Source organism: Kaistia soli DSM 19436 (assembly GCF_900129325.1).
Taxonomy (GTDB): domain Bacteria; phylum Pseudomonadota; class Alphaproteobacteria; order Rhizobiales; family Kaistiaceae; genus Kaistia; species Kaistia soli.
The window spans coordinates 7501-62408 of the sequence record NZ_FQUP01000010.1 but is presented as its reverse complement, the minus strand read 5'-3'; the positions used below and the strand labels follow the sequence as shown (position 1 = coordinate 62408).

The following is a 54908-nucleotide window of genomic DNA, read 5'->3' as shown; positions in this document are numbered from 1 at the left end:
ATGAAAACCTCGCCCTACGCACCGGCCTCGATCCGGTGAAGAGCGTCGTCATGGCCCTGACGCAGGCGGAACGCTACGGCACGCCGCTTGGTCAGTCGCTGCGTGTCATGGCGCAGGAGAGCCGCGACCAGCGGATGAATGAGGCGGAGAAGAAAGCCGCCGCCTTGCCGCCGAAGCTCACCATTCCGATGATCGTGTTCTTCCTGCCGGTGCTGTTCGCCGTCATCGCAGGTCCGGCGGCGATCCAGATCATGCAGATTCGCCACTAGGCCCCGCCGGTATCGGTCCGGCCTGGCGGCTCAGCCGGCGTTCTGGATGGCCGGCATTGGCTGCGAAGTCGTACGCGTCGGCTGCGTGCCCTGCTTCTGCCGCGCCAGCATCGCCTGGAGATAGGCGATATTCTCCTCCGCCTGCTGCGGCGAGAGCTCGGTGCGAGCAATCTGCTGCGCTTCGGCGAAGCGGCCCTGGAGCCCCACGACCAGCGCGAGATTCTGTCGGACGCGGCTGTCGGCGCCGGGCTGGGCAACGGCGACGCGCAGCACCTTTTCCGCATCCGGCAACTGGCTGGTCAGCACATAGGAGATGCCGAGATTGGAAAGCACCGTCGGATCGTTCGGCTGGATCGCGAGCGCCTTCTGATAGAGCGCGCGCGCGTCATTCGACTGGCCGAGCTGATCGAGGATAGCGCCCTCGGCCGAAAGTAGCCGCCAGTCGGGCTGGTCCGGGGTCTGCGCACGGCGGACCGCATCGAGCGCCTGTTCGAACTGGCCGTTCGCCGCGAGCGCCTTGCCATAGGCCGCCAGCACCTCGCGATCGGTCGAGAAGCGGATCGCCGCCTTTTGCAGCACGGCGACGGCCTGATCGGTGTTGCCGACGCGGCGCAGTGCGGCGGCGTAGTTGAGGGCATTCTGCTTGTTGGCCGGATCCTTGGCGTAGCGACCGCCCCAATATGAGACTGCCTGCTGGAAGTCTGCGGCCGTCATCGGCTTGCCGACTGAGCCGGTCGTGGCCCGATCAACCCCGGAACCCGTCGTACAGCCGGCGAGGGCCAGCTGCGCCACCAGCATCGCGCCGGCGAGCGGCCAGCCAAACCGGCGGACGATCGAGGGTTCGGAACGGATGGCGGCAGGCGGCATGGCAAAGACCCGAGGGATGTATCGAGACGCGGGAAGCATGCCGTGAAGCAATAATTGGTTAACCCTAATGACTGGTTAATCGGCCAAGTTCGACGCGCTGCCTGCGGCCCTGTCCAATCGACGCATTGCCCGGCGGGGGAGGTCAGTTCATGATTGACGCCCTTCTAGTGCTGATATGCGGGACAGAGCATTGCCAGATAGTCTCATCGAGCGTTCCGACGCGTCCGTTCCGGTTCACGCCGTGCCGACCGAAGGTCTCGAAGCCATTCTCTCGACCCTGTCCAATGTCGAAGCGAGCTGGGCGCGGGCGACTGGTTTCGACGCGACGATGGGCGCCGTGACCATCATCGCCGATGCAAAGGGCGGCATCGGCCGCGTCCTGTTCGGACTTGGACAGGCCGATGCGTGGCGACGGGCCCCGCTCGGCATCGGCAAGCTGCCGGCGATCCTGCCGGCCGGCGACTATGAGTTCGTGACGGATCTGCCCGATCCAGCGCTCGGTGCGCTCGGTTGGGCGCTCGGCAATTATGCGTTCAGTCGCTACAAGACGACCCGCCAGCCGACGCCACGGCTGGTGATCCCACGCGGCGTCGAGATCGGTTCCGCACGCAGCCTGGCTCGCGCCGTCACGCTGGTGCGCGACCTCGTCAACACGCCCGCCAACGACCTCGGCCCGGCCGAGCTGTCGCTCCAGATCTTCGCGCTGGCCGAACGGCATGGTGCCAAGGTTTCGGAAATCGTCGGCCCAGCGCTGCAGGCGGCGAATTTCCCGCTGATCCATGCCGTCGGCCGCGCGGCCTCGGACGAACGCCAGCCGCGCCTCGTCGATCTCGTCTGGGGCAATACCGATCATCCCAAGGTGACGCTGGTCGGTAAGGGCGTGACGTTCGATACCGGCGGCCTCGACATCAAGCCGTCCAGCGGCATGCTGCTCATGAAGAAAGACATGGGCGGCGCCGCCAATGCGATCGGCCTCGCGCAGCTCATCATGGAGGCGCAGCTGCCGATCCGCCTGCGCCTGCTGGTTCCCACTGTCGAGAACGCCATCTCCGGTCCCGCCTTCCGCCCGGGCGACGTGCTGCGCTCGCGCGCCGGGCTGACGGTCGAAATCGGCAATACCGACGCCGAGGGCCGGCTGATCCTTGCCGATGCGCTGACGCTGGCCGTCGAGGAAAAGCCGGACCTTTTGGTCGACTTAGCGACGCTCACCGGCGCAGCGCGTGTGGCGCTCGGACCTGATATTCCGCCCTTCTATACGCATGACGACAGTCTGGCGGCCGATCTCGCGCGCCATGCCGGCGAGGTGGGCGATCCGCTCTGGCGGCTGCCGCTCTGGGCGCCTTATGAAGCGATGATCGATTCGAAGATCGCCGACATCAACAATGCCGGCCAGGGTGGTTTTGCAGGTTCGATGACGGCAGCGCTCTTCCTGGATCGCTTCGTGCCGAAGACCGTGCCCTGGATCCACGCCGATATCTATGCCTGGAACCCGATGTCCCGGCCCGGCCGGCCGGAAGGCGGCGAAGCGCAGTCGATTCGGGCGCTGTTCAGCCTGATCAGCGAGCGGTTTGCCGGATAGCACGCCAAGCGCCTTGCCGCCGGCATCGCCGTCTGGCTAAATAGAACGGTTCCGAAACGATTGCGTATCGCGTGTTTGCGTATCGCGTGACCTGGAGCCGGCGATGCCCACGAGTTTGCGCCCGTCCCAGGCGCTGCGTCTCTGGCATGACGTCACCTTCGATCTGGTGCGTGACGGCGAGCCTGATCTTTCCGCGCGCCAGATAGCGGTGCTGCTGACCGTCTATCTCGAAATGCCGCCGCATACGGTTCGAGGTCTGGCCGCCAAGCTCGGCGTGACCAAGCCGGCGATCACGCGCGCCCTCGACACAATGGGGCGGCTTGGACTTGTCACTCGCCATCGCGATGCGTCCGACCGTCGCAATGTCGTGGTCCAGCGGACCGTTGCCGGTGCGCTGGCCGTCGAACGCCTGGGCGATCTCATCATCGCCCGCCACAAGGAGCTGCCGCCATGAACGCCCTTTCGCTGCTCGATCCGCGCAGCCATGCCTTCCGGCCGGATCTGGCCGATGCCAGGCTTCAGGGCCGGGTCGAAGCCCAACGGTTCGTCGAAGGGACGCTGAGGCGCATTACCGCCGCGTCAACGCCCATCCGCGGTGCACCACGGACCGATGGCGGCGTCGCCAGCGAGGCGCTACATGGCGAGGTTGTCCGGGTCTTCGAGGAGACGATCGAGGGCTGGGCGTTCGTCCAGCTCGAGACGGACGGATATGTCGGCTATGTCGCCTCCGACGCGCTTGGTGCTGTCGATCCGGGGCCGACGCATCGCGTCACCGCCTTGCGCACTTTCGTCTATCCCGAAGCCGATCTTCGGCGCCCCCCCCTTGGCTTGCTCTCGTTCGGCTCGGTCCTGGCGCTTGGCGGCGAGGCCGTGACGCGCGGCACCCCGTATCGCCTGCTCAAGAACGGCATGGGTGCCGTCGTCGCAACGCATGTGGCGCCGATCGACGATGCGCCGGCGCTCGACTTCGTATCGGTTGCGGAACGGTTCATCGAGACGCCCTATCTCTGGGGCGGTCGTACCAGCCTCGGGCTCGATTGCTCCGCGCTTGTGCAGCTTTCGCTTGCCGCCACCGGCATCAAGGCGCCCCGCGATTCCGATCAGCAAGCGGCCTCGCTCGGCGATGTCCTGTCCGACGGTTTGCTCGGGACGCGCCTCCGCGGTGATCTCGTGTTCTGGAAAGGCCATGTCGGCATCGTCGCCGATCCCGAGACGCTCCTGCATGCGAGCGGCTACCAGATGGAGGTCGTAGCCGAGCCGCTCGATGAGGCAGTTGCGCGCATCGCCGCCAGTGCCGGGCTTCCCACGGTCGTGCGGCGCATCGCGTTCGAGACATAGGGCGGAGAGGGTCGTGATGATCGAGATCGCCGCTGCGCGCGAGGACTGGCCGGATGAGTTCGCGCGACTGAAGCCTATTTTGCGGCGTGCCTGTCCTCAGCTTCTCGCTGTCCACCATATCGGCTCGACGGCCGTGCCGAACTTGGCGGCGAAGGATGTCATCGACATCCAGGTAACGGTCGATGACCTCGCCACCGTCGATATCGCTGCTTTCGAACGGGAGGGGTTTGCTGCGCGGGCGGGCCTGGTCGATCATTGTCCACCTGGCCTGGACCTGCCGCCTCAGGAGCTGACGAAACACTTCTTCAAACGTACCGTTCGACCGGCCAATGTGCATGTGCGCGAGCAGGGACGTTTCAACCAGCGCTATGCGCTACTCTTTCGTGACTATCTGCGCGCTCATCCCGGTGCCGCCAGCGCCTATGGGCTCATCAAGCAGCGCCTCGTTGCGTTCTTTCCGGACAATGCCGACGCCTATTACGACATTAAGGATCCGGTCTGCGATCTGATCATGGCAACAGCTAACGAATGGGCGCTTTACGTCGACTGGTCGGAGCCGACCAGCGACTGATCAGTAGCCCTGCTTGGGATCGACGATATTCTTCAGCGGGCGGCCGGCTTCGAAATCGAGGATCGCGCGGTGAATGCCTTCCGCAAGAACAGATGCGTCGCTGGTTGCGGCGACATGCGGCGTGATCACCACTTCGGGACGCGACCAGAGCGGGCTTGAGGCGGGCAGCGGTTCCTTCTCGAACACGTCGAGGCTGGCGCCGATCAGAGCGCCCGTATCGAGCGCCTCCAGAATATCGGCCTCGACTTGCAGGGCGCCGCGGCCGGCATTGATCAGTACGGCGCCGCCGAGCGCCCCGTCGCGCGGCAGCTTTGCCAGAAGGCTCTTGTTCAAGATGCCCCGTGTTGCCGGTGTCGCAGGCAGCAGCACGACGAGAATGTCGGTGCGGGCTAGAAACGGTTCCATCCCGTCGACGCCGGAGAAACAGGCAACGCCTGGCAGCGTCTTCGGCGTGCGACTCCAGCCGGCGACGTCGAAACCGAGCGACAGCAACACCTTCGCCGATGCCTGGCCGAGTTCGCCGAGGCCCATCAGTCCCACGCGCACATCGCGCGCCACCGGTTGGGTGATCTCGTTCCAGCGATGTGCCGCCTGTTGCCGAAGATAGGCAAGCTGACGACGATGATGCATCAGCACCTGCAGGACGACCCATTCGGTCATGCGCATCGTGAGATCGGGATCGACGACGCGGACCACCGGCACGTCGGGAAGCGCGGCCTTGCCGAGGATATGGTCGACGCCAGCGCCAAGCGAGAAGATTGCCTTGAGGTTTGGCAGGCCGAGAAAGGCTTCGGCAGGCGGCGCCCAGGCCAGCACGTAATGCACCAGCGCGGGATCGGGCAGGTTAGGCCATGTGAAGACGGGCCTCTCCGGATCGGCGCGGAATGGCGCCGCCCAGGGCTTGGGATCCCAATGGCCGGCCGCGACCAGCACGCCCGGCAAAGACGCAGCGCCGGTCATTGCGCGACGACGCCCTCCGGCGCGGTCTCGATCGCGAAGGCGGCGGCCATCAGCGCACGGGTATAGTCGTCCTCCGGCGCGGCGAAGATGCGCTCCGCCGGGCCATATTCGATCATCTTGCCGGCGCGCATGACGAGCACGTCATTGGCCAGCGCCCGCACGACCTTGAGGTCGTGACTGATGAAGAGGTAAGCGAGCCCGTGCTTCTGCTGCAGGTCGCGGAGCAGGTCGACCACCTGGGCCTGCACCGACATGTCGAGCGCCGAGGTCGGCTCGTCCAGCATGACGAATTGCGGCTCCAACACCATCGCCCGGGCGATCGAGATGCGCTGACGCTGACCGCCGGAGAATTCGTGCGGATAGCGATGGCGGCTGACCGGATCGAGGCCGACTTCCTCCAGCGCATGGGCAACCTTCGTCTCCCGCTCGCGAAACGTCAGCGCCGGCTGGTGAACACGCAGCCCCTCGGCAACGATCTCGCCGACCGACATGCGTGGGCTCAGCGAACCGAACGGATCCTGGAACACCACCTGCATGTTGCGGCGGAGCGGGCGCATCTGGTCGAAGCCGCGCGCATCGATGCGCTCGCCCTTGAAGCTGATCGCGCCCTGCGACGAGATCAGCCGCATCATGGCGAGGCCGAGCGTCGTCTTGCCCGAGCCGGATTCGCCGACGACGCCGAGCGTCTGGCCGCGACGCACCGTGACATCGATGCCGTCGACGGCCTTGACGTTATCCACAGTCCGGCGGAAGAGCCCGGCCTTGACGGGGAACCAGACTTTCAGATTCTCGGCCAGCATGACGACGGGCGCCCTGGTGTCGGAGGCCGGCGGCTTGCCGCGCGGCTCGGCCGCGAGCAGATGGCGGGTATATTCGTGCTGCGGGTTGGCAAAGACATCGGCCGTGTTGCCAGCCTCGACGATCTTGCCCTTGGTCATCACGCAGACACGGTCGGCGATCTTGCGGACAATGCCGAGATCATGGGTGATGAAGAGCAGCGCCATGCCGCGCCGGACCTGGATCTCCTTGAGCAGCTTCAGGATCTGCGCCTGGACCGTGACGTCGAGTGCCGTCGTCGGCTCGTCGGCGATCAGAAGATCGGGCTCGTTTGCGAGCGCCATGGCGATCATGACGCGCTGGCGCTGGCCGCCCGAAAGCTGGTGCGGATAGGACCCGAGCCGCTTGGCGGCGTCACGGATGCCGACTTCCTCCAGCAGTTCGAGGATGCGCTTGCGGGCGCCCTGGCCGCCGAGGCCCTGGTGGATGGAAAGGACTTCGCCGATCTGCTGCTCGATCGTGTGCAGCGGATTGAGCGAGGACATCGGCTCCTGGAAGATCATGGTGATCTTGTTGCCGCGGATGCGGCGGAGCTCGCGATCCGATGTCGCGAGCAGGTCCTCGCCGCCGAGGAGGATGCGGCCTGTCGGATGCTCGGCCGCCGGATAGGGCAGCAATTTCAGAACCGAAAGCGCCGTCACCGACTTTCCTGAGCCGGATTCGCCGACCAGCGCCACGGTCTCGCCGGCGCCGATGGCGAAGGAAATGCGGTCGACCGCGACGGTCCTGCTGTTGCCCTGGACGAAATGAACCGAAAGGTCCTCGACGACGAGAAGGGGCTGCATCGGCTCTGCCATCATCCGAATGCCTTGCGCGGATCGAAGGCATCGCGGACCGCCTCGCCGACGAAGACGAGGAGAGACAGCGTCAGCGAGATGACGATGAAGCCGGTGATTCCAAGCCACGGCGCCTGCAGGTTGTTCTTGCCCTGGCTCATCAGTTCGCCCAGCGAAGGCGAGCCAGGCGGCAGGCCGAAGCCGAGGAAGTCGAGCGAGGTCAGCGTCACGATCGAACCATTGAGAATGAAGGGCAGGAAGGTCAGCGTCGCGACCATGGCGTTCGGCAGCACATGGCGGACGATGATCGTCGCATTGTCGACGCCGAGAGCCCGCGCCGCGCGGACATACTCAAAATTGCGCGCGCGCAGGAATTCGGCGCGCACCAATCCGACCAGCCGCACCCAGGAGAACAGCAAGAGGATGCCGAGCAGCACCCAGAAGCCGGGCACCAGCACCGAGGCGATGATCAAGAGGATGTAGAGCTCGGGTAGCGAGGTCCAGATTTCGATGAAGCGCTGGAACAGGAGGTCGATCCAGCCGCCGAAATAGCCCTGGATCGCGCCGGCGGCAATGCCGATCGCCGAGGAAACGATGGTCAGGATAAAGCCGAACAAGATCGATATCCGGAGGCCATACATCACGCGGGCGAGGACGTCGCGGCCCTGGTCGTCGGTGCCGAGCCAGTTGAAATTACCGAGCGTACAGTTGGGATCTTCGGCTCCCAGGGGATAGGCCCGGCAGCGCTCGTCGGCCGGAATCAGCCACCACGGGGCTGCGGGGGCCGGAGTGGCGATCTCGTTATTGACCGTGTCATAGGAATAGCGAACCGCCGGCCAGATCATCCAGCCATGGGCGTTGATCTCGTCCTGGATGAACGGGTCGCGGAAATTCGTCGTCGCCAGGAACCCGCCGAACTTCTCCTCCGGATAGTCGGCGAGGACCGGAAACAGGATCTCGCCCTTGTAGGAGGCGATGAGTGGCCGGTCATTGGCGATGAAGTTGGAGAGCATCGTCACGGCGAAGAGCGCCATGAACAGCCAGAGCGACCAAGCGCCGCGCCGATTGCGCAGGAAATTCTGCCAGCGGCGGCGGTTGAGCGGGGAGAGCGCGAAACGGCGCGGCTCGACCTCGGCGGCGGCAAGTGCAATGTCGGCCAAGGCTCAGACCTCCCGCTTCTCGAAATCGATGCGCGGATCGACCCAGGTATAGGTCAGGTCCGAGATCAGGCCGATGACGAGGCCGAGCAGAGAGAAGATGTAAAGCGTCGCGAAAACGACCGGATAATCGCGGTTTATGACGGATTCGAAGCCGAGCAGCCCGAGACCGTCGAGCGAAAAGATCGTCTCGATCAGGAGCGAGCCGCCGAAGAACGCGCCGATGAAGGCGCCGGGGAAACCGGCGATGACGATCAGCATCGCGTTGCGGAAGACGTGGTGGTAGAGCACGCGATTTTCGGTGAGGCCCTTGGCGCGTGCCGTCACGACATATTGCTTGCGGATCTCGTCGAGGAACGAATTCTTGGTGAGCAACGTCGTCGTGGCGAAGGCCGAGAGCGCCATCGCGATCACCGGCAATGTGATGTGCCAGGCGTAGTCCAAGAGGGCCGCCGGGTTGGTGACCCATTGCCAGAATGGCATCGACGCATATTGATCTGACCAGAGCCCGCGCAGCGGAAACCAGTCGAGGAAGCTGCCGCCGGCAAAGAGGACGATCAGCATCACGGCGAAGAGGAAGCCGGGGATCGCATAGCCGACGACGACGAGGGCCGAGGTCCAGACATCGAAGCGCGAGCCGTCGCGCACCGCCTTGGCGATGCCGAGCGGGATCGAGATGCCGTATGAGATCAACGTCATCCACAGGCCCAGCGAGATCGAGACGGGCAGCTTTTCCTTGATCAGGTCGATGACGCTGATATCGCGGAAATAGCTCTGGCCGAAGTCAAAGCGGGCATAGTTCCACAGCATCAGGCCGAAACGCTCGAGCGGTGGCTTGTCGAAGCCGAACTGCTTTTCGAGTTTGGTGATGAATTCGGGGTCGAGCCCCTGCGCGCCGCGATATTTGGAATTGATCGGCCCGCCTCTGCCGGTTTGGTCCTGCGCGCTCATGCCGGCATCGCCGCCGCCGCCCGAGATGCGGGCCGTGGCCGAGACGTCATTGCCCTGGAGCTGTGCGATGACGCGCTCGACGGGCCCGCCAGGGGCGAACTGCACGACGATGAAGGACAGCGTCATGATGCCGAGAATGGTCGGAATCATCAGGAGCAGGCGTCGGATGATATAGGCGGCCATGAGCGCGTCGAAATCCTTCCCGTCAGCCCGGTCTGCCGATGGCGGCAGCGCGCTCGCGGTCGTACCACCAGGTGGTCTCCGGAGAGAAGCCATAAGCGGGCTTCGCCTCCGGCCAGGCGAAGATGTCCCAGCACGCAATGCGGTGCGCGCCGGGCAGCCAGGCCGGAATCCAGATCTGATGCGCCCTCAGCACGCGGTCGAGCGCGCGCATCGACGTCACCAGCGCTTCGCGATTTGCGGAGCCGCCCGTGGTCGCGATCAGGCTGTCGACGACGGGATCCTTCAGTCCAGCAAGGTTCGAACCGCTGCTGACATCGGCGGCGGCAGACCCGAAGATCTGCTCGATGCCATCGATCGGTGTCGCGTCGAACATGGTCCGGCTGGCGATGATGTCGAATTGGAAGTCGCCCCGCCGCCGCTGATATTGCGCCGCATCGACGAGCCGCATCGAGGCATCGACACCGATAGCCTTGAGATTGGCAATATAGGGCGTCAGCACACGCTCGAAAGCGGGCGACTGGATCAGGAATTCGAGCGTCAGCGGTTCGCCGGCCGCATTGACGAGGTGACTGCCCTTCGGCTGCCAGCCGGCCTCGCGCAAGAGGCCGACGGCCGTCTGCATCAGCTTGCGATCGCGGCCGCTGCCGTCGGCAACGGGCGGTGTGACCGGAGGGCCGTCGAGAACGCCGGGCGGAAGATTGGCGGCGAAAGGCTGAAGCAACGCAACTTCGCCGGGGCTCGGCAGACCGGTCGCGGCGAAATCCGAGCCTTCGAAGAAGGATGAGCTGCGCTGATAGAGCCCGTAGAACAGGTTCTTGTTGGTCCAGGTGAAATCGAGGACCATTCCGATGGCCTGACGGGTGCGCGGATCGGCGAATTTTCCCCGGCGCAGATTGAAGAACCAGCCATACATGTCGGCGCGGCGTTCGGACGGGAAGTCCGGTTTCTTGACCTTGCCCTCGCGCACGGCGGGAAACGTATATCGCGTCGCCCAGTTCTTCGATGCCGGCTCCTCGCGCCAGGTCACTGCGCCCTTGGCGAAGGCTTCGAACTCGACGTCGGGATCCTGATAGAATTCGACGCGGACATGCTCGAAGTTGTAGCGCCCGCACGTGACCGGCAGGTCCTTCGCCCAATAGTCCGGAACGCGCTCATAGACGATCGACCGGCCGGGACTGATCGCACCGATCTTGTAGGGGCCCGAACCCAGCGGCGGCGTCATCGTCGCGGCCTCGAAATCGCGGCCGGCATAGAAAGCCTTGGAAAAGATCGGCAGGGTTCCCGCGACGATCAGAGGCTCCTTGATCGATTGCTCGCCGGTGAATGTGACGACGACACGATGGTCGCCATCGGCAGTGACCGAGGCCATCTGCCGGATCGATTGCGAAATATCCGGGTGGCCGTGCTGCTTCAGGGTCTCGAACGAAAATACGACGTCGGCCGATGTCAGCGGCGTACCATCATGGAAGCGCGCCTCTTCGCGCAGGTCAAAGGTGAAGCGGTTGCCGTCGTCGGAGACCGAGACGCTTTTGGCGACCAGGCCGTAAAGCGAATCAGGCTCGTCAAGCGCCGCCACCATCAGCGTGTCGAAGACGAACTCGATACGCGGCGGCGCGTCGCCCCGGAAGGTGAAACCATTCAGCGTGTTGAAGGTGTTCGCGCTCTGATTGTAGTACCAGTTCGGCGCCGTGAAGATGAAGCTGCCACCCTTTGGCGCATCCGGATTCACATAGTCGAAATGGCTGAAATCAGCCGGATATTTGAGCTCGCCAAAGACGGAAAGGCCGTGCAGGCCGCTCTTGCCGGCGACGCCGGCCAAGGGCGTCGCGAGAGCGACGCCGGACCTTGCCAAAAGTCCCGTTGCAAGGCTGCCGAGGAGAACGGTTCGCCGCGAAGGCCGCCAGCCGATCAAGGCGCTGCCCCCGGCGCTGCCGTGGCCGCGGGCTTGGCGGCGTCGATCCACCACGAAGAGGTGTCGATGCCGCTATAATCAGGCTGCTTGGCCGGAATGCCGAACTTGTTCCAGTAGGCCACGTTGATCGTGTCGTTGAACCAGTTGGGTACGACGTAATAGTTCCACAGCAATACGCGATCGAGCGCATGGGTCGCCGCGACGAGGTCGTCGCGGTTGGTTGCGAAGACGACGCGATCGACCAGCTTGTCGATGGCCGGGTTCTTGATGCCGATGACATTGCGGCTGCCGGGAAGATCGGCGGATGCCGAGGTCCACATCTCGCGCTGCTCGTTGCCCGGCGACTGCGATTGCCCGATCACGGTCGAGATCATGTCGAAGTCGAAATTGTTGACGCGGTTCTGGTACTGCGCAGGATCGACGGTGCGGATGGTCATGGTGACGCCGATGCGCTTCAGGTTTTGAAGATAGGGTGTCACCACGCGCTCGAAGGTCGGGTCATCCAGTAGGAACTCGATGGTGAAGGGCTCGCCCTTCGCGTTGACGAGGCGATTGCCCTTGAGCGTCCAGCCGGCCTGCTGCATCAGTTCGACCGCCTTGCGGAGATTGTCGCGGAGCGCCTGCGGCGTGTCGTTGACCGGCAGATGGAAGGGCTGGGTAAACAGCTCGGGCGGAACCTCGTCCTTCACGCTCTGAAGGATTTCCAGCTCTTTGCCTTGGGGTACCCCACTCGACGCGAGGTCGATCCCGGCGAAATAACTCTCGATCCGCTTGTATTTGTTGAAGAACAGCGTCCGGTTCATCGTGTCGAAATCGAAGGCGTAGTTCAGCGCCTGACGGACGCGGATGTCCTGGAATTTTTCGCGGCGCTGGTTGAGCACGAAGCCCTGCATGCGGCCCGCCGCATGATAGGGAAATGACCGTTTGATCACATCGCCGCGCGTTACCGCCGGGAAGGTGTATTCGGTTTCCCAGCGGGCGATGCGGTTCTCGAGGTGGATATCGTCGAGGCCGCCCTTCTTGAACGCCTCCCAGGTCGCCGATGGATCGCGGAAATAGGTGTAGACGCGGCTGTCGAAGTTATTCCGCCCGACCATCGTCGGCAGGTCCTTGCCCCAATAATCGTCGACACGGCTCCAGACGATACGATTGCCGGGCGAGAAGGATTCGATCTTGTAGGCGCCCGAACCGAGCGGTGGCTCCAGCGTCGTGCGTGTGATGTCGCGCTTCTTGCCGGAGGGGTCGGTTCCTTCCCACCAGTGCTTTGGCAGCACGACGAGATCGCCGAGGATGTTGGGCAGCTCGCGATTGCCGGGCTTGTCGAAGGTGAAGGTCACCTCGTGATCGCCGGTCGCCTCGGCCTTCACCACATTGGCGTAGTACTTGTTGTAGAATGGGCTCTGCGCCTTGAGCGTGTTGAATGACCAGATGACGTCGTCCGTCGTGATCGGCTGGCCGTCGTGCCAACGCGCTGCTGGATTCAGGCGGAACCGGGCCCAGGCGAAATCTACGGGATAGCTGATCGCTTCCGCGATGAGGCCGTAATTCGTGCCGGCCTGGTCCGTTGCCTGGTCCATCAGCGTGTCGTAGAGCAGTCCGCCGCCAAACGCGGCGAAACCGGCGGCCGGATTTCCCTGCACGACATAGGGATTGAAGCTGTCGAAGGTCCCGTCGACGGCGGCATTCAGCGTGCCACCCTTCGGCGCATCCGGATTGACATAGTCGTAGTGCTGGAAGCCGGCGGGATAGTTCGGCTCGCCGATGAGCGATGTCGCATGGCGCCACGGCGCATCGGCTTTCGATGCGTCGGCTGTCGTCGCGGCCGCGGGTGCGTCTTCGGCGAAGCTCGGCGCCAGAGGCGGCAGCAAGGCGAGGCCGGCGAGGAGGGCTGCGAAGGCGGCTCTGAGCAAGGACGATTCTCCGAAAGGCTGGCTGCATTGTCAGCGTTGAATGCAGCGAGGGCAACCATGCTGCCAAGAAGCTCGGCGAATTCGGGCATGAAAAAGGCCGGAGCACTGGCTCCGGCCTAAGCTTTCCAAGATTTAATGAAGGCGCGGCGCCTATGGAGCGGCGGGCGCAGGGGCGGCCGGAGCCGGAGCGGCAGGCGCCGGAGCCGCGCCAGGGGCGGCAGGTGCTGCAGCCGGCGCCGCATCGGCGGGAGCCGCCGGCGCGGCTTCAGGCGCGGGGAGCGGCTCGGGCGTCGCGGCCAGCGTGCGCAGGTAAGCAATCACATTGGCGCGGTCTTCCGGCTTCGGCAGGCCGGCAAAGCCCATCGCCGTGCCGGGCATGTCGGCGCTCGGCTTCTTCAGGAAGTGATAGAGGTGCTCATAGGTCCACTTGTCGCCGGCTTCATGCGCCTTGGTGAGAGCGGCCGAATATTTGAAGCCCTGCATCTCGCCGATCGGGCGGCCGATGACGCCGTAGAGATCGGGACCCACCTTGGCGCCAGCGCCTTCCGCGAAATTATGGCAAGCTGCACACTTCTTGGCGACAGCCTCGCCCGCCGACGCATTGGCGGTCTGCATCAGCGTCGCGATCGGCGGGTCTTGTGCAACGGGAGCCGCAGCGCCACCGGCGGGCGCTTCTTCAGCCACGGCGATCTCGAAGCCCGGCTTCTCCATCTCGGCAGGCGCATAGATCACCCCCGAGACAATGCTGAGCGACATCACCACCAAAAGGGTGAAAAGGACCGCGCCCAGTATCTTGTTGACCTCGAAGGAATCCATCGGTCCCGGCCCCAGTCGCAATGAAAATAAGGACTTGGCACCCCCGTCGGTTGACGAGAAGCCAAAGCATGTGGCGCGGAAACTACAAGCTTTCGCCCAAGCCGCGCAATACGTATGAAGGTCGCGCCATTGAGACTTTTTGACACCCGCGGCGTGAATGAGGCGGAGCCAAGCGAATGAGCGTGAAAAGAGAGGCCCTGGTCATGGTGCCGGCCCGCATGGCTTCGACGCGGCTGCCGGGCAAGCCGCTCGCCGATATCCACGGCGAACCGATGATCGTGCATGTGTGGCGCCGCGCGGCGGAGGCTGGGATCGGGCCCGTCTTTGTGGCGACCGATGACAAGGATATCGCGGCTGCGGTGCGGCGCGCCGGCGGCGAAGCCGTCCTGACGCGCGCCGATCACGAGAACGGCTCATCCCGCATTCACGAGGCGGTCGGCCTCGTCGATCCGGGCGGCCGATATGACCTGGTCGTCAATGTCCAGGGCGACCTGCCGACGGTAGAGCCGTCTTCCGTTGCTGCCGCCTTCGCGCCGCTCGCCGATCCGGCAGTCGACATCGGAACCATCGCGGCTGTCATCACCGAAGAGGCAGACAAGACCAATGACAGCGTGGTGAAGATCGTCGCCTCGCCCAAGACGGTCGAAGGAATGCTCTCGGAACGGCAGCTGCGGGCGCTCTATTTTACGCGCGCCACCGCGCCCTGGGGCGCCGGGCCGCTCTATCATCATATCGGGCTCTACGCCTATCGCCGGGCGGTGCTCGAGCGCTATGTCGCGCTGCCGCCATCGCCGCTCGAACGGCGTGAGCGGCTGGAACAGCTGCGAGCGCTCGAGGCCGGCATGCGCATCGATGTCGAGGTCGTTGACGCTGTGCCGCTCGGTGTCGATACTCCGGCCGATCTCGAACGGGCGCGCCTTCTGCTTTCCCGCAAAACCTAGCTCGACCAAGGGCATCCGTCGCTTCGGCGACGTCTGGAAACGACCCATCCCATGAAGAAAATCGTGTATCAGGGCGAACCTGGCGCCAATTCCCACATCGCCTCGCATGCCGTCTATCCGGACTACGAGGCCGTGCCGGCGCCGACTTTCGAGGATTGCTTCCAGGCGATGTCGCGCGGCGACGTCGATCTCGCGATGATCCCGATCGAGAATTCGCTCGCTGGGCGCGTGGCGGACATCCATCACCTGCTGCCGGATTCAGGCCTGCACATCATCGGCGAATATTTCCTGCCGATCCGGTTCCAGCTGATGGCGCCGCATGGCGCGACGCTCGCGACGATCAAGACGGTGGAGAGCCATGTGCACGGGCTTGGCCAGTGCCGCCGCATCCTGCGCGAGCACGGCTATCGCGCCGTCGTTGCCGCGGATACGGCCGGCGCCGCGCGCATCATCGCCGAATCGGGCGATATCACCCGCGCCGCGCTGGCCCCGCGCTTTGCCGCCGAGCTCTATGGTCTCGACATCCTGGCGGAGAATGTGGAAGACGCCGAGCACAACACGACCCGCTTCGTCATTCTGTCGCGCGAGCCCGTGACCGCGCCGGCCGACAATGGTCCCGTGCTCACCACCTTCGTCTTCCGGGTGCGCAACATTCCGGCCGCGCTCTACAAGGCGCTTGGCGGGTTTGCGACCAACGGCATCAATATGACGAAGCTCGAAAGTTACCAGCTTGGCGGACGATTCACGGCGACGCAGTTCTATGCCGATGTCGAGGGACATCCCGACCAGGCGAATCTGACGCTGGCCCTGCAGGAACTGGCCTTCTTTTCGGAGGAGCTGCGCATCCTCGGCGTCTATCCGGCGTCTTCTTTCCGCGCTCATGGGCGTGCCTGAGGCGCGGATCGCTTCGACTCAGCAGGCGAGCTGGATGTTGACGGTCGTCTGGATGTCGGACGTCATCTGGTTGTTGGGGCCGAGCGCGAGGGCCGGGTAGCAGGCCGCGGCCCGGATCATCCCCTTCTGCAGCGCGAGATTGAACATGCTGTCCATGCCATAGGGCCGGATGACGCGATCTTCACCGATCAGCGTCACCTCTTCGCGTGACGAGAGCGGCAGGCACGTCGAGAGCAGCACCTTGGCGCTTGCCGGCGTGATCGCATAAGCGAGCAGGCCCCAGAACTGGACGCAGCGGAAGAGATTGGGCCTGACATCATGCAGGCGTGAATAGGATTCGAAATAGCCGGGGCGCTTCTTCACTGTCTCGTCGAACCGCATCGCCGAAACGACGCCATCCGAGCCGCGCAGGGCAACGACCGAATCCGTGTTGTAGCCAAGCACGATCACATCGCAGGCGGCGAGATTGCGCTCAAGGATCGGCTTGGCGTGCTTCCAGAAGTCGCCGCGCAGGCACGCGTCGTCCTCGAAGATGAGGTAGGGCTCGGTGCCTTCGGCGCAGTTCCGCCAGATCGCCGCGTGCGACAGCGCATTGCCGAGCGCGCCTGGACCGAAATTGTACTCGCCCTCGTCGAGCAGCCCGCTTTCGATCAGCCGGTGACGCGCGATGCGGTCGCCCTCGGCAGCGGGAAGGAAGGAAAAGGCCAGCGGCTGGGTCTTGTTCCAGGCCTCGAACGTATCGCGCCTGTCGACGCGATGCGGGAGGCTGATCACAATGGTCTTCACGCCCTGCCATCTCCCCCGAGACGTCGCCCCACGATGGAGCGATCAGGTCCGCTGACGCATGGTCCCATGCGCCGAAAATCACTGTAGCGAACCGCCGCGAAGCGTCACGGAGAGATTTGTATTGCTGTTAGTCCCTTTGTTTCCAACTGTTTCCACATTAGGGCGCGGGTCTCAATCGCCCTCCGCCCAAGCCCTGATGAGGGTGTGCGCGATGGCCATCCGGGGCGGTGTCGAGAGGCCGTCGGGATGGCGGCCTTCCAGCATGGCGAGGGTTTCCTCGCGCGAGAACCAGCGGCAATCCTCGAGCTCGTCGGTGTCCGGGATGATTTCGCTGGTGAGCGCCTCGGCCATGCAGCCGATCATCAGCGACATCGGAAACGGCCAGGGCTGACTAGCGTGATAGGCGACCCGGCCGATCTTGACGCCGGCCTCCTCCTGAATCTCGCGCCGGACGGCATCCTCGATCGTCTCGCCCGGCTCGACGAAGCCGGCGAGGCAGGAATAGGTGCCGGCGGCAAAGCGTGCCTGGCGGCCCATCAGGCAGCGGTCGTCGCGGATCGCCAGCATGATCGCGACGGGATCGGTGCGCGGAAAGAACTGCGCGTCGCAATTCGGGCAGTCGCGCCGATAGCCGCCCTGGCTCATCACCGTCCGCGTGCCGCAGCGGCCGCAGAAGCGGCTGGAGCGATGCCAATGCAGCAGCGCGCGCGCCTGCGCGAGGGCGCCCAGCGTTTCAGGATCGGCTGTATCGGCAAGCAACCCGCCGGCGGAGCCGTTGATCGCGAGCGTGCGCATGGACACCGCATGGAACGAATCGGCGTCGAAGGTGGTCTCGCTGGTGATGGTCGCGGCGAGGCGCGGCGTGCCGTCGGCCCAGCCAAGCAGGATCACTTCGTCAAGATCGGCGCCGATGGCCTCGGCCTCGCGCAGCGTGAACAGCGCGTTGGCCGCTTCGCCGCTTCTCAGCATCGCCTCGTCGCCGCGCAGCAGCATGATGCGTGCGGAGGGATCGGCGAGGGCGGCCGAAAGGCTCGCTTCGTTGCGCTGCTCGCTGCGCCGGTCGAGCCGGTTGCCGGAGAAGCCGGTGAGCGTGCTCGCCTCGGGTGAGGGGAGCTTGTCGAAGAGCGATCGGGTCATGGCGGAGGGCTTTGGCGAGTGTGGTGGCGGCCGCGATATGGCGCCCGGTGAGGCCGGCATTACGCCACAGATGGAGGCGGGACGAAAGCTGGTCCTCGTGCGTCGCGTGCGGCGCGACGCACGAGCCTCGACAGGGGACTTGCCAAGCGGCTCTGAAACGACGATATGTCGCCGCGGGAGGTTGGTGGTGGACGTACCACTCGCCAATCGGGTCAGGTCCGGAAGGAAGCAGCCCCAACGAGCCAGGCACGGGTCGCGTGCCAGCCTCCTACTTTACCCCCTTCTTTCTTGATCCGCTGCTGAGCCTGGGCCATAGCCTGTGCTAGGGTCCGGCTCTCCAGGTGCGTTCGGACCCGAGGGTCCGTTTGGCCGGATCGAGGCGACAGGACGAGGCATGGACGGCGGCGAATTCTCGGGCGCGACCAAGGACACGGGGGCTGTCGCCTATCGCGTCCTCGCGCGCAAATATCGTCCGAAGAGCTTTGACGATCTCGTCGGCCAGGAGCCGATGGTCCGCACGCTGCGCAACGCCTTCGAGACCGGCCGCATCGCACAAGCCTATATGCTGACCGGGGTCCGCGGCGTCGGCAAGACGACGACCGCCCGCATTCTGGCGCGCGGCCTCAATTATCTCGTGCCCGGCAAAATCGATAAGCCGACCATCGACATGCCTGAACTCGGCGTCCACTGCGCCGAGATCATGGAAGGCCGCCATGTCGACGTGATCGAGATGGATGCCGCCTCCAACAACGGCATCGACCATATCCGCGAGATCATCGAGGCGGTGCGCTACAAGCCGGTGTCGGCGCGCTACAAGGTCTACATCCTCGACGAGGTGCACATGCTTTCGGGGGCCGCGTTCAACGGCCTCCTGAAGACGCTCGAAGAGCCGCCGGAGCATGTGAAGTTCATCTTCGCGACGACCGAGATCCGCAAGGTCCCGGTGACCGTGCTCTCGCGCTGTCAGCGCTTCGATCTCCGCCGCATCGAACAGGACCGGCTCATCGGCCTGCTCGGGACGATCACGGCGCAGGAGGGCGTCACGATCGACGCGGAAGCGCTCGCCATGATCGCGCGGGCCGCCGAAGGTTCGGCGCGTGATTCGCTGTCGCTGCTCGACCAGGCGATTGCCCATGGCGCCGGAACCATCGTCGCCGAAGACGTGCGCGGCATGCTCGGCCTCGCCGACCGCAGCCGCGTCATCGACCTGTTCGAGGCGTTGATGGCTGGCCGCGTCTCAGACGCGCTCTCCTTGTTGAAGGCTCAATATGACATCGGCGCCGAACCGGGCGTCGTGTTGCAGGATCTCGCCGCCTTCACGCATCAGGTGACGCGGATCAAGGTCGTGCCGGGCGCCGGCGAGGATGCCGGCATGGCCGAGAATGAGCGCCGCCGCGCCGGCGAATTCGCCGCGACGCTGCCGCTGCGCATTCTTTCGCGAACCTGGCAGATGCTCCTGAAGGGTATCGAGGAAGCGCAGGGATCGAGCCGCCCGCTCGCCGCTGCCGACATGGTGTTGATCCGCATCGCCCATGCGAGCGATCTGCCGACGCCGGACGAAGCGCTTCGTCTCCTGAAGAGCGGCGCGTTGCCGGCGCCGTCATCGCCAGCCGCCCCGCAGCCACCGTCTCCCGATCCCGGCGCCCGCGCGAGCGCGCCGTCATCCAGCGCTTTCGGGCAGGGCGGTGGCCAGGGCCGAAGCATGGCCGAACCGGCTTTCCGACCGGTCGAGGCATCGGCTCAGCCCGTTCCCGCCACGGCTAAGGCCGTGCCGGCCATCCGCTTTCAGCGGTTCGAGGACCTCGTCGCCTATGTGGGTCTGAAGCGCGACCTGCCGCTCAAGCTGGCGCTCGAACGCGAGGTTCGGGTCATCCGCTTTGAGCCGGGCCTGCTCGAATTCGAGCCGACGGCGGATGCGCCGCGGACGCTCGCGGCCGATATCGGCCGCAAGCTGACGGATTGGACCGGGGAACGGTTCATGGTGTCGCTCGGGCGCGGCGCGACGACCCAGACGCTCGCCGAACGGCAGGAAGCCGAGCAGCTGAAGCAGAAGAGCGATGCGCGCTCCGATCCGCTTGTCGCCGCCGTGCTGGCGCGCTTCCCGGGCGCCGAGATCGTCGATGTGCAGATTCGCGGCGAGGAGAGCGACGCTGCCGCCCTCCCGGCCCCGGTCGCCGCCGATGTCATCGGCGACCTCACCGACGATCCGTCGGAACAGACCGACGACTGATCCATCCAACGTTGACGAACAGGAGTGAAACCCGATGCGCGACATCATGGGCATGATGAGCAAGGCGAAGGAACTGCAGTCCAAGATGCAGGAGATGCAGGAGCAGGTCGCCGTGCTCGAGGTCGAGGGCAGCGCCGGGGCCGGGCTCGTCACGGTCACCATGACGGCCAAGGGCGATCTCAAGAAGATCGCGATCGACCCATCGCTGCTGAAGGCCGACGAAGGCGAGATTCTCGAGGACCTCATCATCGCTGCCCATACGGACGCGCGCGGCAAGGCCGAGAAGCTGCTGGCCGAGAAGATGCAGTCGCTGACCGGCGGGCTCGGTCTGCCGCCCGGCCTCAAGCTGCCGTTCTGATCGCGGCCAAGCGGAGACTGACATGCCGCGCGCCGTCGCCGGACCCGAGATCGAGAGGCTGATCCAGCTTTTGGGGCGTTTGCCCGGCCTTGGGCCGCGCTCGGCGCGCCGGGCTGCGCTGGCGCTGGTCAAGAAGAAGGACCTTCTGCTCGTTCCGCTCGCCGGCGCCATGACGGTGGCCGCCGAGCGCATCGTCACCTGCTCGGTCTGCGGCAATGTCGATACCTCCGACCCGTGCATCATCTGCACCGACCCGACCCGCGACGGCCGTACGATCGTCGTGGTGGAGGACGTCTCCGATCTCTGGGCGCTTGAACGCGCGGCGGCGATCAATGCGCGTTATCACGTACTCGGCGGCACGCTGTCGCCGCTCGATGGCGTCGGGCCGGAGGATCTCACGATCGACCAGCTCGTCGCGCGCTGCGCGGGCGGGGATGTGTCCGAGGTGATCATCGCGGTGAACGCCACGGTCGACGGCCAGGCGACGGCCCATGTCATCACCGACCGCCTGGCCGGGCTGCCGGTAAAGGTCTCGCGCCTCGCGCATGGCGTGCCAGTCGGCGGCGAACTCGATTATCTCGACGAAGGCACGCTTTCGGCCGCCATCCGCGCGCGCACGCCCTTCTGAGGCCCGATATGATCCCGGACGACATCCTCATCGAGGCGCACCACTTCTGGTGCGGGCACCTGCCCTCCAAGGACTATTTCCCTGCGGAAAAGGCGGGCATCTGGTTCGAGCGAAGCGACGCCACGGATGCGCAGATCTTCTCGATCTTCGGGCCGTTCCTGGACGCCGTTGCGGCGAATGACTGGCCGGTCGATCAGCTCGACCGCGCGGAGGCGATCGGCCTTGTCATCATGCTCGATCAGTTCCCGCGCAACATCTTCCGCGACGATGGTCGGGCGTTCGCCTATGACGCGACGGCACGGCGCCATGCGCGCGCGCTCGTCGAAAGCGGGGTAGAGCGTTTTGCGCTGATCGAGCGCTGTTTCCTCTATCTGCCGTTCGAGCACAGCGAGGATATAGCCGACCAGGAATTCTCGGTCGCGCTCTATGAAGCGCTGCTTGGCGATGCGCCGGCAGCCCAGGCGGACACCTATCGCAACTATCTCGACTTCGCGATCAAGCATCGCGATCTGATCCGCCGTTTCGGCCGCTTCCCGCATCGCAATGCCGTTCTCGGGCGGGAGAATACGCCGGAGGAAGCCGCTTTTCTCGCGGAGCATGGGCGCGGTTACTGACGTGCTGCTCGGGTTGCCAACGCCGTGGGGATGAGCGCGAACAGGATCTGGCCGAAAAGGCCGAGCGCGCCCGCCGGGGTCGCCATCGAGGCGGCATAGGTGGCAGGCGACGTTCCGGCGAGCCCTGCGGCGAAAGTGAACTCAGCCAGCATCAGCAAGACGAAGGCGCAGCCACCCATGAAGAGGGGCTCGCGCCGTCCCCTGACCGCGAAACGGCGCATGAGCCGATCCGCGACGATGATAGATACGGCAAGTAAGATCGGCAGCTCCACCGCGACCGCCAGCGTCGCGCCGACGCGCGGAGCCAGCCACAGCGTGCGGATGATGCCGAGGATGAATCCGGCGCAGAAGACGACGGCGAAATAAGCGGCGGCGCTGCGAAGGACGCGGCCGGCGGCGCTCATCGGCTCATTCGCCTGCCAGCAAATCGCGCTGCAGCGCCGGTGCAGGCTCGGCGGCCTCCTCGCCGAATTCCAGGCCGTCGATTCGCGCCCCGCGTTGCTTGACCTTGCGGGTCGAGATCAGGATGTCCTCGACGTCCTTCGTCGCCTGGCCGAAATGCGACTGCAGCTTCAAGACGCGGTCATCGAGCCGGCCGACATCCTCGATCAGCTTGCGCACCTCGTTCTGGATGACATGCGCCTGCTCGCGCATCTCGGCATCGCGCAGCACCGACTGGATGACCTGGATCGAGAGCAGCAGCAGCGAGGGCGAGACGATCACGACCCGAAGGCGATGCGCCTGCTGCACGACATCCTCGAACCGCTCATGGATATCGGAAAACACCGATTCCGACGGCACGAACATGAAGGCCGTTTCTTGCGTCTCGCCGGGGATCAGGTAGCGCTCGGCGATGTCGCGCACATGGCGGATGACGTCACGGCGAAACTGCGCTTCGGCGGCGCGCAAGGCCTCCGGTCCCGACGCGGCGCGGATGGCGTTCCAGGCCTCAAGCGGGAACTTGGCGTCAACGACGAGGCCGGGTGTGCCATTCGGGAATTCGATCAGGCAATCCGGCCGGTTGCCATTGGAAAGTGTCGCCTGGAAGGCATAGCGCCCACGCGGCAGGCCATCCTGCACGATTGCCTCCATCCGACCTTGGCCGAAGGCGCCACGCGTCTGCTTGTTGGAGAGGATCGACTGAAGGCCGACGACCTGACTCGACAATTCCGTAAGGTTCTTCTGAGCCGTGTCGATGACGGCGAGGCGTTCGTTGAGCTTCGAAAGGTCGGCATGAGCGGAGCGGGTCGATTCGGCGAGCTTCTCGCCGACGCGGTGGCCGAGCATGTCCATCCGCTCGGAAAGACCATGCACCAGATCGGCCTGGCGTCGTCCGAGCACCTCCGCCATGGCATTCATGCGACCGGTCATCTCGCTCTGCAGGCGGACGAGTTCGCCGATCCGGTCCTCCACGGCGCGCTCCTCGGCATAGCGGTCGGCTTCCGCCTCTGCCTGACGGCGCTGGCCGCGCCAGATCGCGATCACCAGTAGGATGACGAGAAGAGCCGCCAGCCCGCAAAGGGCCAGGACGGCTTCTCCAAGGGTGATCGATCGTCCGGCGACAATGAAGAGGGGCTGCTGCATGGCTCAAACGAGATAGCAGATTTTTGCCGCGAAACCAGATCAAAACGAGAACGTTGCCCCGCATTGCTCAAGCGGCCGGCCGGTTTCGGCGATTGACCCTTTCGGCCTGATTGCCTATCTGGAGCGGCATCGCCGAGGAACTTCATGGCCAAGCTCGATATCATCACCCTGCCGGACCCGAAGCTGCGTCTCGCCAGCGCGCCCGTCGAGCGCGTCGACGACGAGTTGCGCCGCTTCATGGACGACATGCTCGAGACGATGTACGAGGCGCCCGGCATCGGTCTCGCCGCGATCCAGGTCGGCGTGCCGCGCCGCGTGGTAACGATCGATGTGTCCGGCCGCGAGGAGGGCGATGCGAAGACGCCGCTCTTCCTGATCAATCCCGAGATCGTCGCCTCCACCGACGACCGCTCCGTCTATGAAGAAGGCTGCCTCTCGATCCCCGACTATTATGCCGAGGTCGAGCGTCCGGCTGGCGTGCGGGTTCGCTATCTCGATCGGGATGGCAAGCAGCAGGAGATGAATGCCGAAGGCTTGCTGGCAACTTGCATCCAGCACGAAGTTGACCATCTCAACGGCACGCTGTTCATCGACTATCTCTCGCGCCTCAAGCGCGAGATGGTGATCCGCAAATTCGTCAAGGCCGCCAAGTCCGGGATCAAGCCGGAGTTCAAGTCCCGCGCCGACGAAAAGGCATGAGGCAATGAGCCTCCGCATCGCCTTCATGGGCACGCCGGATTTCGCGGTGCCGACGCTGACCGAGATCATCGGCCAGGGACATGAGGTTGTCGCCGTCTATTCGCGCGCGCCGCGTCCAGCCGGCCGCGGCATGGAGGAGCGGAAGTCGCCGGTCCATGCCATCGCCGAGCGCTTCGGCATCCCGGTCTTCACGCCGCGTTCGCTAAGGGGCGAGGCGGAGCAGGCGGATTTCGCGGCGCTCGATGTCGATGTCGCTGTCGTCGTCGCCTATGGCCTGATCCTGCCGAAACCCATCCTCGACGCACCGCGCGAGGGCTGTCTCAACCTGCATGCCTCGCTCCTGCCGCGCTGGCGCGGCGCCGCGCCGATCCATCGCGCCATCATGGCTGGCGACAGCGAGACCGGCGTCATGGTTATGCGCATGGAGGAGGGGCTCGACACCGGCCCCGTCGCGATGGCCGAGCGGCTGGCGATTCCGTCCGACGCGACGACTGGCGACCTGCATGACAGGCTGGCACGGCTCGGTGCCGATCTGATGGTGCGCGCGCTGGCGGCCCTGTCGCGTGGCGCGCTCGGCGCGGTCCCGCAGACCGAGGACGGCGTGACCTATGCCGCCAAGATCGACAAGGGTGAGACGCGCATCGACTGGTCGCGGCCGGCGGCCGAGGTTCACAATCATATCCGCGGTCTCTCGCCCTTTCCCGGCGCCTGGTGCGAGATGGATCTCGCCGGCAGGACGGAGCGGGTGAAGATCCTGCGCTCGACGCTCGCCGACGGCGCGGGCCTCCCCGGCGCGGTGCTCGACGACCGCATGACGGTCGCCTGCGGCACGGGCGCCGTGCGCCTCGTCGAGCTGCAGCGCGCCGGCGGCAAGCCGCTCACCGCCGAGGCGTTCCTGCGCGGGGCGGTGGTTGCGCCAGGCGCGCGGCTCGGCTGATGCCGCGTTACAAGATCCTGATCGAATATGACGGCCGGCCCTATGCCGGCTGGCAGAAGCAGGCCAATGCGCCCTCGGTGCAGCAGACGATCGAAGAGGCGATTTTCCGCTTTTCCGGCGAGAAGGCGGTGCTGCAGGGGGCTGGCCGGACCGACACCGGCGTCCATGCGCTCGGGCAGGTCGGTCACTTCGATCTGCCGGGCATCTGGCGCGGCGACCGCATCCGCGATGCGATGAATGCCCAGCTGAGACCGGCACCGATCGCCATCATAAGCGCCGACGCCGTGCCAGACGCGTTCGACGCGCGACGTTCCGCGACGCGGCGGCATTATCTCTATCGCATCGTCGACCGCCGCGCCCCGGCCGCGCTCGATATCGACCGCGTCTGGGATGTCCGACGCCGGCTTGACATCGAGGCGATGCGCGCAGGGGCGGCGCTCTTGATCGGCCACCACGATTTCACGACTTTTCGCTCGGCCGACTGCCAGGCCAGGAGCCCGATGAAGACGCTCGATGCGCTCGTCATCTCGCGGCGGGGCGACGAGGTGCTGTTCGAGGTGTCGGCGCGCTCGTTCCTGCACAATCAGGTGCGCTCGATGGTCGGGACGCTGAAGAAGGTCGGCGAGGGCAAATGGCCTCCCGAAGCGGTCGGCGCGGTGCTGGAGGCGCGCGACCGCAAGGCCTGCGGCCCGGTCGCGCCTCCCGGCGGGCTCTATCTCGTCCGCGTCGACTATCCCGCAGCGCCGGGTTCAGAGCCCGAACAGACGGTCGATGACCTCGCTGAGGACGAGGCTTAGCGCGATATCCGCGGCGACGAGGCCGATCGAGAAGGCGACCGACTTCGCGAGCGTCCAGCGGATGATCAGGTAGTGGAAGCGGAGCATCACGCCGAGGATGATCATGGACACGGCAGCCGAGATCTCGAACGACAGCATGCCGAAGCCGAGCAGCAGCGAGACCAGCGCTTGCGGCGCCGACATCACGACCAGCGCCCAATTGCGGACGACGATATAGGGGGCGAACGTCCGGGATATGCCGAGCCGCTGCGCGAACAAAGCGAGCAGCGCAGGCATCGCGATCCAGTCGATGCCGTAGTCGACGAGGCGGGCGGCGACGAAGGCGCCGTCGGAGACATTCTCGACGACCGCATCGGAGAGCATCATGCGATGCTCGACCGCCGCGTTGATCGCGAAGAAGGGCAGAACGTAGAAAATCGCCCGGAACGAATGCCAGAAACCGTCGATGCTGACATCGAAGCGCGCCAGCGCATCGCGCCGGCCGAGAAAGAGATCGAAGGCGCTGCGGATCGCGGCGATAGAAGCTGGATCGAACATCGGCGGCCGTGCCTTAACCGAACCAGCGGTCAAGGAACCGGCGATAGATGGCGGTCAGAGCCCTGAGGTCATCGACCGACGCGCGTTCGTCGATCTGGTGCATCGTCTGCCCGACAAGGCCGAACTCGACCACTGGGCAATAGTCCTTGATGAAGCGCGCATCCGAGGTGCCGCCCGATGTCGAGAGCTCCGGCCGGCGGCCGGTCACGGCCTCGACGGCATCGCTCAGCGCATCGATCAATTCAGGCGAATGGGTGAGGAAGGACTGGCTCCAGCCCGGCTGCAGATCGAGTTCATAGGCAATCTCGTTGCCAGCGGCCTCGTCGAGCCGGGCGGCAAGCCAGGCCTCAAGCGTCTCGACCGTCCACTGGTCGTTGAAGCGGATGTTGAAGCGGGCGCTCGCTTCGGCCGGAATGACGTTCCATGCGGTGTTGTCGACGTCGAGGCCGACGAATTCCAGGTTGGACGGATCGAAGCGCTCCGAGCCGTCGTCGAGAGCCTCCGCCGTCAGCCGCCGCACCAGCTTGACCAGTTGCGGGATCGGGTTGATGGCGAGATCGGGATAGGCGACATGGCCCTGGCGGCCGAACACGGTGATGCGCCCGGAAAGGCTGCCGCGCCGGCCGACCTTGATGGCGTCGCCGAGGGCCTTCGGATTGGTCGGCTCGCCGACGATCGCGCCGTCGAACCGGTGACCCTCGCGCGCTGCCCAGTCGAGCAGCTTGACCGTGCCATTGAGCGATGGTCCCTCTTCGTCGCCAGTGATCAGAAGCGAGATCGAGCCCTTGAATGTGCCGTTGCGGCCGCCGAGGAAATCAATCGCCGCGGCGAGAAAGGCCGCGATGCCGCCCTTCATGTCGACGGCGCCGCGGCCGAAGAGGAAGCCTTCGTCGACTGCGCCACTGAAGGGATCATGACGCCAGCGCGCCGCGTCGCCGGGCGGCACGACATCCGTGTGGCCGGCAAAGACCAGATGCGGCGACCCGGAGCCGATGGTCGCAAAGAGATTCTCGACGTCGGGCGTGCCGGCTTCGCTGAACACGGGCCGCGAAACGCGGAAGCCGGCAGGAGCCAGCACGCTTTCGAGAAGCGCGAGGGCGCCGCCCTCGGCGGGCGTTACCGACGGGCAGCGGATGAGCGCGCTGAGGAGGGCGACGGGATCGGCGGCGGGTGTGCTGGCGGAGGAGGACATGCCTTTCGTTGCCATGCGGTGCGGCAGCAATCAAGCATCCCGCGTCACGGCACCCCGGACGAAGCGCCGCAATCGGTGCGCGCCCGTTGCGGCGAAGGCGTTCTGACGCCTAGACCGCCACCGAATGCCGCCCGCCGCGGCCGAGATAGGTATCGAACTCGGAGGCGACGACGCGTGCGATCTCATGGCGGTGCCTGAGGATAGCGATGCGATCGCCATCCGCCGCGACGAAGCCGGCGGCAATCAGCGGCTGCAGCCGCTCGACCGCGTCGGCGAGCGCTTCGGGCGTGGTGTCGTGCCGACTCGCGACCGCCGCGAGATCGACCGCGAAATCGCAGAGGAGACTCTCGATGATGTCCGCGCGCATGAGATCCTCGCCTTCGAAGGCCTTGCCGCGCACAATCGGCAGCATGCCGGCCTCGATGGCGCGCTGCCAGCCGAGCGTATCCGGGGCATTCTGGGCAAAGCCTTGGGGCGTGCGACTGATCGACGAAGCACCGATGCCGATCAGCGTCGTCGCGGCGTCGTTCGTATAGCCCTGGAAGTTACGCCGAAGCTGGCCCGCCTGCCGCGCGAGGGCGAGCGGATCGTCCGGCGCGGCAAAATGGTCGATGCCGATCTCGATATAGCCGGCCGCCTCGAACACGGCCCGCGCCTCACTGGCCTGCTCCAGGCGTGCCTCGGAACTCGGCAGCGCCGCATCGTCGATCAGCTTCTGGTTCGGCTTCATCCAGGGCACATGGGCATAGCCGAAGATGGCGATCCGGTCCGGCCGCAGCGTCAGCATGCGCTCGGCCGTATCCTTGATCATCGGCAGTGTCTGATGCGGCAGGCCATACATCAGATCGGCATTGACGGCATTGATACCCGCCTCGCGCAGGGCCAGGAAGGATGCGGCGACGACATCGAAGGGCTGGATGCGCCCGATGGCTTCCTGGACCACGGGATCGAGCGTCTGGATGCCGAGGCTCGCCCGGTTGACGCCGAGCGCTGCGAGCTGCCGCGCCCCGTCCGGCGTCACGTGGCGCGGATCGAGCTCGACAGCATGCTCCATATCGAGCTGAAACGAGAAGCGGCTCGCGAGATCATCGACCAGCGCCGCCATGCAGTCGGGAGGCAGGATATTCGGCGTGCCGCCACCCCAATGCAGATGCGAGACTCTGACGCGGCCGACATGGGCGGCGACGAGCGCGATTTCACGATGCAGCGCCGCGGCATAGGCGCGGATCGGCGCGTCGCGAAGCGAGGCCTTGGTGGTGCAGCCGCAATAGGCGCAGATCGAACGGCAGAACGGGATGTGCAGATAGAGCGAGACCGCTTCGCCCCGCTTCGCCACCTGTTCGAGCCAGCCGGCATGGATCGACGGCGTGACGGCGGGCGAGAAGTGCGGTGCGGTGGGATAGGAGGTATAGCGGGGCACCATGCGGCGCGCGACCTCGGCGAGGGGAGGCGGCGTTGCCGTCATCGGCGAGACATGTGCGTTCATTGCCAGATCGTCCGATGGCCCTTCCGGTCCCGCATTGGACCGCTGAGACGGCAGGCCTCGGCCATCCGACCTGCCGTCTCAGGCCCGGATAACCGTTCGTCCTGTTCCCCACATTGCGCTCGCTCAAAGCGGCGGCGCTATTTTACGGCGTCGGACTGCGCCTGTTCCGCGCTCATGATGTCGCGCAAACGGTCGAAGCCGCTCCCGGTGCCGGTTTCGCGGATATCGCCGTCGCGCGCGCGGCCGAAGACGGCCTGTTCGGTGAAGGTCATGATTGTGCTCGGGCCGCGCGCGCCGAATTCGACCGTCACCAGCGAAGAGGAGATGCTGCTGCCATTCGTCCGCATCGTGTAGGCGTAGACGATGCGGACGAATGGCAGGATCTCGAGATAGTGGGCGAGCATCGCCTGTTCGGTGCCGTCCGGCATCCGCCAGAGAAGGCGCTCGCCGCCGTCCACGCGGAAGTCGAGCCGGTCCTCGATGACGTGCCAATCGGGGTGGCAGCTGGTCCAGCGCCGCTTCAATTGATGATCGGACCAGAAGCGGAACGCATGCCCGACGCTGCCGGGAAGTTCGCGCTCGATGACGAAGGTGCGGTGGTCCACGGCGACGCCCATCAGTGATCCTTCTCTTCCGGTATCTCGGCCATCAGGACGGCCAGGCGGTCGAACGCCGCGTTCATGTCGGCCTGCCGCTGTCCGATCCATTGATTGATATTCGCGAACGCATCGGCGCGGATGCGATAGGTGCGCACGCGTCCGATTTTCTCGGACGCCACGATGCCGCCATCCTCCAGGACGCGGAGATGCTTCAGCACGGCCGGCAAGCCGACATCGGCCGGAGCGGCGAGTTCGGTGACGGAGGCCGGCCCTTTGGCCAGCCGCTCGATGAATCCCCTGCGGTAAGGATCGACGAGCGCCTGGAAGAGGCGGTCAAAGTGGTCGGGCGGTTCTGCGGTCACCAGCGGGCCTCGGCATAGCGCTTCGGCATGGCATCCCGATAAGGGAAGAGCCCAAAATAGGGCTGCGCTTCGGTCAGGACGCGCATGACCGAGGGCCGCTGCATCAGTCGGTCCAGATAGTCGGCGAGGAGCCGCTGGTCGTCGGCGAACGGATGGACGATCGAGGCGAAGAACAGGGCCGGCAGTGCCGAACAATCCGCAAGCGTGAAGGCATCGCCGGCCGCCCATTCACGGCCCGCCATCCGCGTCTCGATCATGGCATAGGCCAGATCAAGCATCGCATGCGCCTCGGCGACGCCATGCGGATCCGTGCCGCCCTCGGGACGAAGGCGATCGGTCACGATCTTCTGCATGGGTACGCTGACATAGAGATCGAAGAAGCGATCGAGGAGCCGGACTTCGAGCTGCGCGTCGGCATCATCCGGGATGAGCCGAACAGGGCCCGGAAAATGTCGCTGCAGATATTCGATGATAATAGTCGTTTCCGGAACGATGCGGTCTGCGACGCCGTCATGCAGCACGGGGATCTTGCCGACCGGCCATCGATCGAGATGCGCCGCCGCCGCGCCGGGATTACTGAAGTCGACGGTCTCGGCCACGAACGGCGTTTCGTTCTCATAGAGCGCGATGAGTACCTTGTGGCAGAACGAGGCAAGCGGATGCATGTAAAGCGTCAGGGTCACGGCGCACCTATGGTTTCCAAATGTGGAAACTATAGCAACAGGCGTGACGCTTGGCGAGATGCTTTCCGTGATTGGAAACAAATTTGGCGCCGGAGAGACGTCAGCTCTCGATGGATCGAGGCTGGCGCTCATCTATGATCAAGCGGCTTGGGAGAGCGCGACGGCATCCGCCCCGGCCGGAAAGCGAAGATGGCCGGCGCCGTCGTGGACCGCCCGCCATATGGCCTCCGCGACGTCGATTTCCCGCGTGGTCAAGGCGGGCTGCGCGAAGGCCTCGAAGATCGGCGCCGCAAACGCGGCATAGGCTGCCGGAATCAGGTCTTCGACCCGTACCGACGTGTTCTGGGGGAAGCTGGTGGTCGGCGCATAGCCGGGCTCGACGAGCTTTACCCGAATATCGAAGTGCCCGAGCTCGTGAGCGAGTGAGCCAGTGAAGCCCTCGATGGCCTGTTTGCTGGCAGTGTACGCAGCCGCCAAGGGCATCGGAGCGAGGGTCGCGCTCGACGTCACGTTGACGATCACGCCGGATCGGCGCTCCCGCATCTGGGGAATGACGGCCTGCGTCATGGCCATGACGCCGAAGGTGTTGGTATCAAAAACCTTGCGGATGTGGGGCATCGGGGTTGCTTCGAAAGCGCCAACGACGCCGATGCCCGCATTGTTGACTAGCGCATCGATCGGTCCGGCGGCTTCGATCGCCCGGGCGATGCTGGCGTCGCTCGTGACGTCGAGCGGCAGAACGCGCAGGTTCTCCGAACGCGGCAAGATGTCTTCGCGCGGCGCGCGCATCGTCGCAATGACGTTCCACTGCCGGGAGACAAAATAGCGTGCTGTTTCAAGCCCATAGCCTGAAGAGCAGCCGGTGATCAGTATGGTTTTCATGGTTCAAAGCCTCTTGGGTGGGTGATGAAGCCATGCTAGCAAGGTCGTCCGGACTATCTACGATTGAAAGTCCATAATTCATTTGTCATAGTCCAGAAATGACCGATCCGCTTTCAGACATCATCGCGCTGCTGCATCCGCGGGCCGTTTTCACCAAGGGCATCAGCGGTGCTGGTCGCTGGGGTGTCCGTTACCGGGATTTCGGCCATCCCAGCTTCGCGATCGTGATCGACGGGTCCTGCCGACTAGCCGTCGATGGCCAGGTCGAGCTTATTCTTCAAGCCGGCGACTTCGTTCTGCTCCCGACGACGCCGGGCTTCACGATGGCGGGATTCGAGCCGGTGACGCCTGAGACGATCGATCCCGATGTCGCCGCAGCGGCGACTGGGGAAGTTCGCCACGGCCGGCAGACCGGTCCAGCCGATGTCCGGATTCTTGGGGGCTATTTCGACTTCGGGAACGACGATGCCCGCCTTCTCCTGTCGCTTCTTCCGGAACAAATTCATGTCCGCGGCGTGGAGAGGCTGACAACACTGGTCAAACTCCTCATCGATGAGGCCGCGGCGGATCGTGTGGGTCGCTCGCTGATGCTCACCCGTCTGGTCGAGATCTTGCTGGTCGAGGCTCTACGGCAGACACAATCGAGCGATGCCCCCGCTGGATTGCTGCGCGGTCTCAGCGACAAGCGGCTGGCGGAGGTTATCAGGCAGATGCATGCCGATCCGGCGCGGTCCTGGACGATGGCCGATCTTGCGAAGAAGGCGGCCTTGTCCCGATCCGCCTTCTTTGACCGATTTTCGCGGAATGTCGGCGTTCCGCCGATGGAATATCTGCTGGGATGGCGCATGGCGCTGGCAAAAAACCTCCTGCGCCAGCAGGGAAGCGAGATCTCGAACGTAGCCGAACGGGTCGGCTATGGCTCGGCGAGCACGTTCAGCACGGCTTTCAGCCGCCATGTCGGACAGCCGCCCGGCCGATTTGCCCGCAGCACCGCGACCCAGCCTGCCGCAGATTCATAAGGCCGCTCACACCCGCAGAGAATCGTTCAAGGAAGGTTGGCCTTTCTCAGAAGACGGCGTTCCCCCTCATTCTTCCGCGACGGCCCGTTCGTTCACGGCGTCGTATTTGCGGATGTCCGCTCTCATCCGACCCTGCCACCGTTTCACGAATCGACCGGTGTCCGATGCCTGCAGATGAGCGGCGAGGGACGCCTGATCCCGCCATCGCTCAACGACAATCAATCGCCCGGCAGCCCGGTCGTCCACGGCGACTGCATAGAGAAGGTTTCCGTCGCGGCGCCTGCTGGCTTCCGCAAGCGCCTGGAGATCGGTGGCGAATTCATCCAGATCGGAGGGTTCGACGTGGACGTGTCCTGTCGCAATCAGCATGGCGGTTTCCTTGGGTGTTTGGGGACCGCAGGTCATCGGCTTCGGCGATGACCGGACTGTTGTTCCGGTCAGACGACGGTGAGGACGATCTTGCCTTGGATGTTGCCGTGGGTGGCCCGCTCATGGGCCCGCAAAGCCTCGGCGAGCGGGAAGGTGCTGTCGATGACGACGCGGATTGTACCCTCGGCCAGCAGGGGAGCGGCCTCGGCCAGTTGCGCGCCGCTGGAGCGGACCTGCGTCGTCGAGACCGTGACGCCCCGTCGTTCGGCCTCGGCCTGGCCAGCGAAACCCAGCGGGAACACGGGGAGCAGCGCGCCGCCCGGCTTCAGGGTCTGGAGGAAACGGCCGGTGCCCGGACCGCCTACGGCATCGAGAACCACATCGATATCGCGCACGATCTCGTCGGCCGCCTGCTTCGCGTAGTCGATAAATTGATCGGCGCCGAGTTCTCGCATCAGCGCTTCATGCCTCCCCGACGCAACCGCGATGACGCGCGCGCCGCGCCACTTGGCGATCTGCACCGCCAGGTGCCCGACACCGCCGCCGGCCCCGTTGACGAGAACCGTCTTGCCTTCCAGCTGCGGCGGAACATGCCGGTAGGATTGAAACGGGTTGGGCTCGTCATGGCCGAGCGCGATCAGGAACTGCCAGGCGGTGAGGAGCGACATCGGCGCGCCGGCCGCGTGGACATGGTCGACGTCGCCGGGCTTCAGCGCGAGGTCCGATGCCGGCACGCTGACATATTCAGCATAGGCCTTGCTGCCTTCCATGACGTCGGCAGGGAAGCGGACCATCGCATAGACCTCATCGCCGACGCTGAAATCTGACACGTCTTCGCCGACGGCCGCAACGACACCCGACACGTCCGATCCGAGGATCAGCGGGAAGGCGGGGTGCGGCTGCCATCCGGGTGGAAGCGACCGGTATCCGTCCCGGAGATACCAATCCGGTGGGTTGAGGCCGACTGCATGGATACGGACCAGCACTTCGCCTGAAGCTGCGGCCGGCCGCGGCGCATCCTCGTAGCGCAGCACTTCGGGACCGCCAAATGCGTGCAGGCGGACAGCCTTCATGGTCGTGTTCATCGCTCGCTCCATCCAGTGACTCTCGATGGAGACGATATGGCGGCGAATGACTGGATTGATAATCGCGCCTGAAATCGCTTCAATCATTCCATGAAGGAACTAATCGCGCTTGAACGGCTGACCGGGTTGATCGCCTTCGCCCGTGTTGCATCGACGGGCAGCTTTACCGCAGCGGCCCGGTCGCTATCGATTTCGCCATCGGCGGTGAGCAAGAGCATCCAGCGCCTGGAGCAGAATCTCGGCGTGGCCCTCATCACCAGGACCACCCGTTCGCTGGCGCTCACGCCGGAGGGACGCGATCTGCATGAACGAGCGCTCAGGCTGTTGCGCGAAGCCGAGGAGATCGAGCAGGTGGCGATGAGCGTGCGCTCGGAGCCCTCGGGCACGCTGCGGATCGCCGCATCGCTGCCGATCGGCATCCATGTGATCGCTCCGGCCCTGCCGTCATTTCGCCAGCGCCATCCCAAGGTAGCGGTCGATCTGCGTCTCGGCGACCGGTTCGTCGATATCGTCGAGGAAGGGATCGATGTCGCGATCAGGATCGGAGAACTCGCCGACTCGCGGCTCCTATCGCGGCGATTGGCGGCGCATCGCCTCGGCTGTTTCGCCTCGCCCGCCTATCTGGCCGCGCGCGGCGCCCCGTCTCATCCGGAAGACCTGGAGACGCATGACACCGTCAACTTCCGCTATCAAAGCAGCGGCCATGTCCTGCGCTGGCCCTTCCGTGTCGGCGACCGTGATGTCGAGCTGGTGCCGCCATCCGGCATCACCGTTGATGCCAGCGAAGCCCTGATCGCCGCGCTCGTCGCCGGCGGCGGCATCGGCATGAGCGCGAGCTTTGTGGCCGCTCCCTATGTGGCGCGGGGCGAGCTTGTGCCGGTGCTGGCCGACTATGCGGTCGAGCGGGACACGATCACGGCGGTATGGCCGGAGAGCCGCCGCTCCAATCCGGCCGTCCGCGCCTTCCTGGCCCATTTGCAGGCAGTCTTTCCGAATCGGAAGGCGGCCTCGGCGTGACGGCCCCGGATGACGGGCGTGGCGAATGTCACGCAGTTGCGGTGAGCCTTTCCCAGTTGCCATGTGCAAAGCCCACGAGATCCGGCCCTGCAAGCCCGCAGGTCTCGAGGAACCCGCGCGCATCACCGCCGGGCCGATACTGGTAGGGATAGTCGGTCGAGAAAAGCAGCCGCTCCGTCCCGACGATTGCTGCCGCGCGTTCCAGATAATGGGGCAGGAACATGCCGCTCGCGGTGACATGGAGATTACGCCTGAGATAGGTCGCGATGGGATGCGCGAGGCCGCTGACCCGATCCATGGCTGCAAGTCTTTCTGCATAGAACAGAACCAGTTCGCCCCAATGGCCGAGGATGATCTGAAGGTTCGGCAGCCGATCGAACAGACCCGACAGCAGCAGGCGCAGGAACTGGATGCCGGCATCATAGTGCCACCCAAGTCCGTAGCTGGCGAAGGCCGCGTCGATGGCAGGCGAGAACCCGGAATAATAGGCGTCGCGGACCGCCTTCGGGGGCGTGCGCGGATGCAGAAGGATCGGAACCCCGAGGTCCGCCGCAGCCTCGAAGAGGGGGAAAAGCATCGGGTGATCGAGGTTGACGTCACCGACGCGGCCAGAGAGCATCGTCCCCTTGAACCCAAGTTCGGTGACAGAGCGCTCCAACTCGCGCGCCGCCTCGTCGGCAAAGGCGACCGGCAGCGTCGCCAGCGCCTGAAACCGAGCCGGATGGCGTGCCACCACTTCGGCGAGCAGATCATTCGTCCGTCGTGCCAGATCGGGGCTTTGGGGCCCGATGTCGTGCAGAGCCGGTGTCGTCAGCGACAGCACCTGCATGTCGAGGCCGGTTTCGTCCATGAGCGCCAGCCTTTCGTCGGAAAGGTCGAGCAGTCGGCGTCCGACGGCGTTGGCATGGAACGCCACGCTCGGGTCGGTCGCCTCCAGGGCGATGGCCTGCCAGGCATCCTGGATGTCTTCCGTGAGGAAATGTTCCTCGATCCCGATGAGTTTCATGGACGTGCCCTCAGTGGCGGTGCCTGTGGGTCGGAACAGTGTCGATGTCCCGATCGATGACCTTCGCCTGTTGATCTTCGGCGAATGTGCCGATTGCTCAGAGCAGGCGCCAGCCGCACAGGACGCACACTATGATTGCGTTCAGCGCTATGTGCTGGATGGCGAGCCGTATAGTCTCCGGCCATGGACACGATCGATCTCAACCTGCTGCCGGCCCTCGATGCGCTGCTGGCCGAAGGCAGCGTGACCGGCGCAGCACGGCGGCTTGGCCTCAGCGCCTCCGCAATGAGCCGAACCCTTGCCCGGCTCCGCGCGGCCACCGGCGATCCATTGCTCGTGCGTGCCGGCCGCGGACTGGTCCCGACGCCGCGCGCGCTGGAACTGCGCGAGCGCGTGCATCGGCTTGCCCGCGAGGTTCAGGACGTGCTCCGCCCAAGCTCGGATGCGCTCGATCTCGCCGCGCTCGACCGGACCTTCGTCATTCGAGCGAATGAGGGCTTCATCAGTCTCTTCGCCGCTCCCCTTGTGATCGCGTTCGCCAAGGCGGTGCCGCACGCGCGGCTGCGCTTTTCCCCCAAACCGCTGAAGGATGCCGGGCCGCTGCGCGAAGGCGAGATCGATCTTGAGATCGGGGTGCTCGGCGCATTTGCCCCTGAGATCCGCACCCATCTGCTCTTTCGCGATCGGTTCGTCGGGGTGGTGCGGGCCGGGCATCCGCTGCTCCCGGAGCCGATGACTCCGTCACGCTATGCGGCAGCGAAACATGTGGTGGTTTCACGAAGCGGCCGCTTTCACGGCCCGGTCGACGCGGCGCTTGAGCTGCTCGGGCTCGGCCGCCACATCGTCGCGATCGTGCCCGGCTTTCCGGATGCGCTCGGTATCGCGCGTCAATCGGACCTGGTGGCGCTGGTGCCGCGATCATGCCTCGGCGCCGCGCCCGATCCGGACGGTCTCATCGGTTTCGAGCTTCCGGTCGAAACCCCCGATATCGCCGTCTTTGCCCTCTGGCACCCTCGCATGGAAGCCGACCCCGCCCATCGATGGTTGCGCTATATCGTGCTGTCGGTGTGCCGCGATATGCCTTCGCGGGGGTCGGCATAAGCACTGTAAGACATGCCCGTCCCTGCCGGGCCCCATTCGCGGTCAGGTTAGAAAATCGATCAGAGCACGCAAGGCGGGGGCGAGATGCCGGCTCCGGGGATAGTAGAGCCGCCATCCGTCAAAGGGTGGACACCAGTCGTCAAGCACCCGCACCAGTCGGCCGGACGCGAGCAGATCGGTGATCGTCGCCTCGGTCAGATGAGCGAGGCCGGCACCATCGAGTGCTGCCGCGATCAGCATGTCGGCTTCGTTGGACGCCAGCGGACCGTCGAGCGACAACGCAACGACCTCGCCGCCGCGCTCGAATTCCCACTGCAGCAACCGGCCGCTGAAGGGCTGGCGATAGTTGAGCCAGCGAAACCGATGAAGGTCGTGGGGCGAGGCCGGCGCGCCATTTGCGGCGAAATAGGCGGGCGAGCCGACCACGACGCCGCGCATCGCGCCGCCGATCGGCACGGCCTCCATGTCGCGTCGCACGTGCTCGGCCAGCCGGATCCCGGCATCGAAGCCGTCGGCCACGCTGTCGACCAGCGCGTCGTCAACGGTGATTTCGAGGCGGATATCAGGATAGGCGGTCAGAAAGCGCCCGAGGATGGGCGCCAACACCATCTGCGCGGCGACGCGCGGAACCGTCAGGCGCAGGAGCCCGCTTGGTCGGTCTCCGCCGCTGGCGATGGCCTCGACCGCGCCCTTGATGTCCGCGAAAGCGGGAGCTAGCCGCTGCTCGAGGTGTCGCCCGGCTTCTGTCAACGCGACACTCCGCGTCGTCCTGTTGACGAGCCTGGCGCCGAGCCGCTCTTCCAGCGCGCGGATCGTATGGCTGACAGCCGAGGGCGAGATCGCCAGCGTATCGGCGGCGCGACGAAAGCTGCGTTCCCGCGCCAAGGCCAGAAACACGTCCAGCTCAGCATACTCCACGCCACGCATTGGTGCTTCCTGTTCATGGGTCTCCTGACAAAATAGCCGATTGTTTCATCATTGCCATGAACGATCTTTTTGGAGGAGCCAAAGGAGAACGTCATGACCATCCAGACGAATGGCCGGTTTACCGACAAGGTTGTCCTCGTGACTGGCGCCGGAAGCGGCATCGGCAAGGCCGCAGCGCTCCAGTTTGCGCGGGAAGGCGCGGCGGTCTCGCTGGCCGGGCGACGCGAGGCGCCGTTGCAGGAGGTTCGAAGCGCGATCGAGCGCGAGGGCGGCACGGCGATCGTGCTTCCGGCCGACATTTCGGACGAGCACGCCGTGGAGCGGCTCGTCGCCGAGACGGAGCGAAGACTTGGTCCGCTTGATGCCGCGTTCAACAATGCCGGCATCATGGGCGCCTATAAGCCGATCATCGAATTGACGGCCGCGGATTTCGACACGGTCATCGGCACCAATCTGCGGGGCGTCTGGCTTCTGGCGCGTGCCGAGATCAAGGCAATGATCGCCTCGGGCCGGCGGGGAAGCATCATCAATACCTCGTCCTTCGTGGCGGAGGCGGCGACGGCCGGCATGTCGGCCTATGCGCCGAGCAAGGCCGGCCTCAACGCCATGGTGCGCGCGCTGGCGTTCGAAGTCGGTTCGTTTGGCATCCGCGTCAACAATGTCGCGCCTGGCGTGATCCGGACGCCGATGTCGGATGGACTGAGCGCCGAGCTCTATCAGGCCCTCGCGGCGCACTCGGCCCTCAAGCGCCTCGGCGAGCCCGAGGATGTTTCGGCTGTCACCGTATGGCTCTGCACCGACGAAGCCCGCTTCGTCACCGGCCAGACCATCCTCAGCGATGGTGGATTCGCGATACCGGGATTGCGCTGACCGGAGCGCTGTTCGCGACGGGCGCTCAAAGCGCCCCTCGTGCTGGGCCGATACTGGGGTCACGTATTTCGAAGCGGAGACGGAAATCGCGGGCAACAGATAAGGTCAGGGCTTCGGTCGGCCGTTGGACCGCGCGAGCGCCAACGAGAGGAACGATGCCGGCCAGACTTTTCGGGATTCTCGCCGTTGAATGGTGCGGTCATATATATATTACCCGTATATAATTGACGTCATCATATTATCCGGGTAATATTCGCGCATCTGTTGACCCTCACAAAGGTCCGAGACATGGAACTGGCCTGGGACGAATTCGGCGATGCCGCCAATGAAAACATCCTGCTGATTTCAGGGCTTGGAGCACAGATGATCCGGTGGACGCGGCCCTTTTGCGAGGGGCTTGCCGCAAGGGGGTATCGCGTCATCCGCTTCGACAACCGCGATGCCGGTCGCTCCACGCATTTTTGTTCCGCAGCCACGCCGGATTTCGGGGCGCTGGCCTCCGCGTTGATGGCGGGGCGCCAACCGGATGTGCCCTATACGCTTCACGACATGGCGGCCGATGCCATCGGCCTTCTCGATGCGCTCGGCATTGCGAGAGTTCACGTGGTGGGACGGTCGATGGGTGGCATGATCGCGCAAATCCTGGCGAGCGAGCACGCCGATCGGGTTTGCTCCTTGACCTCGATCATGTCGAGCACAGGCAATCCGTCCCTGCCGCAGGCTGCGCCCGACGTCATGGCTATGATGATGCGTCCCGCACCCGATCCTATGGTCGATTCAGAAGGGTTTCTGGCGGCGCGCCTCGTTTTCGCGCGCAGGATTGCCGGATCGAGCTATCCATTCGATGAAGAAGCCCATCGTGCGCTTCTGCTGGAAGAAGCAAGACGATGTTATGATCCTGGCGGCACAGCGCGCCAGATCGCGGCGATGGCAGTGGCGGGGGACCGGCGCGCGCGTCTGGCGACCATCACCGCGCCGACGCTCGTCATTCACGGGAGCGACGATCCGCTGATCCCGCCGGCCTGCGGCCTCGATACGGCGCTTTCGATCCCGGGCGCGATCCACCTGGCGATCGAGGGCATGGGGCATGATCTGCCGCGCGAGCTCGACCAGACGGTGATCGAAGCGATCTGCGACGTGACAAAGCGGTGATGAAGCCTTCCGCGGCGCACCATCGAACGCCTCGTCATCGATCCTGTCCGAAGCGATGACCCGTGCTGCATTGAGAGGCCGCGTGCGTGCCAACGATAGCGCCGAGATACGCGATATCCGCATCGGTGCGGCAATCGGTAGTGTTGAGCGTTCGCCATCGCTGAAGAAGAGAAGAAATTTGGCGCGCCCGAAGAGATTCGAACTCCTGACCCCCAGATTCGTAGTCTGGTGCTCTATCCAGCTGAGCTACGGGCGCCTGCCGATCTGGCCGCGAAGCAACGCTTCGGGCAGATGCTGCGCCCCGGAGGGCGTCGGCGGCGTCTAACTAGCCGCTCACCTGGCGGATTGCAAGCGCCGTTTTCCCACCTCTCCACAGGCGCGTGGTGTCGAACGGATTTGGCGCCGGCAAAGCGTCGCATCGCGTGGGAGGCCGCCGGAGTTGCGCTTCAGCGGGCCTGCGCGCGGCGGGCTCTGTCAAAGGCGACGGGGCGGTCGGGGAGGGTGATCTCGAAGACGGCGCCAGGGCCGTCGCCGTCGATCAGCAGGATCGTACCGCCATGGGCGCGTACGATTTCGGCGGCGATAGCAAGCCCAAGGCCCGTTCCACCCGGGCGGACGCCGCCCTGGAAGGCTTGGAACAGATTGGCGCGTGCGCGCTCCGGCACACCGGGGCCGGTGTCGCAGACGCGGATCAGCGCCACGGTGCCCTGGCGCTCGGCCTCGACGCTCAGGCGGCGGATCACCGCTGGGTCCGGCTCGCCATCCATCGCCTGGACGGCATTGCGGCAGAGATTGAGCAACACGCGGAACATCTGGTCCGGATCGGCATCGATCTCGAAGCCACCCTCGACCTTTATCTCGCAGCGGATCGTCGCATGGCTTTCGAGGCCGAGAACCTCCACGACGTCACGGACGACCCGCGACAGGGCCACGAGGCGGCGGCTCGGCTCGCGCTCGCGGGCCCGGCCATAGGCCAGTGTCGTCTGGCAATAGTCGATGGCGCGGCCGAGCGTTGCGACAAGCCGAGGGGCGAAGCGCTGCACCGACGGGTCGGGCAGGGCTGCGATTCGGTCCGAGAAGAGCTGTGCCGAGGCCAGAAGGTTGCGCAGGTCGTGATTGACCTTCGAGACGGCTAGGCCAAGATCGGCGAGATGCGCCTTCTGCAGCAGCGTGTCCGAGAGCTGGCGCTGCATCGCGGCCAGTTCCTCCTCAGCGACGCCGATCTCGTCGGTGCGCCCGCTCGGCGTGATGATGCGCGTCTTGTCCTCGGGATCCTCCGAGAAATGGACCATTGCCTGCGACAGGCGCCGCATCGGCCGCACGAACAGCCGCTGCAGGCTAATATAGATCGGAATGGCTGCGATGATCGAGATCAGCGCCGAGAGGACGAGAATCGAGCCGCCAAACCGCAGCATCGCCGCCCTGAGCGGGCGATCGCTGATCACCAGTTCGAGATTGTTGCCGTCGTGCGTCGGCCCGATCACGCGCAGCGTGCGCGGCTCGAAGGCGAGAAGCGTCGAGAAGGCTGCGCCAATCGAGCCGGGCGACATCGAATCGCGCAGGTCGACCGTCTCGTCGACCGTGGGCGGCATCTCGATCGCGGCCAGAAGGCGCGTCGCGTCGCCCGTGCGCGCTACGATCGCGGTGGCGCCGACCGTTGCCAGCAATTCGTCCTGCACACGGCGCGGCACGTCGCTCCAAGCCGCCGAATCGAGCAGGATGCTCGCGGCCTGCGCTGTTGCCAGCCGGTCCTCCAGAAAGCGCAGGCGGAAAGTCGCCATGGTCGGTATGAAACCGGCGACGCCGGTCACCATCACGAAGATGACGGTGAGAATCATGAGCTTGACGGAGAGGCTCGGCACACGGCGACGCCGCGCCGCGGGCGGATGGTCCATCACCGGCGCTGTCATGGCCTCGGCATCGCCGGCCTGCTGGCCCGGTTCAGACATGCCGCCCGTCCTCCTCGAATTCGCGCCGTGCGACGGCAGGCTTCCCGATGTCATATCCGAAAGACCTGCGCTTCCTGCTGGTGCAGCCTGTTGCTGCGCCGAACGCGATCAATTGCCATGATGCGACAGGGTGCGGGTCGCCGTCAAACAGGCGCGAATCGCCAGCTTCGTGTCGATTTTGCTGACGGGGCGGCGCGGCGATTTGAAGGCGAGGGGGATCGGCGCGGCGCGTTGACTTGGCCAGACCTTCTCCGTATAAGCCGAGCTCGACGAGAGCAGGCTGCATGCGTGCCGAGGTCGCATGCCCTGGGCATGCCTCACTTCGGAGCGGGCCCGCCGCGCCTCCGAATGTGAAACAGATTGAATGAGGGCCGCCCCAGGCGGTGACGACCCATGAAGCGTACTTATCAGCCGAGCAAGCTCGTCCGCGCCCGTCGGCACGGTTTTCGCGCCCGTATGGCAACCGTTGGCGGCCGCAAGGTCATCGCGCAGCGCCGCGCCCAGGGTCGCAAGAAGCTGACCGCCTGACGCTTTCGGCCAGCAACGCAGCCGGCCGGCGCCTGGAAAGGCTCGCCATGGATCGACAGAAGACCATGGGGCGTCTCAAGAAACGCGCTGAATTTCTAGCCGCCGCCGGAGGAGCTCGCGCTTCCCGGCGCGGCTTTTTGCTGCAGAAGCGTGATCGTGACAGTGAGGCCGGGCCGCGTTTCGGCTTCACCGTCACCAAGAAGATGGGCAATTCGCCCGAGCGCAACCGAATTCGCCGCCGCCTGCGCGAGGCTGTGCGCCTTGTCGCCGCGCCGCATGCGAGTGCCCGCTCCGACTACGTGCTGATCGGCCGCCGCGCCGCACTGTCGCAGCCCTTCGAAGACCTGGTGCGCGACCTTATCTCAGGCCTTGCCTCGCTCGATCGCACGCCTGATAGGGCGCCGACGCAACGATCGGTGGCCAAGGCGCATGACGGCGAGCGCGCGCCGCACCCCGCTTTACCGAACGAACCCGCCCTCACGGGCCCGAACGACCGTTCCGCCGAAAGATCCGACAGATGACCGACAATCGCAACCTGATCCTGGCCGTCGCCCTGTCGATCGCGGTCGTGTTCGGCTGGCAGTATTTCATCGCCGGTCCGCGCCTCGACCAGACGAAGCGCGAACAGGCCGCCGTGACGACCGCCAATACGCCCACAACGACCACGGCTGCGGGCACCGCGCCGGTCGCCGGTGGCACCACGCCGGCCACAGGCGCGCCGACACAGGTCGTCGGCACCGGCGACATGACGCGCGAAGCCGCCCTCGCAGCGACGCCCCGCGTGCCGATCGACACCGCCTCGGTCTTTGGCTCGATCAACCTCAAGGGCGCTCGCCTCGACGACCTGCGCCTCAAGGGCTATCGCGAGACCGTCAATCCCAACAGCCCGACGATCATCCTGCTGTCGCCCTCGGGCGCGCCCAATGGCTATTTCGCCGAATTCGGCTGGGTCGGCGCGCCGGCGGGCACGACGGTACCAGGGCCTGACACCGTCTGGACCGCGCCGGCTGACGCCAAGCTGACGCCCGATACGCCGGTCACGCTGACTTACGATAACGGCGCCGGCCTGGTCTTCAAGCGCATCATCTCCATCGATCCGAGCTTCATGTTCACGGTGCGGGACGATGTGACCAACTCGACCGGCCAGCCGGTCGCGCTCTCGCCCTATGGCCGGGTCGCGCGCCTCGGCGAGCCGACGGTTGCCGGCTACTACATCCTGCATGAGGGGCTCATCGGCTGGATGGGCGACCAGCATCTGCAGGAGATCACCTACTCCAAGATCAAGAAGGAAGGCCCGCAGAGCTTCGCGGACGTTGCGAGCGGCTGGCTCGGCATCACCGACAAATATTGGGCGACCGCGATCGTCCCGCGCGACCGCACGCCGTTCACCGCGCATTTCTCGCATGTCGATACAGGCCCGGGCCTCTACCAGACCGACTTCCAGGGCCAGCCTGTGCAGGTTGCGGCTGGGGCGACCGCCACGACCGAAAATCTCGTCTTTGCCGGCGCCAAGCAGGTTTCGATCATCGACGGCTACCGCGACGATCTGAAGATCGAGCATTTCGATCTCCTCATCGACTGGGGCATGTTCTGGTTCTTCACCAAGCCGCTATTCTACGTCATCGACTATTTCTACAAGCTGTTCGGCAATTTCGGCGTGGCGATCCTGCTGGTCACCGTGCTGGTCAAGGCCATCTTCTTCCCGCTCGCCAACAAGTCGTACAAGTCGATGAGCGCGATGAAGAAGGTGCAGCCGGAAATGGCCGCAATCCGCGAGCGCTACGCCGACGACAAGGTGAAGCAGCAGCAGGCGGTGATGGAGCTCTACAAGAAGGAGAAGATCAATCCGCTGGCCGGCTGCTGGCCGGTGCTGATCCAAATCCCGGTCTTCTTCTCGCTCTACAAGGTGATCTTCATCACCATCGAAATGCGTCATGCGCCGTTCTTCGGCTGGATCCATGACCTTTCGGCGCCCGATCCGACCAACATCTTCACGCTGTTCGGAATGATCCCCTGGTCGCCTCCGCATCTCCTGATGCTCGGCATCTGGCCGATCATCATGGGCATCACGATGTTCGTGCAGATGCGCCTCAATCCGGCGCCGGCCGATCCGGCGCAGCAGGCGATCTTCACCTGGATGCCGGTGATCTTCACCTTCATGCTCGGCTCGTTCCCGGCTGGCCTGGTGATCTACTGGAGCTGGAACAACACGCTCTCGATCGCGCAGCAATATGTGATCATGCGGCGGCAGGGCGTGGACGTGAACCTGCTCGGCAACATCATGGAAACCTTCAAGAAGAAGCCGAAGCCGACTACTACGCCGACGACGGCTGTCGCCAGCGCCGGCAATTCGGCGAAGCCCGCCGCTACGGCGCGTCCGGCCAATGCCAACAAGCCGGGTCCGAAGTCCGGTCCCGGCAAGCCGACCAAGGCCAAGACCTGATGCGCAAGGGCGAGACCCCGATGCGAAAAGGCCTCGACTGATGCCCGAGATCAGCGACGACGAACTCGCCCGCATCCGGGAAGAGGCCGAGCGTATCGAGACCGGGCGGCTGTTCTTCGCCCGGCCGTGGAACTTCCTGCGGTCGGTGCCCTCGATCGAGACACTGCCGCCGATCGGCGAGACGGAGATCGCCTTCGCCGGTCGCTCGAATGTCGGCAAGTCGTCGCTGATCAATGCGCTGACCGGCCGCATCGGTCTGGCGCGCACCTCGAATACGCCCGGGCGGACGCAGGAGCTGAACTACTTCTCTTCCGGCGCCGGCGTCATTGTCGTCGACATGCCGGGTTACGGCTATGCCGAGGCACCGAAGCAACTGGTTGATTCCTGGAACCAATTGATCCGCGCCTATCTGCGTGGCCGGGTGACGCTCCGCCGCGTCTATGTGCTGATCGACGCGCGTCATGGGCTCAAGGCCAACGATCTCGAGACGCTCGACCTCCTCGACAGCACGGCTGTCTCCTACCAGATCGTGCTGACCAAGGCCGACAAGCTTAAGCCCGGCGGGCTGGAACGCGTCGTCGAGGAGACTGCGGCCGCCATCAAGCGACGTCCGGCGGCGCATCCGACGATCATTGCCACCTCTTCGGAGACCGGCCTCGGCATGGATCGCCTGCGGGCAGAAATCGCCGCGCTCGCCGTCTGACCGGAGATGGCGCGGCGTCATTGTTCCGCCATGTCAAACTCGTTATAGAGCGCTGCCCCGAGCGGAGATTTCCTATGACCGACCCCCGGATCACCTCCGGCATCGACCCGGTGCTGACTGCGCAGCTGATTGCTACGGCACTCCCCTATATGCTGCGCTACGACGAGAAGACCGTCGTAGTGAAGTTCGGCGGCAATGCGATGGGCGATGAGGAACTCGGCAAAGCCTTCGCCGAGGACATCACGCTGCTGAAGCTCGCTGGAATCAATCCGGTTGTCGTGCATGGCGGCGGGCCGCAGATCAATGCGATGCTCGGGCGCCTTGGCATCAAGTCCGAATGGGCGGCTGGCATGCGCATCACCGACAAGGCAACCGTCGAGGTCGTCGAGATGGTGCTGGCCGGCTCGATCAATAAGGAAATCGTCCAGACGATCACGGAAGCCGGCGGCCGCGCCATCGGCCTCACGGGCAAGGACGGCAACATGGTCACGGTGACGCGGCTGACCCGAAAGATCGTCGATCCTGATTCGAATATCGAGCGGATCGTCGATCTCGGTTTTGTCGGCGAGCCGAAGACGGTGCGCACCGAAGTCCTCGAAGTGCTCGCCAAATCCGAGATCATCCCAGTGCTGGCACCGGTCTGCGCGGGCGAGGATGGCGAGACCTATAATGTCAACGCGGACACCTTCGCGGGCGCGATCGCCGGTGCGCTCCATGCCTCGCGCCTCCTGTTCCTCACCGATGTCCCCGGCGTGTTCGACAAGAACAAGCACCTGATCAAGGAGCTGACGGTCGCGGAAGCCAAGGCGATGATCGCCGATGGCACGATCTCCGGCGGCATGATCCCCAAGGTCGAGACCTGCATCGAGGCGCTCGATCGGGGCGTCGAGGGCGTCGTCATTCTCGATGGCAAGACCCCGCACGCGGTGCTGCTCGAACTCTTCACCGAGCATGGCGCCGGAACGCTGATCAAACGTTGACGATGGACAAGCCCCCGCTCCGCGACCAGCCGGATCTGGAGCGCTTCGCGCCGGTTCGCTCCTGGGTGTTCGATCTCGACAACACGCTCTATCCGCGTCACACGAATCTCTTCGCGCAGGTCGACGTCCGCATCCGTGACTATGTGCAGAAGCTGCTCTCGCTCGGTCAGGCCGAGGCGCAGCTCCTACAGCGCGATTATTATCGCCGCTATGGCACGACGTTGCGCGGGCTGATGGTCGAGCATGGCATCGCGCCGGACGATTTCCTTGAATATGTGCACGATATCGATCACTCGCCGGTCGAGGCCGATCCGGTGTTGGCCAATGCGATCGCGCGCCTGCCCGGCAAGCGCTACATCCTGACCAATGGGTCGCGGGTGCATGCCGAGAAGGTGATGGCGCGTCTTGGCCTTGGCAGCGGCTTCGAGGACATCTTCGACATCGCCCGCGCCGACCTTGTTCCGAAGCCACACCCGGACACCTATGCCCGCTTCCTCGCCGAAAATGGCGTCGTTCCCGGCGAGGCCGCGATGTTCGAAGATCTCGCCCGCAATCTCGAAGTACCCAAGGCACTCGGCATGGCAACGGTGCTGATCGTGCCGCGCGGGACCGAGCCGATCCTCGCCGAGGCCTGGGAAACAGAGGGCAGCGAAGGCGCCCATATCGATTATCTCACCGATGATCTTGGCGGCTTCCTGACCCGCATCGTCGATGGTCTCGCCGCCAGGACGACTTCGCCCTGAGGACACGACGCCTCTTGCGTTGACATCACGGCAATCGCCGATATCGTCCCGGCCGACCAAACGGAGCCGGATACAGTCATGACATCAGCCGATCTCGCCAGCCTGCAATCGACCATCGAGGCCGCCTTCGAGGATCGGGCCACGATCGGCGTCGATACCAAGGGTGCCGTGCGCGAGGCGGTCGTCACCGCCCTCGATCTGCTGGATGCCGGCGCGGTCCGCGTCGCCGAAAAGATCGACGGCGATTGGGTGGTGCATCAGTGGCTGAAGAAGGCGGTGCTGCTGTCCTTCCGCCTCAATCCGATGGTCGCGATTTCAGGCGGTCCCGATGGCGCGACCTGGTGGGACAAGGTGCCGTCGAAGTTCGACGGGTGGGGCGATGCCGAGTTCACCAAGGCCGGCTTCCGCGCCGTACCGGGCTCCATCGTCCGCCGCTCGGCCTATATCGCGCCGAACGCGATCCTGATGCCGTCCTTCGTCAATCTCGGCGCGCGCGTCGATGAGGGGACGATGGTCGATACCTGGGTGACGGTCGGCTCCTGTGCGCAGATCGGCAAGAATGTGCACCTTTCCGGCGGGGTGGGCATCGGCGGTGTTCTCGAGCCGTTGCAGGCCGGCCCGACGATCATCGAAGACAACTGCTTCATCGGGGCGCGATCCGAAGTCGTCGAAGGCGTGATCGTCGGCGAGGGCTCGGTGATCTCGATGGGCGTGTTCATCAGCGCCTCGACCAAGATCATCGATCGCGAGACTGGCGAAGTGCATGTCGGCCGTGTGCCGCCTTATTCGGTCGTCGTGTCGGGCTCGCTGCCGGGTAAGCCCCTGCCGAATGGCGCACCAGGGCCGTCGCTCTACTGCGCCGTGATCGTCAAGCGCGTCGATGAGCGCACGCGCGCCAAGACCTCAGTCAACGAATTGCTGCGCGACTGACGCGGGCTCGGCCCCGCTAGGCGCCGGCTTCGACGAGCCGGGCCAGTTGTTCGGTCACGGTGCCCCAACCTTCATGGAAGCCAAGCTTTTCGTGCAGGGCCCGGGTTTCCGGGTCCTTGTGCATGGCATGGGCAGTGTAGTCCGTGCCCTCGGCATGGTCCTTCATGGTGATCACAGCCGTCATGAAGGGCTCCTTGCCTGGCCGCCAGCCGGCGGTCAGCGCATCGGTGAACACGAAGCGCTCATCCTCGTCGGCGGCGAGGATGCAGGCGTCGATATGCGGCAGGAATGCGCCACCGTTCTCGCTCATCTCGGTCAGCAGCGCTCCGCCCGGCTTCAGATCAAGGGTGATGACTCGGCAGAGCGAGGGCGCCGGCAGGAACCAGCGCTCGAGCTTGGCCGGCTCGGTCCAAGCCTGCCACACGCTCCGGCGTGGTGCCTTGATGATGCGCGTGATCACGAGGTCGCGGTCAGGATCGAATGGGCGGTTCATCGCGGCGTCTCCTTCGGGTCTGTCGCTTCGGCTAGAAATTGTTCGAGGCGATCGGTTCGGCCTTCCCAGAGCGCGCGCTGGGCTGAAAGCCAGTCGCCGACGATGGCGAGCGCCGCGGTCTCTATCGCACAGGTCCGGACGCGGCCGTCTTTTCGGGTGATAATGCAGCCGCTCCGTTCCAGCACATGGATGTGCTTCATGAAGGATGGCAGGGCCATCTCGAACGGCTCTGCCAGTTCGCTGATGCTGGCCGGCCCGCGTCCAAGCCGCCCAATCACCGCGCGGCGCGTCGGGTCAGCAAGCGCCTGGAAGATCCCATCGAGGCCGGATTGATACTGTTCCATATGGCTAAGTATCATGGCGAGATACTAAGCGCAATGGCTAAGCGTTTGGTACTTTGCGTCTTTGCCTTTGAATGGTTGCCGGTGGTGCAGTGCTGGCTGATCCTTTGTGCCGATTCGCGGACCACGCGCCGCCCAAGAGCAATCGCCAGATCCAGGAGACAAGCGGATGGCTGAGGTGAGCTTCGGAGAGGGCGAGAGCCTGCTGGTTGCAGCGCGCGGGAGAGGTCCCGAGCACGGGCTCTGGCGGTTCGTCGGCGGTCCGGGCGGCTGGCAGGGATCGCAACTCGCGACGGTGGGCCAACTCTCATCGCTATGCCGTCACCCGACGCTCCCGGTCGTCTATGGCAGCGGCAGCGTGCGCGGGGTGATCCTCGCATGGCACGTCGCGGGTGAGGCGGCGGCCCCGATCGGCGAGGCGCTGAGTGGCGATGACCCCTGCTTCATCGCGGTCGATCCGTCAGGCCGGCTGCTGGTCGCCGTCAACTACGGCTCCAGCGACTTGACGCTCATGCCGCTTGCTGCGGATGGCAGTTTTGAGGGGCCGCCCGCCAAGCTGCTCCTCGAAGGCGGCGGACCCGATCCGGAGCGGCAGGAGGCAGCCCATCCCCATCAGGCGTTGTTTCATGACGGGAAGTTGTTTGTCATCGATCTCGGTGGCGATCGCATCCGCAGCTTTACGGTCGATCTCGATGCACCTGGCGCGGCGGTGCTGAAGCCCGTTGGCGATCACCACCTTCCTCCGGGCACCGGACCGCGCCATGGCGTGTTCCTGCCCGACGGCCGGCTTGCGGTGAGCGGCGAGCTCGCTTCGAACCTTGCAGTCGGTTTTCTCGAAGGCCCATCCAACTGGACCACTGCACCGGGCACACTCCGGGCCGGGCCGGCAAAGACGCGTACCAACCGGAATTACCCCGGCGATATCCAGCGTTCGACTGATGGAGCGTTCGTCTATCTCGCCAACAGGGGCCATGACACGATCGCGGCTTTTGACGTGCGGGGTGGGTTGCCGAAGCTCGTTGCTGAAATCGACGCGGGAGCGGCATGGCCGCAGCATCTCCTCGTTCATGCCGGTCATCTTTTGGTTGCCGGATGGGATTCCGCGCGGGTCATGGCTGTGCCGCTCGGGGTCGACAGCTTCGCCGGATCGGCTGAAGCCCTGTTCGATTGTCCCGGCGCCGGCTGGCTGATGCTCTATTCGGGCTGAAGGGCGTTGCGCTCGCAGGCGGGTTCGTACCAGACTTCGAGCAGGGCTTGAGCGGGGGGGATGATGACGGCAGTCGAATTGCGGGGCACTGCAGCGCCAAAGCCGCTTGTTCGCCTCGTGCCCGTCTATGCGATCGTCGGCGTTTCCTATCTCGGCTATGCCATGATGGCGACGCTCTTCGTGCCGATGATGCTGTCGCCGACATCGCCCTATGTGCCCGAAGGCGCGTCGATGCAGCTGCGCTCGCTGCTGCTCGGCGTACTGCTGATGCTTTATCCGATGGCACAGGTGGTCGGGTCGCCCGTCCTCGGCGCCTTGTCTGATCGCTATGGCCGGCGCCCGGTGCTGGTCGCCTCGCTAGCGGTCACGACGATCGCCTATGGCCTCATCTGCATCGGCCTCGCGACGCATATGCTCTGGTTGCTGGCTTTCGCGCTCGCGGCCTGCGGAATTGGCGAGGCCAATGCCGCCATAGGCACCAGCGTCGTTGCCGACACCACCGATCCCGACGAGCGGCCGAAATATCTCGGCTATATGTGGTCGGTCGTCAGCGTCTCCTATGTGCTCGGGCCCGTGCTCGGCGGGGCGACGGCAGCGCGGTTCGGCTACATGCCGCCTTTCCTCGCGATGCTCGCGATCCTCGCGGCGACGCTCGCCACGGTTGTCGTCTTCTTCCGCGAGACCCACGCGCCCGATGCCCGCGCCCAATCGCAGAAAATCGCGGCAAGTCTCGGCAATCTGCTGACCGTCTTTACCGACAAGCCGCTCCGCGCCTATTACCTGGTTAATTTCCTTGTGTTCGTCGCGTCGATGGGCTTCTGGCGTGTCATCACCGAATATCTGGTCGATGTGTTCGACCTTTCGGTCGGCGAGGTGACGGTCGATTACGCGGCGCTGGCGCTGACGGCCGGCATCGGCAATCTCGTGATCATGCCGATCCTCGTCGGGCGGGTCGACATGCGCCGCCTTGGCATGATCTCGACGACACTTGGTGCGCTCGGGGTTCTTCTGGTGCTCGTCCCGGCGGGTGCGAGCGTCGCGGTTGCCTTCGGTGCGCTTGCGAGCATCGCTCTAGCGCTTTCGTTTGCCTCGCTCAGCGGGCTGCTGTCAGCGCGGGTTGGGCCCGAACGGCAGGGCGCCGTGCTTGGCAACAATACGGCGCTCGGTTTTCTCGGCGAAGCAATCGGCGTGCTTGGCGGCTCGATGCTGGCGGGGATCTCGCCTGAACTCCCGATGGTGTTGTTTGCGCTCGTTGCCCTTCTGGCCGTGATCATTCTCAAGACCCGGATCACGCCGACCGAGGCTGTCGTTGACAAGGCCGTGTCGCGCCATCCTGGCGATGGCGAGGCATGACGGAACACGCTACCAAGGCAGGACCGCTCGTGACGTCGCGATGATCGTGGCGGTGGCCGGGCGGAGATCCGCGTCTCTCGCGGGCGCGCCAGCGAGGTCCGATCCGGATGACTGATTTCCTGCCCGTCGATTTTTCGGACGCTGATCTCGCGGCGAAAACGCCCGATCTCCGTGCGCTCGCCGAAATCCGCCTGTTCCGCCTGGAAGACGGGCCCGGCCGCGGCCAGCGCGTATTGATCGCGCGCAACGCCGCAGGCGTCGGTTTCGAGGTCGCTGTCGATCGTGGCTTCGATCTGTCAGCTCTGAGCCTCGGGCAGGTGCAGCTCGGCTGGCACTCGCCGAACCAGATGCGCTATCCGCCGCAGCTTTCCTCGAGCGAGAATGGCTTCGGGTTCCTGCGCAATTTCGACGGCTTCCTCGTCACTTGCGGGCTCGACTATTATGGTCCGCCGCGCCGTGCCGCCGGCGATACGAGCGTCAGCCCGCACCGGCCGGAGCGCGACTTTCCGCAGCATGGCGAAGTCTCGACTCTGCAGGCTCATCTCGCGGGGTATGGGCTCGATGTCGAGCGCGGCGTGCTGTGGTGCGAGGGCGTGGTGCGGCAGTCGGGCGTATTCGGCGACGTGCTGGAGCGTCGTCGGCGCATCGAATTGCCGCTTGGCGGACGGACGATCACACTTGACGACCGCGTGACGAATTGCGGCTTCAACCCGGCGCCGCACGCACTGCTCTATCACTTCAATTTCGGCTATCCGCTGCTCGACGCGGCGACCGAACTGACCGGCGGTTTCGGCGATTTCGCGGCGCGTTTCGCCGAACTGCCACCGAGGCCGCGGTCCGACACGCGCGAGATCGTCGATCATCTGGAACTGCCGCCGGACGAGAATGGCAATCTCGGCGTCGGCCTTCGCAATCCGGCGCTTGGCATCGGCGTGACGCTGGCCTATCGCCAGGCGGCGCTGCCTTCGCTGCTCGTCTGGCGTTCCTATCAGTCCGGCGTCTTCGCGCTTGGCATCGAGCCGGGAACGACATTGCCGCGCGTCGAAAATGGCCGCCTGATCGGTGATACGCTCGGCCCGCGCAGCAGCGCGGACTACCAGTTGGCCATCGCCGTGACTTCAGACCGGCTCTAGCGCATCGGATCCGGAAGCGGCGTCGTCAATGACGCGTCGGGTGCTTCGCCGCGCCGACGGTGCCGAGCCGTGAGCGGCAGCGTGCGCAGCCGAGCTGCTCGCCATCGGCGCCCTGGTCATAGGTCAATTCGTTGAGATGCCCGCAATCGACGCAGCGGAGAACCATCTGCTGGATTGTTTCGTTCTGGTGCATTCTCTCCTCGCCATGCTCGAGCGCACCCGTCCAGTTAGCATAACTTGGGAGCGCCACCGCGCAACCTTCGATCCGGCTCAGTTGGCGTTTCGGCAGCACTCGCCGCGTCGGCTGACAGATCGGCATTGCCGGGATAGGCGGACGATCACGCCAGCAAGGCGGCCGCCGTCGTCGCGCGCTGTTGTGCCGCCAGCAAGGCGGCAACGGCACAGGATGCAAGACGGCTCTTCCGCGAGTCGGCGCGGCTCGTGAGGATGATCGGCACGCGTGCGCCCACGACAATGCCCGCCGCATCGGCATCAGCGAGAAAGGTCAGGCTCTTTGCCAGCATATTGCCGGCCTCGAGATCGGGAACGACGAGGATGTTGGCCCGGCCGGCGACCGGCGAGCGGATATGCTTGATCTCGGCCGAGCCGAGATCAATGGCATTGTCGAGTGCCAGCGGTCCATCGACGATCCCGCCCGTGATCTGGCCGCGATCCGCCATCTTGCACAAGGCGGCCGCGTCGATTGTCGAGGGCACGTCAGGATTGACGGTTTCCATGGCGGAAAGAATGGCGACGCGGGCACTGTCGAAATGGAGCGCCGCTGCAAGGTCGATGGCGTTCTGGACGATATGGCGCTTTTCATCCAGCGTCGGGGCGATGTTGATCGCGGCATCGGTGATGATCAGGGGATCGTCATGGCTCGGCACGTCCATGACGAAGCAATGGCTGATGCGCCTGGCTGTCCTCAACCCGGTCTCGCGCGCGACGACCGCCCCCATGAGTTCATCAGTATGCAGGCTGCCCTTCATCAAAGCGTCGGCGTCGCCGGCGCGAACCAACGCCACCGCCTTGTCGGCCGCGTCATGGCTGTGCGCGGCGGCGACACGACGAAAGGGAGCGATGTCGAAGCCGCCGGCCACGGCAACGGCATCAAGTTTCGCCGGCGGCGCCACCAGGATCGGCTCTATGAGGCCGAGAGCGGCCGCATCGAGCGCGGCCCCTAACGATGCCGTGTCGCAGGGATGAACCACCGCGACGCGCAGTTTCGGCAATGCCTTCGCGGCATCGATCAGCCGATCATATTTGGTGCGCCCGATCGCTTCCGCCGGGTTGTCATTGGCGACCATGGCGCTCCTCCCTGTATTGTCAGCGCTTCAGATAAGAGCCGATGAGGCTCAATTCCGGCGCGCCAAGCCGCGCGGCGGCGCTGTCGCGCTGGTGCCAATACGGATAGATCAGCCGCTGCAGGCTGACCGCGTCGAGGCGGCTGTGCTCGTCGTCCGTCAGCTTCATCTCGGCCGCGCCGAGATTGCGGGTCAGCTGATGCTCGTGGCGTGCGCCGATGATGACCGAGGTGATGCCCGGGCGGCCGAGCAGCCAGGCCAGCGCCACTTCGGCCGCCGAGGCTCCGCGCGCTTCCGCGATCGAGACCAGAACCTCGATCGTGTCATAGAGGCGGTTCTCGTCCGCGATCGGCGGTTCGTGCCAGTCGTTGAGGTGGCGCCCGCCCTCGGCCGGAGTCTGGCCGCGACGATATTTTCCCGAGAGCAGGCCGCCCGCCAGCGGACTCCAGACGAGGACGCCGAGGCCCTGGTCGAGCGTGACCGGAATCAGCTCATATTCGGCATCCCGGGATTCGAGCGAATAATAAATCTGCTGGCTGACGAGCGGCAAGAAGCGGTTGGCGCGCGAGGTCTCCATCGCCTTCATCAGTTGCCAGCCCGAGAAGTTCGAGGCGCCGACATAGCGCACCTTGCCTGAGCGAACGAGAGTATCGAGCGCCTCCATCGTCTCTTCCAGCGGCGTCTGGCCGTCCCATTCGTGAAGCTGGTAGAGATCGATCGCGTCGATGCGCAGCCGCTTCAGGCTCGCTTCGCACTGGCGGATGATATGATGGCGCGACAGGC

58 protein-coding genes, 1 tRNA gene and 1 other RNA gene (2 of these 60 only partly in view) are annotated in these 54908 nt (G+C 65.1%); 30 read left to right on the top strand and 30 right to left on the bottom strand.

Annotated features, from left to right (window positions below; all coding sequences use genetic code 11):
• A protein-coding gene (locus tag BUB39_RS23900; RefSeq protein WP_073058572.1) for a type II secretion system F family protein crosses the window boundary here: on the top strand, positions 1–269 show its 3' end. The gene continues 706 nt to the left of window position 1, outside the view; 269 of the gene's 975 nt are visible here — the last part of the coding sequence; its start codon lies beyond the left edge, outside the window; the stop codon is at positions 267–269.
• Positions 270–299: 30 nt separating this feature from the next.
• Here BUB39_RS23900 and BUB39_RS23895 read toward each other — a convergent pair whose 3' ends face one another.
• Positions 300–1136: a tetratricopeptide repeat protein gene (locus tag BUB39_RS23895; protein ID WP_073058571.1), complete on the bottom strand. Its 837-nt coding sequence runs from the start codon at positions 1134–1136 to the stop codon at positions 300–302.
• A 190-nt stretch (positions 1137–1326) separates the two neighbouring features.
• Here BUB39_RS23895 and BUB39_RS23890 point away from each other — a divergent pair, with 190 nt between their 5' ends.
• From BUB39_RS23890 to BUB39_RS23875, 4 genes are all read left to right on the top strand, one after another.
• On the top strand, positions 1327–2715 hold the full coding sequence (locus BUB39_RS23890) for a leucyl aminopeptidase family protein (RefSeq protein WP_244540361.1): 1389 nt from the start codon (positions 1327–1329) through the stop codon (positions 2713–2715).
• A 103-nt stretch (positions 2716–2818) separates the two neighbouring features.
• On the top strand, positions 2819–3169 hold the full coding sequence (locus tag BUB39_RS23885) for a MarR family winged helix-turn-helix transcriptional regulator (RefSeq protein WP_073058569.1): 351 nt from the start codon (positions 2819–2821) through the stop codon (positions 3167–3169).
• Entirely contained in the window at positions 3166–4053 is an 888-nt protein-coding gene (locus tag BUB39_RS23880; protein ID WP_073058568.1) for a C40 family peptidase, read from the top strand. The genes BUB39_RS23885 and BUB39_RS23880 overlap by 4 nt, the downstream gene beginning before the upstream one ends.
• A gap of 16 nt (positions 4054–4069) precedes the next feature.
• A complete protein-coding gene (locus tag BUB39_RS23875) occupies positions 4070–4624 on the top strand; it encodes a GrpB family protein (protein ID WP_073058567.1) in 555 nt (184 codons plus the stop codon).
• On the opposite strand, the gene BUB39_RS23870 is transcribed toward BUB39_RS23875, so the two are convergent.
• The 7 genes from BUB39_RS23870 to BUB39_RS23840 all read right to left on the bottom strand — a co-directional run bounded on the left by BUB39_RS23870 (position 4625) and on the right by BUB39_RS23840 (position 14126).
• Positions 4625–5584 (bottom strand): 2-hydroxyacid dehydrogenase, encoded by a 960-nt coding sequence (locus BUB39_RS23870; protein WP_073058566.1) that lies wholly within the window; start codon positions 5582–5584, stop codon positions 4625–4627.
• Positions 5581–7206: an ABC transporter ATP-binding protein gene (locus BUB39_RS23865; protein ID WP_139251605.1), complete on the bottom strand. Its 1626-nt coding sequence runs from the start codon at positions 7204–7206 to the stop codon at positions 5581–5583. The genes BUB39_RS23870 and BUB39_RS23865 overlap by 4 nt, the downstream gene beginning before the upstream one ends.
• 11 nt (positions 7207–7217) lie before the next feature.
• A complete protein-coding gene (locus tag BUB39_RS23860) occupies positions 7218–8357 on the bottom strand; it encodes an ABC transporter permease (RefSeq protein WP_073058564.1) in 1140 nt (379 codons plus the stop codon).
• A gap of 3 nt (positions 8358–8360) precedes the next feature.
• Complete coding sequence (locus BUB39_RS23855) at positions 8361–9488, bottom strand: microcin C ABC transporter permease YejB (RefSeq protein ID WP_073058563.1); 1128 nt, start codon at positions 9486–9488, stop codon at positions 8361–8363.
• A gap of 22 nt (positions 9489–9510) precedes the next feature.
• A complete protein-coding gene (locus BUB39_RS23850) occupies positions 9511–11400 on the bottom strand; it encodes an extracellular solute-binding protein (protein ID WP_084527937.1) in 1890 nt (629 codons plus the stop codon).
• On the bottom strand, positions 11397–13265 hold the full coding sequence (locus tag BUB39_RS23845; protein ID WP_425292935.1) for an extracellular solute-binding protein: 1869 nt from the start codon (positions 13263–13265) through the stop codon (positions 11397–11399). Before BUB39_RS23845 ends, BUB39_RS23850 begins: the two co-directional genes overlap by 4 nt.
• Before the next feature lie 195 nt (positions 13266–13460).
• Positions 13461–14126 carry a c-type cytochrome gene (locus tag BUB39_RS23840; protein WP_073058562.1) on the bottom strand — a complete coding sequence of 222 codons (666 nt, stop codon included), beginning with the start codon at positions 14124–14126 and terminating at the stop codon, positions 13461–13463.
• Positions 14127–14302: 176 nt separating this feature from the next.
• Here BUB39_RS23840 and BUB39_RS23835 point away from each other — a divergent pair, with 176 nt between their 5' ends.
• Together BUB39_RS23835 and BUB39_RS23830 are read left to right on the top strand one after the other, a co-directional pair.
• Positions 14303–15067, top strand: a complete 765-nt coding sequence (locus tag BUB39_RS23835; protein ID WP_073058561.1) for a 3-deoxy-manno-octulosonate cytidylyltransferase — start codon at positions 14303–14305, stop codon at positions 15065–15067.
• A gap of 51 nt (positions 15068–15118) precedes the next feature.
• A complete protein-coding gene (locus BUB39_RS23830) occupies positions 15119–15961 on the top strand; it encodes a prephenate dehydratase (RefSeq protein ID WP_073058560.1) in 843 nt (280 codons plus the stop codon).
• 18 nt (positions 15962–15979) lie between these two features.
• Here the strand turns inward: BUB39_RS23830 and BUB39_RS23825 are convergent, their stop codons facing one another.
• Both BUB39_RS23825 and nudC read right to left on the bottom strand, forming a co-directional pair.
• Entirely contained in the window at positions 15980–16747 is a 768-nt protein-coding gene (locus BUB39_RS23825; protein WP_073058559.1) for a glycosyltransferase family 25 protein, read from the bottom strand.
• 171 nt (positions 16748–16918) lie between these two features.
• The gene (nudC, locus tag BUB39_RS23820) at positions 16919–17884 is read right to left on the bottom strand and encodes an NAD(+) diphosphatase (RefSeq protein ID WP_073058558.1); all 966 of its coding nucleotides are present in this window, start codon (positions 17882–17884) and stop codon (positions 16919–16921) included.
• A 176-nt stretch (positions 17885–18060) separates the two neighbouring features.
• Between nudC and ffs the strand changes: the two genes are divergently transcribed.
• The 5 genes from ffs to BUB39_RS23795 all read left to right on the top strand — a co-directional run bounded on the left by ffs (position 18061) and on the right by BUB39_RS23795 (position 21714).
• An RNA gene (gene ffs, locus BUB39_RS23815) (signal recognition particle sRNA small type) lies at positions 18061–18156 on the top strand.
• 122 nt (positions 18157–18278) lie between these two features.
• A complete protein-coding gene (locus BUB39_RS23810; RefSeq protein ID WP_073058557.1) occupies positions 18279–20114 on the top strand; it encodes a DNA polymerase III subunit gamma/tau in 1836 nt (611 codons plus the stop codon).
• Positions 20115–20148: 34 nt separating this feature from the next.
• Positions 20149–20472: a YbaB/EbfC family nucleoid-associated protein gene (locus BUB39_RS23805; RefSeq protein ID WP_073058556.1), complete on the top strand. Its 324-nt coding sequence runs from the start codon at positions 20149–20151 to the stop codon at positions 20470–20472.
• A 22-nt stretch (positions 20473–20494) separates the two neighbouring features.
• Positions 20495–21100, top strand: coding sequence for a recombination mediator RecR (recR, locus tag BUB39_RS23800; RefSeq protein WP_073058555.1), 606 nt, complete (start codon positions 20495–20497; stop codon positions 21098–21100).
• An 8-nt stretch (positions 21101–21108) separates the two neighbouring features.
• Positions 21109–21714, top strand: coding sequence for a DUF924 family protein (locus BUB39_RS23795; RefSeq protein ID WP_084527925.1), 606 nt, complete (start codon positions 21109–21111; stop codon positions 21712–21714).
• Here BUB39_RS23795 and BUB39_RS23790 read toward each other — a convergent pair.
• Positions 21708–22118, bottom strand: a complete 411-nt coding sequence (locus tag BUB39_RS23790; protein WP_073058554.1) for a hypothetical protein — start codon at positions 22116–22118, stop codon at positions 21708–21710. The genes BUB39_RS23795 and BUB39_RS23790 overlap by 7 nt on opposite strands.
• Before the next feature lie 4 nt (positions 22119–22122).
• The gene (locus BUB39_RS23785; RefSeq protein ID WP_073058553.1) at positions 22123–23298 is read right to left on the bottom strand and encodes a DNA recombination protein RmuC; all 1176 of its coding nucleotides are present in this window, start codon (positions 23296–23298) and stop codon (positions 22123–22125) included.
• Positions 23299–23442: 144 nt separating this feature from the next.
• Here BUB39_RS23785 and def point away from each other — a divergent pair, with 144 nt between their 5' ends.
• From def to truA, 3 genes are read left to right on the top strand one after another with little or no spacing between them, the layout of a single operon-like run.
• Complete coding sequence (gene def / locus BUB39_RS23780; protein ID WP_073058552.1) at positions 23443–23997, top strand: peptide deformylase; 555 nt, start codon at positions 23443–23445, stop codon at positions 23995–23997.
• Positions 23998–24001: 4 nt separating this feature from the next.
• The gene (gene fmt, locus BUB39_RS23775; protein ID WP_073058551.1) at positions 24002–24934 is read left to right on the top strand and encodes a methionyl-tRNA formyltransferase; all 933 of its coding nucleotides are present in this window, start codon (positions 24002–24004) and stop codon (positions 24932–24934) included.
• Positions 24934–25731: a tRNA pseudouridine(38-40) synthase TruA gene (truA, locus tag BUB39_RS23770; protein WP_073058550.1), complete on the top strand. Its 798-nt coding sequence runs from the start codon at positions 24934–24936 to the stop codon at positions 25729–25731. Before fmt ends, truA begins: the two co-directional genes overlap by 1 nt.
• On the opposite strand, the gene BUB39_RS23765 is transcribed toward truA, so the two are convergent.
• The 7 genes from BUB39_RS23765 to BUB39_RS23735 form a co-directional block, all read right to left on the bottom strand.
• Positions 25684–26268, bottom strand: coding sequence for a hypothetical protein (locus tag BUB39_RS23765; protein ID WP_073058549.1), 585 nt, complete (start codon positions 26266–26268; stop codon positions 25684–25686). The genes truA and BUB39_RS23765 overlap by 48 nt on opposite strands.
• A 13-nt stretch (positions 26269–26281) precedes the next feature.
• Positions 26282–27460, bottom strand: a complete 1179-nt coding sequence (gene dapE / locus BUB39_RS23760) for a succinyl-diaminopimelate desuccinylase (protein ID WP_073058548.1) — start codon at positions 27458–27460, stop codon at positions 26282–26284.
• Positions 27461–27569: 109 nt separating this feature from the next.
• On the bottom strand, positions 27570–28946 hold the full coding sequence (gene hemN, locus BUB39_RS23755) for an oxygen-independent coproporphyrinogen III oxidase (RefSeq protein WP_084527923.1): 1377 nt from the start codon (positions 28944–28946) through the stop codon (positions 27570–27572).
• 137 nt (positions 28947–29083) lie between these two features.
• Positions 29084–29563, bottom strand: coding sequence for an SRPBCC domain-containing protein (locus tag BUB39_RS23750; RefSeq protein WP_073058547.1), 480 nt, complete (start codon positions 29561–29563; stop codon positions 29084–29086).
• Positions 29563–29907, bottom strand: coding sequence for an ArsR/SmtB family transcription factor (locus tag BUB39_RS23745; RefSeq protein ID WP_073058546.1), 345 nt, complete (start codon positions 29905–29907; stop codon positions 29563–29565). The genes BUB39_RS23750 and BUB39_RS23745 overlap by 1 nt, the downstream gene beginning before the upstream one ends.
• Positions 29904–30590, bottom strand: a complete 687-nt coding sequence (locus BUB39_RS23740) for a glutathione S-transferase family protein (protein WP_073058545.1) — start codon at positions 30588–30590, stop codon at positions 29904–29906. The genes BUB39_RS23745 and BUB39_RS23740 overlap by 4 nt, the downstream gene beginning before the upstream one ends.
• Before the next feature lie 138 nt (positions 30591–30728).
• Positions 30729–31472 carry an SDR family oxidoreductase gene (locus tag BUB39_RS23735; protein WP_073058544.1) on the bottom strand — a complete coding sequence of 248 codons (744 nt, stop codon included), beginning with the start codon at positions 31470–31472 and terminating at the stop codon, positions 30729–30731.
• A 98-nt stretch (positions 31473–31570) separates the two neighbouring features.
• Between BUB39_RS23735 and BUB39_RS23730 the strand changes: the two genes are divergently transcribed.
• A complete protein-coding gene (locus BUB39_RS23730) occupies positions 31571–32491 on the top strand; it encodes an AraC family transcriptional regulator (RefSeq protein WP_073058543.1) in 921 nt (306 codons plus the stop codon).
• Positions 32492–32557: 66 nt separating this feature from the next.
• On the opposite strand, the gene BUB39_RS23725 is transcribed toward BUB39_RS23730, so the two are convergent.
• Both BUB39_RS23725 and BUB39_RS23720 read right to left on the bottom strand, forming a co-directional pair.
• The gene (locus BUB39_RS23725) at positions 32558–32860 is read right to left on the bottom strand and encodes a putative quinol monooxygenase (RefSeq protein ID WP_073058542.1); all 303 of its coding nucleotides are present in this window, start codon (positions 32858–32860) and stop codon (positions 32558–32560) included.
• A gap of 68 nt (positions 32861–32928) precedes the next feature.
• Positions 32929–33945 (bottom strand): NADP-dependent oxidoreductase, encoded by a 1017-nt coding sequence (locus BUB39_RS23720; protein WP_073058596.1) that lies wholly within the window; start codon positions 33943–33945, stop codon positions 32929–32931.
• A 90-nt stretch (positions 33946–34035) separates the two neighbouring features.
• On the opposite strand from BUB39_RS23720, the gene BUB39_RS23715 reads away from it, so the two are divergent.
• Positions 34036–34962: a LysR family transcriptional regulator gene (locus BUB39_RS23715; protein WP_073058541.1), complete on the top strand. Its 927-nt coding sequence runs from the start codon at positions 34036–34038 to the stop codon at positions 34960–34962.
• A 28-nt stretch (positions 34963–34990) separates the two neighbouring features.
• Here the strand turns inward: BUB39_RS23715 and BUB39_RS23710 are convergent, their stop codons facing one another.
• The gene (locus BUB39_RS23710) at positions 34991–35968 is read right to left on the bottom strand and encodes an amidohydrolase family protein (RefSeq protein ID WP_073058540.1); all 978 of its coding nucleotides are present in this window, start codon (positions 35966–35968) and stop codon (positions 34991–34993) included.
• A 183-nt stretch (positions 35969–36151) separates the two neighbouring features.
• Here BUB39_RS23710 and BUB39_RS23705 point away from each other — a divergent pair, with 183 nt between their 5' ends.
• Positions 36152–37069 carry a LysR family transcriptional regulator gene (locus BUB39_RS23705; protein ID WP_073058539.1) on the top strand — a complete coding sequence of 306 codons (918 nt, stop codon included), beginning with the start codon at positions 36152–36154 and terminating at the stop codon, positions 37067–37069.
• 42 nt (positions 37070–37111) lie between these two features.
• Here BUB39_RS23705 and BUB39_RS23700 read toward each other — a convergent pair whose 3' ends face one another.
• Complete coding sequence (locus tag BUB39_RS23700) at positions 37112–37996, bottom strand: LysR family transcriptional regulator (protein WP_073058538.1); 885 nt, start codon at positions 37994–37996, stop codon at positions 37112–37114.
• 93 nt (positions 37997–38089) lie between these two features.
• Between BUB39_RS23700 and BUB39_RS23695 the strand changes: the two genes are divergently transcribed.
• Both BUB39_RS23695 and BUB39_RS23690 read left to right on the top strand, forming a co-directional pair.
• Entirely contained in the window at positions 38090–38866 is a 777-nt protein-coding gene (locus BUB39_RS23695) for an SDR family NAD(P)-dependent oxidoreductase (protein ID WP_073058537.1), read from the top strand.
• Positions 38867–39154: 288 nt separating this feature from the next.
• Positions 39155–40018: an alpha/beta fold hydrolase gene (locus BUB39_RS23690; protein WP_175561941.1), complete on the top strand. Its 864-nt coding sequence runs from the start codon at positions 39155–39157 to the stop codon at positions 40016–40018.
• 179 nt (positions 40019–40197) lie between these two features.
• On the opposite strand, the gene BUB39_RS23685 is transcribed toward BUB39_RS23690, so the two are convergent.
• Positions 40198–40274: transfer RNA gene (locus tag BUB39_RS23685), tRNA-Arg, on the bottom strand.
• A 190-nt stretch (positions 40275–40464) separates the two neighbouring features.
• Positions 40465–41967, bottom strand: coding sequence for a sensor histidine kinase (locus tag BUB39_RS23680; RefSeq protein ID WP_244540360.1), 1503 nt, complete (start codon positions 41965–41967; stop codon positions 40465–40467).
• A 393-nt stretch (positions 41968–42360) separates the two neighbouring features.
• Here BUB39_RS23680 and rpmH point away from each other — a divergent pair, with 393 nt between their 5' ends.
• From rpmH to dapD, 7 genes are all read left to right on the top strand, one after another.
• Complete coding sequence (gene rpmH / locus BUB39_RS23670; RefSeq protein ID WP_073058534.1) at positions 42361–42495, top strand: 50S ribosomal protein L34; 135 nt, start codon at positions 42361–42363, stop codon at positions 42493–42495.
• A gap of 47 nt (positions 42496–42542) precedes the next feature.
• Positions 42543–43016 (top strand): ribonuclease P protein component, encoded by a 474-nt coding sequence (gene rnpA, locus BUB39_RS23665; RefSeq protein WP_244540359.1) that lies wholly within the window; start codon positions 42543–42545, stop codon positions 43014–43016.
• Positions 43013–44938: a membrane protein insertase YidC gene (gene yidC / locus BUB39_RS23660; protein WP_084527921.1), complete on the top strand. Its 1926-nt coding sequence runs from the start codon at positions 43013–43015 to the stop codon at positions 44936–44938. Before rnpA ends, yidC begins: the two co-directional genes overlap by 4 nt.
• A 40-nt stretch (positions 44939–44978) precedes the next feature.
• Positions 44979–45641 (top strand): ribosome biogenesis GTP-binding protein YihA/YsxC, encoded by a 663-nt coding sequence (gene yihA, locus BUB39_RS23655; protein ID WP_073058533.1) that lies wholly within the window; start codon positions 44979–44981, stop codon positions 45639–45641.
• Positions 45642–45715: 74 nt separating this feature from the next.
• Positions 45716–46621, top strand: coding sequence for an acetylglutamate kinase (gene argB / locus BUB39_RS23650; RefSeq protein ID WP_073058532.1), 906 nt, complete (start codon positions 45716–45718; stop codon positions 46619–46621).
• A 2-nt stretch (positions 46622–46623) separates the two neighbouring features.
• Positions 46624–47364 carry a pyrimidine 5'-nucleotidase gene (locus BUB39_RS23645; RefSeq protein ID WP_073058531.1) on the top strand — a complete coding sequence of 247 codons (741 nt, stop codon included), beginning with the start codon at positions 46624–46626 and terminating at the stop codon, positions 47362–47364.
• A 78-nt stretch (positions 47365–47442) separates the two neighbouring features.
• Positions 47443–48294, top strand: coding sequence for a 2,3,4,5-tetrahydropyridine-2,6-dicarboxylate N-succinyltransferase (gene dapD / locus BUB39_RS23640; protein ID WP_073058530.1), 852 nt, complete (start codon positions 47443–47445; stop codon positions 48292–48294).
• Between the two features lie 16 nt (positions 48295–48310).
• On the opposite strand, the gene BUB39_RS23635 is transcribed toward dapD, so the two are convergent.
• Complete coding sequence (locus BUB39_RS23635) at positions 48311–48787, bottom strand: SRPBCC family protein (protein ID WP_073058529.1); 477 nt, start codon at positions 48785–48787, stop codon at positions 48311–48313.
• Positions 48784–49131 carry an ArsR/SmtB family transcription factor gene (locus BUB39_RS23630; RefSeq protein ID WP_073058528.1) on the bottom strand — a complete coding sequence of 116 codons (348 nt, stop codon included), beginning with the start codon at positions 49129–49131 and terminating at the stop codon, positions 48784–48786. The genes BUB39_RS23635 and BUB39_RS23630 overlap by 4 nt, the downstream gene beginning before the upstream one ends.
• A 166-nt stretch (positions 49132–49297) precedes the next feature.
• Between BUB39_RS23630 and BUB39_RS23625 the strand changes: the two genes are divergently transcribed.
• The 3 genes from BUB39_RS23625 to BUB39_RS23615 all read left to right on the top strand — a co-directional run bounded on the left by BUB39_RS23625 (position 49298) and on the right by BUB39_RS23615 (position 52821).
• The gene (locus BUB39_RS23625; RefSeq protein ID WP_073058527.1) at positions 49298–50335 is read left to right on the top strand and encodes a lactonase family protein; all 1038 of its coding nucleotides are present in this window, start codon (positions 49298–49300) and stop codon (positions 50333–50335) included.
• A 60-nt stretch (positions 50336–50395) separates the two neighbouring features.
• The gene (locus BUB39_RS23620) at positions 50396–51688 is read left to right on the top strand and encodes an MFS transporter (RefSeq protein ID WP_073058526.1); all 1293 of its coding nucleotides are present in this window, start codon (positions 50396–50398) and stop codon (positions 51686–51688) included.
• 107 nt (positions 51689–51795) lie between these two features.
• A complete protein-coding gene (locus BUB39_RS23615; RefSeq protein ID WP_073058525.1) occupies positions 51796–52821 on the top strand; it encodes a DUF4432 family protein in 1026 nt (341 codons plus the stop codon).
• A 25-nt stretch (positions 52822–52846) separates the two neighbouring features.
• On the opposite strand, the gene BUB39_RS25585 is transcribed toward BUB39_RS23615, so the two are convergent.
• The 3 genes from BUB39_RS25585 to BUB39_RS23605 form a co-directional block, all read right to left on the bottom strand.
• Positions 52847–53014, bottom strand: a complete 168-nt coding sequence (locus tag BUB39_RS25585; RefSeq protein ID WP_175561940.1) for a hypothetical protein — start codon at positions 53012–53014, stop codon at positions 52847–52849.
• Between the two features lie 145 nt (positions 53015–53159).
• Entirely contained in the window at positions 53160–54128 is a 969-nt protein-coding gene (locus BUB39_RS23610; protein WP_073058524.1) for a phosphate acetyltransferase, read from the bottom strand.
• A 19-nt stretch (positions 54129–54147) separates the two neighbouring features.
• Positions 54148–54908, bottom strand: the 3' portion of a protein-coding gene (locus tag BUB39_RS23605) for an aldo/keto reductase (RefSeq protein WP_073058523.1). 295 nt of this gene lie beyond the right edge of the window; only the last 761 of its 1056 coding nucleotides appear in the window; the start codon falls outside the window, past its right edge; it ends in the stop codon at positions 54148–54150.

What these genes read in the sequence shown, in the direction of transcription:
- BUB39_RS23895 (WP_073058571.1), bottom strand. Translation starts at nt 1,136, where the DNA reads ATGCCGCCTGCCGCCATCCGTTCCGAACCCTCGATCGTCCGCCGGTTT.
- BUB39_RS23885 (WP_073058569.1), top strand. Translation starts at nt 2,819, where the DNA reads ATGCCCACGAGTTTGCGCCCGTCCCAGGCGCTGCGTCTCTGGCATGAC.
- BUB39_RS23880 (WP_073058568.1), top strand. Translation starts at nt 3,166, where the DNA reads ATGAACGCCCTTTCGCTGCTCGATCCGCGCAGCCATGCCTTCCGGCCG.
- BUB39_RS23875 (WP_073058567.1), top strand. Translation starts at nt 4,070, where the DNA reads ATGATCGAGATCGCCGCTGCGCGCGAGGACTGGCCGGATGAGTTCGCG.
- BUB39_RS23870 (WP_073058566.1), bottom strand. Translation starts at nt 5,584, where the DNA reads ATGACCGGCGCTGCGTCTTTGCCGGGCGTGCTGGTCGCGGCCGGCCAT.
- BUB39_RS23865 (WP_139251605.1), bottom strand. Translation starts at nt 7,206, where the DNA reads ATGCAGCCCCTTCTCGTCGTCGAGGACCTTTCGGTTCATTTCGTCCAG.
- BUB39_RS23855 (WP_073058563.1), bottom strand. Translation starts at nt 9,488, where the DNA reads ATGGCCGCCTATATCATCCGACGCCTGCTCCTGATGATTCCGACCATT.
- BUB39_RS23840 (WP_073058562.1), bottom strand. Translation starts at nt 14,126, where the DNA reads ATGGATTCCTTCGAGGTCAACAAGATACTGGGCGCGGTCCTTTTCACC.
- BUB39_RS23835 (WP_073058561.1), top strand. Translation starts at nt 14,303, where the DNA reads ATGAGCGTGAAAAGAGAGGCCCTGGTCATGGTGCCGGCCCGCATGGCT.
- BUB39_RS23830 (WP_073058560.1), top strand. Translation starts at nt 15,119, where the DNA reads ATGAAGAAAATCGTGTATCAGGGCGAACCTGGCGCCAATTCCCACATC.
- nudC (WP_073058558.1), bottom strand. Translation starts at nt 17,884, where the DNA reads ATGACCCGATCGCTCTTCGACAAGCTCCCCTCACCCGAGGCGAGCACG.
- BUB39_RS23810 (WP_073058557.1), top strand. Translation starts at nt 18,279, where the DNA reads ATGGACGGCGGCGAATTCTCGGGCGCGACCAAGGACACGGGGGCTGTC.
- BUB39_RS23805 (WP_073058556.1), top strand. Translation starts at nt 20,149, where the DNA reads ATGCGCGACATCATGGGCATGATGAGCAAGGCGAAGGAACTGCAGTCC.
- recR (WP_073058555.1), top strand. Translation starts at nt 20,495, where the DNA reads ATGCCGCGCGCCGTCGCCGGACCCGAGATCGAGAGGCTGATCCAGCTT.
- BUB39_RS23795 (WP_084527925.1), top strand. Translation starts at nt 21,109, where the DNA reads ATGATCCCGGACGACATCCTCATCGAGGCGCACCACTTCTGGTGCGGG.
- BUB39_RS23790 (WP_073058554.1), bottom strand. Translation starts at nt 22,118, where the DNA reads ATGAGCGCCGCCGGCCGCGTCCTTCGCAGCGCCGCCGCTTATTTCGCC.
- BUB39_RS23785 (WP_073058553.1), bottom strand. Translation starts at nt 23,298, where the DNA reads ATGCAGCAGCCCCTCTTCATTGTCGCCGGACGATCGATCACCCTTGGA.
- def (WP_073058552.1), top strand. Translation starts at nt 23,443, where the DNA reads ATGGCCAAGCTCGATATCATCACCCTGCCGGACCCGAAGCTGCGTCTC.
- fmt (WP_073058551.1), top strand. Translation starts at nt 24,002, where the DNA reads ATGAGCCTCCGCATCGCCTTCATGGGCACGCCGGATTTCGCGGTGCCG.
- truA (WP_073058550.1), top strand. Translation starts at nt 24,934, where the DNA reads ATGCCGCGTTACAAGATCCTGATCGAATATGACGGCCGGCCCTATGCC.
- BUB39_RS23765 (WP_073058549.1), bottom strand. Translation starts at nt 26,268, where the DNA reads ATGTTCGATCCAGCTTCTATCGCCGCGATCCGCAGCGCCTTCGATCTC.
- dapE (WP_073058548.1), bottom strand. Translation starts at nt 27,460, where the DNA reads ATGTCCTCCTCCGCCAGCACACCCGCCGCCGATCCCGTCGCCCTCCTC.
- hemN (WP_084527923.1), bottom strand. Translation starts at nt 28,946, where the DNA reads ATGAACGCACATGTCTCGCCGATGACGGCAACGCCGCCTCCCCTCGCC.
- BUB39_RS23750 (WP_073058547.1), bottom strand. Translation starts at nt 29,563, where the DNA reads ATGGGCGTCGCCGTGGACCACCGCACCTTCGTCATCGAGCGCGAACTT.
- BUB39_RS23735 (WP_073058544.1), bottom strand. Translation starts at nt 31,472, where the DNA reads ATGAAAACCATACTGATCACCGGCTGCTCTTCAGGCTATGGGCTTGAA.
- BUB39_RS23730 (WP_073058543.1), top strand. Translation starts at nt 31,571, where the DNA reads ATGACCGATCCGCTTTCAGACATCATCGCGCTGCTGCATCCGCGGGCC.
- BUB39_RS23725 (WP_073058542.1), bottom strand. Translation starts at nt 32,860, where the DNA reads ATGCTGATTGCGACAGGACACGTCCACGTCGAACCCTCCGATCTGGAT.
- BUB39_RS23720 (WP_073058596.1), bottom strand. Translation starts at nt 33,945, where the DNA reads ATGAACACGACCATGAAGGCTGTCCGCCTGCACGCATTTGGCGGTCCC.
- BUB39_RS23715 (WP_073058541.1), top strand. Translation starts at nt 34,036, where the DNA reads ATGAAGGAACTAATCGCGCTTGAACGGCTGACCGGGTTGATCGCCTTC.
- BUB39_RS23710 (WP_073058540.1), bottom strand. Translation starts at nt 35,968, where the DNA reads ATGAAACTCATCGGGATCGAGGAACATTTCCTCACGGAAGACATCCAG.
- BUB39_RS23705 (WP_073058539.1), top strand. Translation starts at nt 36,152, where the DNA reads ATGGACACGATCGATCTCAACCTGCTGCCGGCCCTCGATGCGCTGCTG.
- BUB39_RS23700 (WP_073058538.1), bottom strand. Translation starts at nt 37,996, where the DNA reads ATGCGTGGCGTGGAGTATGCTGAGCTGGACGTGTTTCTGGCCTTGGCG.
- BUB39_RS23695 (WP_073058537.1), top strand. Translation starts at nt 38,090, where the DNA reads ATGACCATCCAGACGAATGGCCGGTTTACCGACAAGGTTGTCCTCGTG.
- BUB39_RS23690 (WP_175561941.1), top strand. Translation starts at nt 39,155, where the DNA reads ATGGAACTGGCCTGGGACGAATTCGGCGATGCCGCCAATGAAAACATC.
- BUB39_RS23680 (WP_244540360.1), bottom strand. Translation starts at nt 41,967, where the DNA reads ATGTCTGAACCGGGCCAGCAGGCCGGCGATGCCGAGGCCATGACAGCG.
- rpmH (WP_073058534.1), top strand. Translation starts at nt 42,361, where the DNA reads ATGAAGCGTACTTATCAGCCGAGCAAGCTCGTCCGCGCCCGTCGGCAC.
- rnpA (WP_244540359.1), top strand. Translation starts at nt 42,543, where the DNA reads ATGGATCGACAGAAGACCATGGGGCGTCTCAAGAAACGCGCTGAATTT.
- yidC (WP_084527921.1), top strand. Translation starts at nt 43,013, where the DNA reads ATGACCGACAATCGCAACCTGATCCTGGCCGTCGCCCTGTCGATCGCG.
- yihA (WP_073058533.1), top strand. Translation starts at nt 44,979, where the DNA reads ATGCCCGAGATCAGCGACGACGAACTCGCCCGCATCCGGGAAGAGGCC.
- argB (WP_073058532.1), top strand. Translation starts at nt 45,716, where the DNA reads ATGACCGACCCCCGGATCACCTCCGGCATCGACCCGGTGCTGACTGCG.
- BUB39_RS23645 (WP_073058531.1), top strand. Translation starts at nt 46,624, where the DNA reads ATGGACAAGCCCCCGCTCCGCGACCAGCCGGATCTGGAGCGCTTCGCG.
- dapD (WP_073058530.1), top strand. Translation starts at nt 47,443, where the DNA reads ATGACATCAGCCGATCTCGCCAGCCTGCAATCGACCATCGAGGCCGCC.
- BUB39_RS23635 (WP_073058529.1), bottom strand. Translation starts at nt 48,787, where the DNA reads ATGAACCGCCCATTCGATCCTGACCGCGACCTCGTGATCACGCGCATC.
- BUB39_RS23630 (WP_073058528.1), bottom strand. Translation starts at nt 49,131, where the DNA reads ATGGAACAGTATCAATCCGGCCTCGATGGGATCTTCCAGGCGCTTGCT.
- BUB39_RS23625 (WP_073058527.1), top strand. Translation starts at nt 49,298, where the DNA reads ATGGCTGAGGTGAGCTTCGGAGAGGGCGAGAGCCTGCTGGTTGCAGCG.
- BUB39_RS23620 (WP_073058526.1), top strand. Translation starts at nt 50,396, where the DNA reads ATGATGACGGCAGTCGAATTGCGGGGCACTGCAGCGCCAAAGCCGCTT.
- BUB39_RS23615 (WP_073058525.1), top strand. Translation starts at nt 51,796, where the DNA reads ATGACTGATTTCCTGCCCGTCGATTTTTCGGACGCTGATCTCGCGGCG.
- BUB39_RS25585 (WP_175561940.1), bottom strand. Translation starts at nt 53,014, where the DNA reads ATGCACCAGAACGAAACAATCCAGCAGATGGTTCTCCGCTGCGTCGAT.
- BUB39_RS23610 (WP_073058524.1), bottom strand. Translation starts at nt 54,128, where the DNA reads ATGGTCGCCAATGACAACCCGGCGGAAGCGATCGGGCGCACCAAATAT.